This window comes from Paenibacillus sp. OK003, assembly GCF_900109515.1.
GTDB lineage: Bacteria > Bacillota > Bacilli > Paenibacillales > Paenibacillaceae > Paenibacillus > Paenibacillus marchantiae.
Genome location: NZ_FOBD01000016.1, coordinates 115,344 through 173,014, shown reverse-complemented (window position 1 = coordinate 173,014; position 57,671 = coordinate 115,344). Strand labels below are relative to the sequence as shown.

46 protein-coding genes (2 of these 46 cut by a window edge) are annotated in these 57,671 nt (G+C 48.2%); 8 read left to right on the top strand and 38 right to left on the bottom strand.

Annotated features, from left to right (window positions below):
- From BMW94_RS23180 to BMW94_RS23145, 8 genes are all read right to left on the bottom strand, one after another.
- A protein-coding gene (locus BMW94_RS23180; protein ID WP_091001215.1) for an STM4011 family radical SAM protein crosses the window boundary here: on the bottom strand, positions 1-268 show its 5' end (the start). The gene continues 596 nt to the left of window position 1, outside the view; only the first 268 of its 864 coding nucleotides appear in the window; the start codon lies at positions 266-268; the stop codon falls past the left edge of the window.
- Positions 265-1,662 carry an STM4012 family radical SAM protein gene (locus BMW94_RS23175; RefSeq protein ID WP_091001214.1) on the bottom strand — a complete coding sequence of 466 codons (1,398 nt, stop codon included), beginning with the start codon at positions 1,660-1,662 and terminating at the stop codon, positions 265-267. Before BMW94_RS23175 ends, BMW94_RS23180 begins: the two co-directional genes overlap by 4 nt.
- A gap of 58 nt (positions 1,663-1,720) precedes the next feature.
- On the bottom strand, positions 1,721-2,506 hold the full coding sequence (locus BMW94_RS23170; protein WP_091001213.1) for an STM4013/SEN3800 family hydrolase: 786 nt from the start codon (positions 2,504-2,506) through the stop codon (positions 1,721-1,723).
- Positions 2,499-3,848, bottom strand: coding sequence for an STM4014 family protein (locus BMW94_RS23165; protein ID WP_254790334.1), 1,350 nt, complete (start codon positions 3,846-3,848; stop codon positions 2,499-2,501). Before BMW94_RS23165 ends, BMW94_RS23170 begins: the two co-directional genes overlap by 8 nt.
- Before the next feature lie 12 nt (positions 3,849-3,860).
- A complete protein-coding gene (locus tag BMW94_RS23160) occupies positions 3,861-4,703 on the bottom strand; it encodes an STM4015 family protein (protein WP_091001212.1) in 843 nt (280 codons plus the stop codon).
- Positions 4,704-5,071: 368 nt separating this feature from the next.
- Positions 5,072-5,695 (bottom strand): XTP/dITP diphosphatase, encoded by a 624-nt coding sequence (locus tag BMW94_RS23155; RefSeq protein WP_091001211.1) that lies wholly within the window; start codon positions 5,693-5,695, stop codon positions 5,072-5,074.
- A gap of 1 nt (position 5,696) precedes the next feature.
- Complete coding sequence (gene rph, locus BMW94_RS23150) at positions 5,697-6,455, bottom strand: ribonuclease PH (protein WP_053783129.1); 759 nt, start codon at positions 6,453-6,455, stop codon at positions 5,697-5,699.
- A gap of 145 nt (positions 6,456-6,600) precedes the next feature.
- Positions 6,601-7,656, bottom strand: coding sequence for a GerMN domain-containing protein (locus BMW94_RS23145; protein WP_091001210.1), 1,056 nt, complete (start codon positions 7,654-7,656; stop codon positions 6,601-6,603).
- Between the two features lie 214 nt (positions 7,657-7,870).
- On the opposite strand from BMW94_RS23145, the gene BMW94_RS23140 reads away from it, so the two are divergent.
- On the top strand, positions 7,871-8,437 hold the full coding sequence (locus BMW94_RS23140) for a phosphatidylglycerophosphatase A family protein (protein ID WP_063566698.1): 567 nt from the start codon (positions 7,871-7,873) through the stop codon (positions 8,435-8,437).
- A 130-nt stretch (positions 8,438-8,567) separates the two neighbouring features.
- On the opposite strand, the gene BMW94_RS23135 is transcribed toward BMW94_RS23140, so the two are convergent.
- The 5 genes from BMW94_RS23135 to BMW94_RS23115 all read right to left on the bottom strand — a co-directional run bounded on the left by BMW94_RS23135 (position 8,568) and on the right by BMW94_RS23115 (position 12,614).
- Positions 8,568-9,221, bottom strand: coding sequence for a ferric reductase-like transmembrane domain-containing protein (locus BMW94_RS23135; RefSeq protein ID WP_175480824.1), 654 nt, complete (start codon positions 9,219-9,221; stop codon positions 8,568-8,570).
- Between the two features lie 33 nt (positions 9,222-9,254).
- Entirely contained in the window at positions 9,255-10,298 is a 1,044-nt protein-coding gene (locus BMW94_RS23130) for an FAD:protein FMN transferase (protein WP_091001208.1), read from the bottom strand.
- Positions 10,295-10,690 carry a hypothetical protein gene (locus BMW94_RS23125; protein ID WP_091001207.1) on the bottom strand — a complete coding sequence of 132 codons (396 nt, stop codon included), beginning with the start codon at positions 10,688-10,690 and terminating at the stop codon, positions 10,295-10,297. Before BMW94_RS23125 ends, BMW94_RS23130 begins: the two co-directional genes overlap by 4 nt.
- A gap of 172 nt (positions 10,691-10,862) precedes the next feature.
- Positions 10,863-11,852 carry an MBL fold metallo-hydrolase gene (locus BMW94_RS23120; protein ID WP_091001206.1) on the bottom strand — a complete coding sequence of 330 codons (990 nt, stop codon included), beginning with the start codon at positions 11,850-11,852 and terminating at the stop codon, positions 10,863-10,865.
- An 18-nt stretch (positions 11,853-11,870) separates the two neighbouring features.
- A complete protein-coding gene (locus BMW94_RS23115) occupies positions 11,871-12,614 on the bottom strand; it encodes a class I SAM-dependent methyltransferase (protein WP_090954604.1) in 744 nt (247 codons plus the stop codon).
- A 309-nt stretch (positions 12,615-12,923) separates the two neighbouring features.
- Here BMW94_RS23115 and BMW94_RS23110 point away from each other — a divergent pair, with 309 nt between their 5' ends.
- On the top strand, positions 12,924-13,799 hold the full coding sequence (locus BMW94_RS23110; RefSeq protein ID WP_063566692.1) for a DUF72 domain-containing protein: 876 nt from the start codon (positions 12,924-12,926) through the stop codon (positions 13,797-13,799).
- A 127-nt stretch (positions 13,800-13,926) separates the two neighbouring features.
- Here the strand turns inward: BMW94_RS23110 and BMW94_RS23105 are convergent, their stop codons facing one another.
- The 7 genes from BMW94_RS23105 to BMW94_RS23075 all read right to left on the bottom strand — a co-directional run bounded on the left by BMW94_RS23105 (position 13,927) and on the right by BMW94_RS23075 (position 26,805).
- A complete protein-coding gene (locus BMW94_RS23105; protein ID WP_254790333.1) occupies positions 13,927-16,149 on the bottom strand; it encodes a glycoside hydrolase family 88/105 protein in 2,223 nt (740 codons plus the stop codon).
- 11 nt (positions 16,150-16,160) lie between these two features.
- Positions 16,161-16,982 carry a polysaccharide deacetylase family protein gene (locus BMW94_RS23100; RefSeq protein WP_091001205.1) on the bottom strand — a complete coding sequence of 274 codons (822 nt, stop codon included), beginning with the start codon at positions 16,980-16,982 and terminating at the stop codon, positions 16,161-16,163.
- A 118-nt stretch (positions 16,983-17,100) separates the two neighbouring features.
- On the bottom strand, positions 17,101-20,451 hold the full coding sequence (locus tag BMW94_RS23095) for a glycosyl hydrolase (protein ID WP_091001204.1): 3,351 nt from the start codon (positions 20,449-20,451) through the stop codon (positions 17,101-17,103).
- A 239-nt stretch (positions 20,452-20,690) separates the two neighbouring features.
- Positions 20,691-22,196, bottom strand: a complete 1,506-nt coding sequence (locus tag BMW94_RS23090) for an extracellular solute-binding protein (RefSeq protein ID WP_091001203.1) — start codon at positions 22,194-22,196, stop codon at positions 20,691-20,693.
- An 18-nt stretch (positions 22,197-22,214) separates the two neighbouring features.
- Complete coding sequence (locus tag BMW94_RS23085) at positions 22,215-23,102, bottom strand: carbohydrate ABC transporter permease (RefSeq protein ID WP_091001202.1); 888 nt, start codon at positions 23,100-23,102, stop codon at positions 22,215-22,217.
- Positions 23,103-23,141: 39 nt separating this feature from the next.
- The gene (locus BMW94_RS23080) at positions 23,142-24,056 is read right to left on the bottom strand and encodes an ABC transporter permease (protein ID WP_254790337.1); all 915 of its coding nucleotides are present in this window, start codon (positions 24,054-24,056) and stop codon (positions 23,142-23,144) included.
- A 346-nt stretch (positions 24,057-24,402) separates the two neighbouring features.
- Positions 24,403-26,805 carry a helix-turn-helix domain-containing protein gene (locus BMW94_RS23075; protein ID WP_091001200.1) on the bottom strand — a complete coding sequence of 801 codons (2,403 nt, stop codon included), beginning with the start codon at positions 26,803-26,805 and terminating at the stop codon, positions 24,403-24,405.
- 230 nt (positions 26,806-27,035) lie between these two features.
- Between BMW94_RS23075 and BMW94_RS23070 the strand changes: the two genes are divergently transcribed.
- Positions 27,036-28,391 (top strand): dipeptidase, encoded by a 1,356-nt coding sequence (locus BMW94_RS23070; protein WP_063566686.1) that lies wholly within the window; start codon positions 27,036-27,038, stop codon positions 28,389-28,391.
- A 547-nt stretch (positions 28,392-28,938) separates the two neighbouring features.
- Here the strand turns inward: BMW94_RS23070 and BMW94_RS23065 are convergent.
- Complete coding sequence (locus BMW94_RS23065; protein WP_053783145.1) at positions 28,939-29,310, bottom strand: hypothetical protein; 372 nt, start codon at positions 29,308-29,310, stop codon at positions 28,939-28,941.
- A 185-nt stretch (positions 29,311-29,495) separates the two neighbouring features.
- Entirely contained in the window at positions 29,496-36,389 is a 6,894-nt protein-coding gene (locus BMW94_RS23060; RefSeq protein WP_091001199.1) for an S-layer homology domain-containing protein, read from the bottom strand.
- Positions 36,390-36,739: 350 nt separating this feature from the next.
- Between BMW94_RS23060 and BMW94_RS23055 the strand changes: the two genes are divergently transcribed.
- Entirely contained in the window at positions 36,740-37,966 is a 1,227-nt protein-coding gene (locus BMW94_RS23055) for a HupE/UreJ family protein (protein WP_091001198.1), read from the top strand.
- Between the two features lie 139 nt (positions 37,967-38,105).
- On the opposite strand, the gene nagA is transcribed toward BMW94_RS23055, so the two are convergent.
- Genes nagA through BMW94_RS23040 form a run of 3 tightly spaced genes read right to left on the bottom strand, consistent with a single transcriptional unit; the run spans position 38,106 to position 40,925 of the window.
- Entirely contained in the window at positions 38,106-39,332 is a 1,227-nt protein-coding gene (gene nagA, locus BMW94_RS23050; RefSeq protein ID WP_254790332.1) for an N-acetylglucosamine-6-phosphate deacetylase, read from the bottom strand.
- A complete protein-coding gene (gene nagB, locus BMW94_RS23045; protein ID WP_063566685.1) occupies positions 39,329-40,057 on the bottom strand; it encodes a glucosamine-6-phosphate deaminase in 729 nt (242 codons plus the stop codon). Before nagB ends, nagA begins: the two co-directional genes overlap by 4 nt.
- A gap of 4 nt (positions 40,058-40,061) precedes the next feature.
- Positions 40,062-40,925, bottom strand: a complete 864-nt coding sequence (locus tag BMW94_RS23040; RefSeq protein WP_091001197.1) for a MurR/RpiR family transcriptional regulator — start codon at positions 40,923-40,925, stop codon at positions 40,062-40,064.
- A 242-nt stretch (positions 40,926-41,167) separates the two neighbouring features.
- On the opposite strand from BMW94_RS23040, the gene BMW94_RS23035 reads away from it, so the two are divergent.
- Complete coding sequence (locus tag BMW94_RS23035; protein ID WP_091001196.1) at positions 41,168-41,521, top strand: hypothetical protein; 354 nt, start codon at positions 41,168-41,170, stop codon at positions 41,519-41,521.
- 607 nt (positions 41,522-42,128) lie between these two features.
- On the opposite strand, the gene BMW94_RS23030 is transcribed toward BMW94_RS23035, so the two are convergent.
- From BMW94_RS23030 to BMW94_RS23000, 7 genes are all read right to left on the bottom strand, one after another.
- Positions 42,129-43,121 (bottom strand): virulence RhuM family protein, encoded by a 993-nt coding sequence (locus BMW94_RS23030; RefSeq protein ID WP_091001195.1) that lies wholly within the window; start codon positions 43,119-43,121, stop codon positions 42,129-42,131.
- A gap of 197 nt (positions 43,122-43,318) precedes the next feature.
- Positions 43,319-43,543 (bottom strand): helix-turn-helix domain-containing protein, encoded by a 225-nt coding sequence (locus BMW94_RS23025; protein WP_017692532.1) that lies wholly within the window; start codon positions 43,541-43,543, stop codon positions 43,319-43,321.
- A gap of 313 nt (positions 43,544-43,856) precedes the next feature.
- The gene (locus BMW94_RS23020) at positions 43,857-44,840 is read right to left on the bottom strand and encodes a YhcN/YlaJ family sporulation lipoprotein (RefSeq protein ID WP_091001194.1); all 984 of its coding nucleotides are present in this window, start codon (positions 44,838-44,840) and stop codon (positions 43,857-43,859) included.
- A gap of 226 nt (positions 44,841-45,066) precedes the next feature.
- On the bottom strand, positions 45,067-46,086 hold the full coding sequence (locus tag BMW94_RS23015) for a DUF4340 domain-containing protein (protein ID WP_175480822.1): 1,020 nt from the start codon (positions 46,084-46,086) through the stop codon (positions 45,067-45,069).
- Positions 46,083-47,477 carry a GldG family protein gene (locus BMW94_RS23010; RefSeq protein WP_091001192.1) on the bottom strand — a complete coding sequence of 465 codons (1,395 nt, stop codon included), beginning with the start codon at positions 47,475-47,477 and terminating at the stop codon, positions 46,083-46,085. Before BMW94_RS23010 ends, BMW94_RS23015 begins: the two co-directional genes overlap by 4 nt.
- 4 nt (positions 47,478-47,481) lie before the next feature.
- On the bottom strand, positions 47,482-48,198 hold the full coding sequence (locus BMW94_RS23005) for an ABC transporter permease subunit (protein WP_091001191.1): 717 nt from the start codon (positions 48,196-48,198) through the stop codon (positions 47,482-47,484).
- A complete protein-coding gene (locus tag BMW94_RS23000; RefSeq protein ID WP_091001190.1) occupies positions 48,195-49,325 on the bottom strand; it encodes an ABC transporter ATP-binding protein in 1,131 nt (376 codons plus the stop codon). The genes BMW94_RS23005 and BMW94_RS23000 overlap by 4 nt, the downstream gene beginning before the upstream one ends.
- Positions 49,326-49,564: 239 nt before the next feature.
- On the opposite strand from BMW94_RS23000, the gene BMW94_RS22995 reads away from it, so the two are divergent.
- Positions 49,565-50,638, top strand: a complete 1,074-nt coding sequence (locus BMW94_RS22995; protein WP_175480821.1) for a glycosyltransferase family 4 protein — start codon at positions 49,565-49,567, stop codon at positions 50,636-50,638.
- 75 nt (positions 50,639-50,713) lie between these two features.
- Here the strand turns inward: BMW94_RS22995 and BMW94_RS22990 are convergent, their stop codons facing one another.
- On the bottom strand, positions 50,714-52,201 hold the full coding sequence (locus tag BMW94_RS22990) for a DHA2 family efflux MFS transporter permease subunit (protein ID WP_091001189.1): 1,488 nt from the start codon (positions 52,199-52,201) through the stop codon (positions 50,714-50,716).
- A 263-nt stretch (positions 52,202-52,464) separates the two neighbouring features.
- Positions 52,465-52,812 (bottom strand): hypothetical protein, encoded by a 348-nt coding sequence (locus BMW94_RS22985; RefSeq protein ID WP_091001188.1) that lies wholly within the window; start codon positions 52,810-52,812, stop codon positions 52,465-52,467.
- 186 nt (positions 52,813-52,998) lie between these two features.
- On the opposite strand from BMW94_RS22985, the gene BMW94_RS22980 reads away from it, so the two are divergent.
- Positions 52,999-54,237: a glycosyltransferase family 4 protein gene (locus tag BMW94_RS22980; RefSeq protein WP_091001187.1), complete on the top strand. Its 1,239-nt coding sequence runs from the start codon at positions 52,999-53,001 to the stop codon at positions 54,235-54,237.
- Positions 54,234-54,407: a hypothetical protein gene (locus BMW94_RS30630; RefSeq protein WP_175480820.1), complete on the top strand. Its 174-nt coding sequence runs from the start codon at positions 54,234-54,236 to the stop codon at positions 54,405-54,407. Before BMW94_RS22980 ends, BMW94_RS30630 begins: the two co-directional genes overlap by 4 nt.
- A 134-nt stretch (positions 54,408-54,541) precedes the next feature.
- Here the strand turns inward: BMW94_RS30630 and BMW94_RS22975 are convergent, their stop codons facing one another.
- The 4 genes from BMW94_RS22975 to BMW94_RS22960 all read right to left on the bottom strand — a co-directional run.
- Positions 54,542-55,258 carry a glycosyltransferase gene (locus BMW94_RS22975; protein WP_091001186.1) on the bottom strand — a complete coding sequence of 239 codons (717 nt, stop codon included), beginning with the start codon at positions 55,256-55,258 and terminating at the stop codon, positions 54,542-54,544.
- A gap of 230 nt (positions 55,259-55,488) precedes the next feature.
- Positions 55,489-56,205 (bottom strand): glycosyltransferase, encoded by a 717-nt coding sequence (locus BMW94_RS22970; protein ID WP_091001185.1) that lies wholly within the window; start codon positions 56,203-56,205, stop codon positions 55,489-55,491.
- Positions 56,202-57,143: an NAD-dependent epimerase/dehydratase family protein gene (locus tag BMW94_RS22965; protein WP_091001184.1), complete on the bottom strand. Its 942-nt coding sequence runs from the start codon at positions 57,141-57,143 to the stop codon at positions 56,202-56,204. The genes BMW94_RS22970 and BMW94_RS22965 overlap by 4 nt, the downstream gene beginning before the upstream one ends.
- Positions 57,125-57,671 carry the 3' portion of a dTDP-4-dehydrorhamnose reductase family protein gene (locus BMW94_RS22960; RefSeq protein ID WP_091001183.1) on the bottom strand. 281 nt of this gene lie beyond the right edge of the window, so the window shows 547 of its 828 coding nt (coding positions 282-828); its start codon lies beyond the right edge, outside the window — the gene reads right to left on this strand; its stop codon occupies positions 57,125-57,127. The genes BMW94_RS22965 and BMW94_RS22960 overlap by 19 nt, the downstream gene beginning before the upstream one ends.

Here is a 57,671-nt window from a genome sequence, read left to right as displayed (position 1 = left end):
CAATTTTGTCCACATGTGGCATATGGGATAGCTCAATCATCGCTTCCCGATACCAACGCCTTACCAGAGCTTCTCCATAAGGGTTAAAGAAAATCGAAAATTGATGTCCAGCACTCTCCTGATCCTTAACCCAATTCACAAATTGACGCAGTTGTTGTTCATCCACTTCCAGCGTCTCCTTGGAATCTACCGTTTTGCTAAACGGGCAGTATGGACAGTCGTAATTACAGGACGACAGCTTCCCCCGATAATACAAGGTTGCTCTCATGAGAACACAAATCCTTCCATTTGTTCACGAACCTCAGCGGATATGAGCCAATCTCCAATGGCATCCGAGTAGCCTAGTCCCTCTTCTGTCAGACGCAATACCTGGTTACCCTTATCGTCCCGCTCAAGCTCAGCCATGCCCTCAGACAACAGTTCACTCAACCATCCGTAGTCTGACAGGACTTCCGTCCCGAATCGCTGATCATAATCCGACAGCGCCAAACCTTCCCGATGCAGCAGGGCTTTCAGAATAAAGCGGCGCTTCTGCTCCTCCTCGCTGAGTACAATGCCGTAATCGGCCACATCATACCGCTCGGTTGCCACATAATCGGCGATGATGCTCTGTGTAGCCTTATAACTAACACCATACTTGGAAGCATAGTGTACTTCACGGGTATAAGAGCGTGCACCGCACCCCAGACCAACCATGCCTTCCTCCTGACAGCTGTAGGGTAGAAGCTCTTTGCTTGCAGAAGATGATTGTTCTTTGGCAAATCTGCGCATGGAATACTGGACATAGCCTCTGCTTTTTAAAGTCTCACGCGCAGCCTTGTACAGCTCCATCCGAATATCCGGTCCCTGACGCTGAATATCATCCGGTTTCACAATGGTATTCTCGCGGGTGTAGAGTGGGTAAATGAAAATCTCACCCGGTTCATATGAAAGGACACGTTCCAGCGAATACAGCCATGATTCCACCGTTTGTCCCGGCAAACCATAGATCAGATCCAGATTCAACAGAGGGAATTCATACCGTGTAAGCTTCTCAAGCGCGCGTTCCACTTCCTGTGGTTTCTGCGGACGGTAAATGGCCGAGGCTTCGGCTTCGATAAAGCTTTGGATGCCCATACTTACCCGGTCCACACTTCGCTCCTTCATGATTGCCAATTTGGCTTCTGTCACAGTATCCGGTGACGTTTCTACCGAGATCGAAGCTTGCGTTGGATCGAGCCCCATCACCTGTTCCGCAATATCGAACAAGCGGTTCAATTGAATCTCATTTAATAATGTGGGCGTCCCACCACCGATGGCAAACCTCGAATACGGTCTCCGTGATGTGAGTGGTGCCCACTGTTTGGCTTGCCGTTCCAGCGCATCCACATAACGCACATGGGTGTCATCACGACGATCCGGCAACGTAAACAGGTTGCAGAATCCGCAACGAGCGGCACAAAACGGAATGTGCATATATAAAAAATACGTATCGGTATTCTCACGTTCCCACAATGGACCGAGCGGTAAAGGCGGGTTCAACTCCCGATATGCGGTCTTGTGGGGATACGAATATAAATAAGAGCGATAGGGGGAAGCAAGCACTTCTCTGAGACCTCTAGCTGTATTGGAGCCGGACTGTGCGGAATGACCTGCTGTCGTATGTTGAGATTGATCGTCCATCGGTTTCCTCCCTGTATCCGGTTTGTTTTGTTGTTGTTGTTGATATGAATCATATGTTCTATAAAATAAATTCACGGTATGGCACATTCCAGACGACATCATGCGCGAGCCTATGCCCCTGATAGCCGTCCTCCCCATACGCCGTGCCATGATCGGAAAAAGCTAAACAAAACGTAGGCCGTGAACGCTGCCTCATTGCATCAAACAATGGTCCAAGAGCCTGGTCCACATACCGAAGGGCTGCTCGCTGTGTTTCTACGGAATCTTCTCTTGCACCCTCCACAAAATAGCGATTGGGCCCATGGATGGCAGACACATTCAGGAACAAAAACAGCTTCTCATCTGGTGCGCTTTGCTCCAGCAGCTTCAAGGCATGCCGAACCTGATGCTCTGTCGATTTAGGGTTGGTTACCCCAAAATTCATCCGCCAGTAGCTCTGCTGAAAATAACCCGGCAGCACTTTGGCAAGTGGATTTTTCTTGGTGAAGAAAATGACCCCGCCAATACAAATTGTACGGTATCCTTCAGCCGCCAAACCGGATACGATATCCGGTGTGTCGAACAGCCACGTATGCGGATGCGTCTTTAATCCGGTATTACGGGAATGAAAAAGTCGTACGTGTGAGGCTTTGTCCGTATTAGCAGGTGTAGGCATGAAGCCCCCAAAAAAAGCATGATGTGCCGCATAGGTAAAGCTTCCCGGAGTATGACGCTTCTCCCAAGGACCCGAACCGCACAGGTTGGGGCAATTCTGTTCCTCCAGCTTGGCCACGTCATACCTTAACGTGTCCAGCGTAATCATTAATAGATCATGGGAGCCTACGATGGTGTTCATATCAGTCATGGTTGTAAGGCTCCTTTCGCAAAAGTTCCATTTGCCATTCATAGGTTCCAAGCCCGTTATGCTGCACTCTGTACAATAAATCTCCGAACGGATTCACATCCAGAATATAAGCACGCGGCTCAGTACCTCCACTGAGCATCACATCAATCCCGGCTGACCATGAGTTAGGAAAGGCACCCATCGCTGCTTTTGCTGCCGTCTGAACCCTCTCCATCTGCTGTTCATCCAGTCCCGCTTCAGCGGGCAGCAACCGCTCATTACGCAAATGCAAATTGGTGATTGGTGTCTGACTTAGCCGTACGATGGCATGACCTGCTTGTCCACCTGCCACAAGCTGGCGAATATCAAACACGCTTGAACCAAGGGATGCTTTTGCCATCCAACGTTCAATCTGGGCACCTTCAGCACACAGCCAATCCATCAGCGCAGAAATCTCTGAAGTATGTGTGTACCTGCGCAACCGGCCTTCATTATAAAAAATGATCTTTTCCTGAATCCGTCCCATCCCCACAGTGGTTATCGCGATTTCGGCACCCGTTCGCGGATTATTTTGATAGGCAACAACGCCTGAAGCCCCGGAGCCACAAGCAAGTTTCACGAAAACACGATTCATACCCGCTGTTTTCATCGCTGTACGCAGGTCCGCATAATTGCGGATCGGCTCCGAAGATTGGAGCGTTGGGGGAACGTGAACGCCATGGACAGATAGATGCTGCTGGCATTTCCTTTTATCAAACATGATCGCAATGTCATGAGGATCATTCATGAACCGGGCACTAGGCCAATATTCCAGAGCTTCATGGCGAATTCGTTCCAAACAGGCCTTCCAGCCACGAAACCATTGGTTGGGCGCGTAAATCCGTCCCCACTCCTGTTCAAGAGTGAGTGTCTGTTCTGCCGGAATCATTCCCGTAGAAAGGCCCTCCGTTAAAGGTGATATATCATTCACAGCTCCAAGAAAGAGCAGCTCACGCTCTACCTCCCATTCCTCACCAGGGGCATCGATTCGAATAAGAGGTACACTATTCACTCTATGAACTGAATCATGATTCGCATATGACATCGACGACGCTGGTGAAGATATCCACGATGCTCCGTGCGTGTGCGTAGCCCCTCGCCCTTCCAGACATTGCTGTACAACATCCGCCATGGTTCCGCCCCGTCTCCAAGTCTGTAGCAAACGGGCATACGGCAGCACAAGTGCAGGTTGTAAGCCAATACGCTGTCTTGCCTCCTGTAAACCAAGGGTACGGCGATTATTCGGGTTTCCAATTAATAATAAGGGCTGCTCCAGATCCGAATTCTTAACTAGGCGTTGCAAATTTTCTTCCATGTCCGTCATGCCTGACATCATTTATTCCGTTAACGACGGGTAACGCCAGTCATCTTCATCACTCTGTTGCTGCTCGCTAACATCTACAGATACACCGGAACGTTTCCAGCGAATGAGCATTTCGTCCGTCATGTAGTGGTAACTAAGATTAAGATGTTTCAGTTTTTTGATCTTGTCACTGGCAAGCAGCGCCTCTGCCCCTTCATCAGACAACGTGCCCTCTGACAGATCCAGGATTTCAAGTTGATCCAGAATGGGCGCCTCAGCCGCAGCTTTCGCAATCTCATCCTGAATTTCACTGTCTTTCAGACCCAGGTAGACGAGCTTTGGAAATAAGCCCTGTTCCAAAAGTGGCAGCACATCTTCCAGTGAACCGTCGAAACCATAATCCTCCACACCCAGATACAGCTCAAGCTTACGCAATTCAGGCAGTTTAGCCCGGGCAATTGAAGCTAACAAGCTTTTGGGAAGACCACCGCAAATAATGATTAATTCTTCAAGCTTGGCATGTTCGATTGGTTCCAGACTTAGTCCGCTGCTGCCCTTCACTGTGAATGACTTCAATTCAGGAAAAGCAACCAATAGTGGGATGAGATCCGTCTGAATAATCCATGATACTTCGCATTCTTCAAAGCCCATATCTCCGATGAACAATTTCTTTAAAGATGGAAAGCTTGAAGCCAATCCGGTGAGTGTTCCTATGAATTCATCCGGCGAATTTTCATAAGCCTGTCCCCAGTCTCCAATAATCAGACTCTCCAGCGAACCCGCCTCCGGTTTGGCAGCCAGTTCTCTGATCAACGTTTCCATGCGAATACCGTTCTCATAATCATCATAAGACACCGTAAGCTTCACTTCTTGCATAAGCAAATCCCCTCCGTTTGAGTTCATTGATGATTCGTTAACTTGAATGTTAACCCATACGGTACAAGACTTGCAACTTCTTCCAACCTCGGTCCTAATGCGCTGCTCAAACGTGAAATCCCTATATTTTCTTTATAGGTATAAGAACGTACGTTCTTGTTTATTCACTGAAAAAAGCGGGATTTATTATGGGTCTCACGTACTGGCTTTATTTAAGATCGCTCACTCATACAAAAATAAAAAAACGCTAATGGTCGGTGAGTCATTCCACAGGAATGACTTTTACCTTCCACTAACGCTTTGATATTTAAGCAAGGCCATAATTCACCTTATACGTTCATAATCATATGAGCCGATTCGTTTGAATCTCAGCCTTTCAGACTGGATACGAGTGCTCTCAGGGCATGGCCCCGGTGACTGATCGCCTGCTTTTGCTCCAGCGTAAGCTCGGCCATTGTCATCTCGTATTCAGGCACGTAGAAGAGTGGATCGTATCCAAAACCGCCACCACCGGCTGCCTCAGCTGTGATCCAGCCTTCCACCGTGCCTTCTGATTCATACTTGTCTCCGGTTGCCGGGTCATACAGCACCAATGCACAGACGAAACTTGCTGGACTCAGAAGCGGTTGCTCCGTATCCTCACCGGATTTGAGCGATTCCAGCGCCTCAAGCAATTTTGCATTGTTCTTCGCATCGGTTGCGCCCTCGCCTGCATATCTCGCAGAATACACTCCAGGGTCACCGTCCAGCAGATCCACGCACAATCCCGAATCATCTGCCAGGACAGGTAGACCCAGAGCATCGCCCACCGCTTTGGCTTTCTTCCAGGCATTCTCTGCAAAGGTTACGCCATCCTCCACGACATCCGGCAGCTCCGGATAGTCGAACATGCTTTTGACCTCTTTGCCCAGCGGTGCGAATGCATGCGCGAATTCACGTACTTTCCCTGCATTACGGGTTGCGACAATGATAATTGGGCTATCCAGACTCATGTTAGGCTTCTCCTAATCCACGAGCACCAATCTTGAGTGCAATGGGACCGAGGACTTCTTTTTGACGCTCAATCATCTCCAGAATGCCCTGCTCACCCAGCTCCAGCATCGCGTTCAGCTCACGACGGTCAAAGGGTGCTTCTTCACCTGTTCCCTGAAGCTCCACATATTTCCCGCCGCCTGTCATCACGAGGTTCATGTCTACCTTGGCTTTGGAATCTTCATCATAGTTCAGATCCAGCACAGGCTGTTCTCCAACTACACCCACACTTACCGCTGCAATGAAATCCGTAATCGGGAATACTTGCAATTTATGCTGTTGGGCAATTTTGTTCACCGCGAGCGCCAGAGCTACAAACGAACCGGTAATGGACGTTGTGCGTGTACCTCCGTCGGCTTGAATGACATCACAGTCCAGTGTAATCGTACGTTCACCAAGCGCCTGCAAGTTAACAACCGAGCGCAGTGCCCGGCCAATCAGACGCTGAATTTCCATGGTGCGTCCAGTCAATTTGCCGCGGTTCGCTTCACGCTGATTACGGGTATGTGTTGCACGTGGCAGCATGGAGTATTCAGCTGTTACCCAGCCTTTACCCTGCCCTTTCATAAAGGGAGGAACACGTTCCTCCACCGTAGCTGTACAAATAACCTTGGTATCTCCCACTTCAATCAGTACAGAACCTTCGGCGTATTTATTCGTGTTAATTGTTAAATTCATCGGGCGCAGCTGGTCGCTGGTTCGTCCGTTAGATCTCATCATTTCTGCCTCCTACGACTTAAGCATCCTGTAATGTCGAGCTTGTTCACACTTTTACTAATCCCTTCTATATTACCAAAGAGTTCACTTAAAAGCATCCTGTCCCCCAAAGAGTTCTACCAACAGTAGGCTAAAACGCCTTTGTGACTTAAATTGGAATTTCATTGATATATTCAGGCTTCGATACGGGGGCACTGTAATCCTGATTATCATCACTCATGACTGTCTTTTGCCCATTCCATTCGATCTGGACTTTAGCTTCCTTGCCTGCCGTGTTCTCGGCCGTAGTCAATACGACGGATTGCAGCAGTTCACTTGGCACGACATCCCCCTCGGTGAACATGTCGTCTTTGAGCGCAACCGTTACGGTTCCATCCTCAGACGTTTTGACCGATTGCAGCTGCGTTCCACCTGTCATAACCTCTTCCAGCTCGCCGCCTTTGGCTGGTCCCTTGATCAGTTCATTCAACGCCGCCTGCACCCGGTCTCCACCTGGTGTCACAAGACGTGTAACCGGGACATAATATTGAATGCCTGCTGGCGAAGCGGCTGAGAAATAAACCGTTACCGGACTGCTGTTGGTCGTGAATGTATCACCCAAATCAAGATTAATGCCCACCGCCCGATTCAGCGGTTCCGGCAGCGGTGTGCTGTTTACTGGCATTTGCGTTAACTTTTTGCCGTCTACCCAAATCTGTACGTTCTGCACATCTGGTGTGCCGGTGAGAGTCCAGGTGACAGCCTCCAGCATTTTGCGCTCGTTCTTGGCATCATACTTGGCAAAATTGCCGGAGAACTCCACGACGGCCAGCTTGTCATCCGAATGAATCGTTACGTTCTGAACAACAGTGCCCTGCGGAAGAACACCCTGAAATCCTTCAGGCAGCATCCCTGCATATGGGCCACCCGTCACAAGTGTATCCAGAGCGGTCTTGGGACTGCTGACGTCCGTGCCCGACGGAAGCGTCATGGATACCGGAGCCAATAAACCTTGCTGGTCCTGCAGATACACGGTTGTAAGTGGCAGCTTGGCAAGTGATCCGTTGCCTTCGGCCGCCTGAATCATGGCCGCTTCCTGAATCGGCGGCGGTGGATCAATAGCCTCGGAGGACTGTGCCCCAAACATACCACATCCGGATAACACCACAGGAATACTCAACAGCGCAGCTGCAGAAGCTGTACGCAAATAACGGATCTTACTCATGATCACGTTCCCCCTCATCATTTTTACAGTTTGTACTACCATGTATACGAGCCTTTGCCCAAAAAATAACTACTTTTTAAACAAGCTCATCATGCATAAAACTGAAAACAGGCTTTCCATCCCCATCGAGGGATAGCAAAGAAACCCAAAACGGTTAATAACGTATTAGGATACAAGTGTAGGGACATTGCTAACTTCAGAGGAGGAATCGCCCATGGAACATCCGGAGCAAGAAAAAATCCCTTACAGCCTGAATAGCCGTAAAGTGGCAGAGGCAACGAGGGAATGGCTGCACAAGCGGGGCGTTACGATCCCTGAGATCGCAGAACTGGTCATGATGCTGCAGAATAAGTATTACCCAGGTCTTACGATGGAAGAATGTATCGACAATGTGGAGAAAGTATTACGCAAACGTGAGGTGCAGAACGCAGTCCTGACAGGTATTCAACTGGACTTGCTGGCAGAGCAAGGCTTACTCATTTCTCCTTTGCAGGAGATGATAGAAAATGATGAAGGATTATATGGCGTGGATGAGATTCTCGCATTCTCTATCGTCAACGTATACGGCAGTATCGGATTTACGAACTACGGTTATGTAGACAAGCTCAAACCCGGTGTGCTTGAACGTTTGAACGACAAGAGCCTTGGGCCTGTGCATACGTTTCTGGATGATATTGTGGGGGCTATCGCTTCAGCAGCCAGCAGCCGGATTGCGCATCGCAAACAATCGGAGCTTGAAGAAGCTTTGGGAGAAAAACCTGTCAGCGATGATATCGTATAATTTGCATGTGTAATAGGAGTTGGAAATGAACGAACAACGTACATTCAGTATTCAGATTTATTCTGATCATGACAAAAAGGCGGCCACAAAGGCCGCTTCTTTTGTATGGATTCATTTCTTTTGTAATACGCTATTTCAGATGCTCCTGTCTTCCCGCTCCCGCCAAACGATACACCTCTGCCCATTTCTGTTCAACTGCCGGCTTAGGCTGTACACGACTGGGTCCAATTGTAATTTCCGGGCCTTTGCGTTCTCGCAGCATCCCTCGAAGTACCGTAATACCAAGAATGCTCAAGCCAGTAAATACATACATCAGACGCATAAGCACATTGCCTGAATCAGAGCCGGTAACCATGCCATGGAACAGTAAACCGATGAATACAGGATAGGACAACATATGGAACATAAACCACCATTTGCGGCCAAGCTTGTTACGCAGATCACTGGATAGCAGAACGATTACCAAACCATAAAAGGATAATGTGCCCAGTCCGCTGCCGATCGGATGTACTGAAGCCGTAAACGGAATGAGCAGTTCACTCCATGCGAATGGGCTATAGTGATCAATATATAGGGTTAACGCATGCACAAGCCCAAGTCCAAAGGCGAGCCAGGTCGTTCGGGTATGCCATTTAAACATGGCCGCTTTGGGTTTGCCTTTAGCCATGGGCATGCCTTGAGCAATCCCCAGAAATACACCGGCAAAGAGCAGCAAATAAGCGGCGATTCCACTAATTCGAATGATATTCCACGTCGGCAGGTAATCTACAATCCATTGCGCCATAACCGGCTCCCCCATATCTGATAGACTTGTCGTTTATATAAGACTGAAGCGGTGATCCGGATCGAAACCAGGCCAGCGTTCAGCGAGCGTATCGGTATTTCCTCTAAAATAAGTGCTGCCATCCCGGGTCATCCACAGGACATCATGCCGGTCGTAATGACGGTTTAACCAGCCTACTGCCTCGGCACTTCCCAAAATACAGACGGTCTTGGCAATAGTCTCACATTGCGAAGCATGCTGGCCCAGAACGGTACACTGCAGCACATCCGTATCTGCTGGCTCCATCGTCCGGGGATCAATTAAGTGATGTAAAAGGCTTCCGTCCGCATTCTGCCACTGTCTTCGTACCACTCCTGAAGTGGCAACCGCACCTTTCCTCAACTGAATTCTCCCCATCAGATTACGCTCCTCCTGATAAGGATCGGTGACTTGCACGGACCACATCGGATGAAGTGTTGTCCCCCATGCCTGAATATCTCCACCTGCATTGATTAATCCGGCTGAAATATGAAGTGTACGTTGCAGCCAATCGGCAATACGCTCAACAGCCCAACCCTTAACAATGCCCCCAAGGTCCAGCTCAGTCCCAGGGTCCTTATGAACCATTCGGCTGCCTTCCCTTTGAATCCAACGTGGGCGGCTATAGTCATATTCGTCTCTCAGCATATCTGATCTATCCGATTGTTGGATGTCCAATCTGCGTTCGGTTCCAGATTGCTGAAGCTCTCTTTGTTGCAGCTGCTCGAAGCTGACATCGTAACCAGAAGCCCGCAGAGCCTGAGAAATACCTGGCTGAAAAATCCCTTCCGTCTGTCCAATATAACCGTATGCCAAACTTAACACTTCATCCATTGCTGCGGAGATGGGCATCCATCCTGTGCAACGATTCAGACGATTCAATTCACTGTCTGCCACAAATCGGCTGAAACGCTGTTCCTGCGCTTCGAACCAATTCTTCGCCAAGGCTGCCGCATGCTCAGCTTCTTCCCGTCCTGCGGCTAACTGAACTTCCACGTCCGTGTTCATTGCCCGGAAGCGGAACTTGAGGAGACGGGAGACTTGCTCCGTGCGGCTCATGATGCACCCGTGCGTGACTGATAGTTGCCACCGCTATATCCGGAGTCAGTATCCTGATTGCTGCTCTGATCTGTTATCCACCCGCCCGACGACCTGCCTTGATTCGGAACGGTAGTAGTGCTTCCATCCGTCGTTCCTTCATCCAGGCTATAGCCCTCATTGGACGCTGCATCGGAATTGTTATTTGTATTGTTCGTCCATTCATCCATGACATCATCCTGAGCATCTATCTGGGTAGAAGCTGTACTGCTTATATCGGTACCGTTAGCCGCCGCATAAGCGACATCAAAGGCATCAGAAGTTCTTACATATTGAAAGAGTGCAGCCACGGTCAACGTTGCTGCCGCTGAGGCTTGCCATTTTCTCCATTGATTTCGTTTTTTCCTAGTCATCGCTCTTCCCTGCTTTCTCTAGCGAAGTTCATGCATTTATCATAGAAGTGCTGCCTTAAAAGAAGATGAATGAACGGTTAAAAGAGACTAAAGCTTTCATTTATTGGAGTCGTTACACGCAAAAAAAAAAAGACTCTGAACAGGCAGTTCTCCTGGTCAAAGTCTTGTCATCCTAAGTATTTTCGATAAAAAAGTACACTCCGTCGGGCTGCTGCTCCTGTACAATATGCTCTCGTCGGATCAATTCTTGCAGATGCGCCAAAGTCTCACTCATCGCAAAACGAAGCTGATGTGTTCCCAATCGGTCACCAAACATAAACACACAGATATCATACGCACTCGTCGGTGCTTCGCGGATTCGCTCCATCATCTTCTGTAGGCGCTCTTCATGATGAGCGAGCAGATGAACCGTTCGATCGGCAAAATGACCAAACGGATTCCGATGCCCTGGATATGCCACTTCTACATCCAAAGCCCCCAGTCGATGCAGCCCTTCCATGTAAGATAATAAAGGTTGATCGTCACTTCTCGGCTGCAGGCTGATATTCGGTGAAATCTGCGGCAATACGGCATCTCCACACAAGATCTCCCTGGAGTCCGGCGCATAGAAGGATAGATGTCCTGGCGCGTGACCACCTGTTTCTACAGCACGCCACTTTTTCCCGCCCATAACCAACCATTCGCCATCTTCAATCGGTGTCACTACGGGAAGTGGCGTAATCTGTGAGATGAATCCCTCCATATGTTCACGGATCTGCTGCGTCTTTTCTTCCGGCATTCCATGGAGACTATAATATTCAGGCAAAACTGTATTTATAGTTGCCTCCGTTCCCCACATGTAATCCGCTTCCTGGCGGGATCGTGTGGACATTCGAACAGGCACACCCGTTTGCTGCTGTATCCAGCCGGACAACCCCAGATGATCGGGGTGATGGTGGGTCAGTACAATCTGACTAATATCCTGAAAAGTTAAATCTAAATCTGCGAGTGCTTCGTGCCACTCCTGTTCCGTCTCAGTACTGCGTGGTCCCGGGTCAACAATCGTTATTGTTCCATCCGGTTCATGTAGCACATAGCTGTTCACCCAGCGCAGTGGAAAAGCCATTGTAATCTTGACCCGATGCATGCCTGCTGGCATGGGAATGGATTCCGTTCGCTTCATTAATATTCTCCTCCAACTCTACTGCTCCGGCCGATGACCGACAAAAATCATCCGCGGCGATGTCTGCTCATCGTACTTCTCTTCATCATAACCGCCATGTACCTGATCCACCACGAGTCCTGCCTCGTGAAGCAGATCACGTAGTTGTTCGCGAGTGTACAGTTTGACGCGTTCCTGATAGATTCGTGGTTTTTGGCCCGATTCGGTATCGGTAATGTGAATTTCTTTTTTTACAAATCCATCCTGGATCTTGCGAAACTCCTCAATATTCTGTCCTTCGCTTTCACGTGTTGAATGCTGCACCAAATGACGAGTCACATAAGCCGTGTTCATGAAATCAATAATATAGCTGCCCCCCGGCTTGAGCATCCGATGAATGGCGCGTAACACTCTTAGTTGCTCCCCATCCTCTTGGAAATAACCAAATGAGGTAAACAGATTGACAACGGCGTCAAATCCGCCTTTCAGTGGAAGCTCACGCATATCGGCGTGATACCACTCAACACGATGTTCTGTGTCCATATTGCGTGCTTCACGCAGAAGCACATCAGACAGGTCGATTCCGGTTACCTGGAAACCAGCATCTGCAAGGGCCAGAGAATGTCGGCCCATACCACAGCACAGGTCAAGTACCTTGGACTTTGGCTGAAGCTTTAACCAATTGATCATTTTATGTACTTCCTGATATGCACCTTGCACATCCCGATGTTTGTACACAAGAAGGTAGTCTTCTCCAAAACTCTTTTCATACCATTCCGTCATTACGTATCGCCCTCCACATGGTCACTGGCCCAACTATCCGTAATACGCTGTTATACCAGCCGGATCATATCTCTATAGCTTTTAGCCATTGTACCGTCTTTATCCTTCAAACTCAAAAATTTCCAAGGATCGCCCACATTGAACGGCCGGAAACCACACGATATAATGTTAAACATAGTCAGGCCCATGCGAATCGGTTAACTATACATAGAAGATTGATACAGAAACACTATGGCATTTTCACTTCATAAACAACATGAGACGACTGAAACATAACGCTAACAAATGAAGCAGCAGGAGGTGTTATTTATGATTCGGATTGGACTTACAGGCTGGGGAGATCAGGAGGATTTGTACCCGAACCGTACCAAAGCAAAAGACAAGCTCCGTCTGTATGGACAATATTTTACCACTGTGGAGGTAGACAGTTCCTTCTACGCAGTACAACCTCGGGACCGGATGGCACGCTGGGCAGCGGAAACGCCTGAGTCCTTTGCTTTTATCGTCAAAGCCTATCAAGGGATGACCGGACATCTGCGGGGAAAACCCTATTTCACAAGCACCTCGGAGATGTACAAAGCTTTTCGCGAATCCCTGGAGCCTGTCATGGAAGCTGGCAAAATGCAAGCGGCCTTGTTCCAGTACCCGCCGTGGTTTGAATGCAATCGGGACAATGTCAATGAACTGCGAGAAGTGAAACTGAGAATGGAAGGCATCCCGTGTGCCCTCGAATTTCGTCATCGCAGCTGGTATGAAGAGGGCATGCGCGAACGAACGCTTGCATTTCTGAAGGAACAAGGCTGGATTCACAGCGTCTGTGATGAACCTCAGGCGGGGCCAGGATCTATCCCTATTGTACCCGAAGCTACCGATGCCGAGATGACGCTGGTGCGTATGCATGGGCGCAATGTATCAGGCTGGCATCAGAATGGTGCACCCAATTGGCGCGAGACCCGTTATCTCTATCGTTACAATCAGGAAGAGCTGCTGGAGTGGAAGGGTTATTTGGAGCAATTGCAGGAGCAGAGCAAAGATGTATATGTGATTTTCAACAACAACTCGGGCGGCGATGCCGCTGCCAATGCACAGATGATGATGGAGCTGCTGGAGCAGCCCGTAAAGCCCTTCCCTGACCGTACGGAGCCGGAGCAGGAAGAGGGACCAGAGCAATTGGAGCTGTTTTAACAACACGTTTAATTCGGAAGCTGAATGGAATATTTCCATTCATAACGAAAAAAGCGGTAAGCCCTTAAGGCTGTGCCGCTTTATTTGTCGTTAGGCTGTATGCAGATGCGCTCTCATAATTGCTGTACTAGCGTTGTGCAGCTGTATCCGCAGGATCGAGCGAAATCTGGCTCAGCTGCTGGTTCATTTTATATGCCTCAATCCCGGCCAGAAGCACAATGCCGATCCCGTGCGTATCGTTCAGAATCCATCCCAGATCGTCCCGGTAATAGAGTGCGGTAAAGGAGTAACCGGAACCCCGGCACACACCGTACACATTGCCTTTGTAATCAATGGACAGATGGGTCATGCCCTCCCATCCGTTGCGCACCGCATCCAGGTAGACCTCTGGCTGCTCCAGCCAGCCTTCACGAATACCGCGGGCATAGGCGTAGATGAACATTGACGTGCAGGAGGTTTCCTCATATGAATCCGGGCGGTTCAGCACCTGATGCCAGAGACCGTTTTCACCTTGCAGCGCCAGATACCCCTGACATAAATCCCGGTAGAAGCTCAGCAGTTCTGGCCGTTTGACGTGATCACTTGGCAGAATCGACAGTAGTTCGGTTAGCGAAAATAGAACCCATCCATTTCCGCGTCCCCATGGTATGCCCGTCGCCCGTCCACGCACAAAATCATACACATGGGACATGATCTGTTGCTCGGGAATATACAGATATTTGCGGAACATCAGGAACTGGTTGATTGCATCCTCCCAATAAGAAGTATCTCCCGTCAACTGGCCGTAACGCATCAGAAAAGGTGTGCTCATATACAGATCATCACACCACATCGTTTCCTGGCGCATCTCCCCGCTGCCACGAACACGGTAAAAGGCCCCGTCTTCCAGACGTTCCTGTTCATCCGTAATATAGCCCGCAATACGATCTGCGGTATCTTTACCTCCACGAATGTCGCCGAGTTCCATCGCTGCGAGCAGCGTAGATCCAAATGAACCGCAATCATCCAGACTGTCGATTGCAGACAACTGATTATTAATTCCCGCGGCGCCGTACCCTTCCCGATCCCACAGACCATAACGGTCAAACGATGTGCTCAGGCCGATATGGTCCCGCACATACTGAACATAGTCGTCACGTCCCAACTGCTGTCCAATCTGAAGAAGTCCAAGCAGGGTGACCCCGAGTGGATAATTCCATTTGCCATAGTGGGTATTTTCCAAATAGGGACGGACAATCGTTTCAGGAAGATCCACATGCCAGTATACGCCTTGGGCTCCATCATCAAATACAGTATCTGTTACCACAATATCTTGGGGAGATGGTTCAGAGCCTGAGGAAAATACACCCGTATACAGCCACGCATCGGGACATCCTGCAACCGGATGAGGTGGTCTTAATCTCCATCCGGTTGCAGTGGAATCCTTCGCATCTTCCAGTGTGAATCCCCACAACTCGCTCCCAGCCTTGGTTTCACCTTTCGCTACCAGATCAGATGGACCGTAGCGGCAAGGCAGTTCAATGCGGTAATTGCCGCTTTGCCCAGCGGAATATATCTCCTTGCCATCAACGTACAGGGTGAGAGCACCTTCATGTTTTCCTTGCAAAAGAACAGGTGACGATCCCGGTTGGATGACATCCAGTTTGGACCATGCGTACGCAACAGCAGGCTGCTCTGTCCCAAAGATTCTGGCGAAGGCTCCAGCGTTCTGTTCCCCTTCTATCCAGTCCCTGCGCGGATACCAGGACAGGCCCGTTTCTTCTTCAGTCATGCCATCACGAGGGAGTGATGATAAAGGTTCATCGACGGGTTCCGAGTACAGCCAGCCCTCCTGTCCTTGGCGGTTCACACCAGGTGTGAGGAAGTGAAGCGGAAAGTTTTTAAATGAGGCCGTTCCGTAGATCCCGCCGAATCCCACCTCTGTTTTTACAAAACAAAGCAACACATCGTTCCAGCCATATTTCACGGGAATCGGAATCTGGGTTCTGCGCTCGGGAAATAACTCCTGCAATAACTCGGATTTGAAAACCTCTTCTCCGTTCACATAGACCGTCACCGGACTATAACAGTTCAGTCCCGTATTTAACGTAGCCTCCTGCTGACTCCACAACTTGCCCCATACGTACACGTACTGTCCTGCACGAGCCTCTTTCCATTTGGCATCCAGATTCAGATCATAACGATAATCCCCTAGTCTGCGGAAGCCTCCACGGTGGTACGCTCGGAACAAAAAGGAGTGTTTCGGATGGTCCCCAATATAACGCTGTGCCACAGTAGTCAAAATATCCGGAATTGAATCATACACCTTGCCTGCAATCGCCTCGTTCTCATGAAAATAACGAATGATCATCAGCTCCCTTCCTATACCTTGATTCGTTTGGTTAGTCGCAATGTCTCGCCAGCCTTCACTTCAACCACCTGCTGATCCGCCGTAAACCAGACGGTGATCGCGGACGGATTGTGGATGATGGACCTATCTGCTGAACACTCCAGGCGTTTGAGCGCTTTCCAGTAAGCAATCACTTCAATGTTCGTTGCGTACCAGATATCATCCCGGCCACCAATCTGCTCAGCAAACTGCTCTATAATCTGCCAATTGTCGTTATCATTGAATTCATAGCTGTGACCCCATACATATAACAAGAGTGGCGTACCTGTCTTCGTATGCTGGATAAATCGTTCGGCATGGGCCGCCAAATCATGGTTGTGGTGGCAGGTTGGATGCCATTCGAGCGGCCGCTCAGGCAGTGTGTACCTGCCGTGGGATTCAACCGTGCGTGCATAATCGATGCCAAGCCATTCGAGCTTGGTGCTAAGTGAACGGTCATAACCTCCATTCGGATAGGCCATACCTCTTACCGGATAACCGACAAGCTGTTCCAGCGATCTCCGATCTTCCATAATCTCTTCGGTCAGCAGCTCATCCGGGACATAGGGCAATGTGGGATGGGTGACCGTATGTACAGCCACTTCATGCCCGGCATATAACTTCGCAACTTCTGTCGTCTCAATTCGACCTGGCTTGCTCAGGGTACCGGAATTCAGATTGAATGTGCCCCGCAGCCCATGTTGATTGAAAATTCCCACCAGTCTGCGATCATGCACCACACCATCGTCATAACTGAACGTCAAGGCCTTCATCACGCCACCTGGGTAGCGGTCAAACTGGATACGATGTCCCATCTTGTTCCTCCTCCCACTTCAATTGCTTTTTCCGGCTTTTCATTTTCCTTGTTGTAGAACAAGCAGATCAATGATCCTTCTACCTCCTTAAGGAATAAATCCGTTTATCTTGTGAGGTTTATTCTTCAGCTGATACATGACCAGCTTCCTGCAAACTGTGGCTGCCCGAGTCAAAATACGTACCTTCCAGCAGTCCCATTAATGTATTGGTTACTCGTACTTCAATATCGTTATCCCCTACTCGAAGCCAGGAGGCTTCTCCCGTCCAGCGATATGGAGACCAGCATCGAACGCCCAGACTGTAACCATTCACCCGTACTTCTACCACATCCTGCACCTGCCAGTTACTGAATTCCAGTTCAAAAGACGCGACCTCTTCAGCAGGCTGATCCACCCAGAAGCTTCGTTTGTAACTCATCTCTCCTGCAAAATGGGGATACAACGGCTGTGGCTCAGGCCCAATTCGGATCGACGTATCCGGCTCACGAACGAGAGAGACCATGCCTTCATGATGGAATTCCACACCAAACCGCCCTTGCAAATACAGCGGATCAACGATACCTTCTTCATCCCTCGTGACCTCTACGGTAACGATCATTTCATTCAGGCCACTGCGCAACAACTCAGTTATATTGCAGCCAATATTATGGTGATCGGTAATTTCAATCGGCTCAAATAGATCAGGTCCGATCGGTTGACCGTTGATTTCCATGGTCCAGTCACCTGATATCGCTGCCCTGTCCATGAATAACAGACATTCTGCCAATGCCGTTCTCAGCTCAAATGTAGTTGTATACTTGCACTGGATTGGATAGGCAACGGATGCTTTCTTCGGTGTGCCAAATACCTGATTAAACTGGAGCGGCAGATGATGGTTCTCCGACAATTCAGCCGCCTGATCAATAAAGGGCTTGACTGTAACATGATTACGTTCAAAAATTACACCGTTGTCATTGGAAGCTGTTACGTTGAACTGTCCCATTCGAAGTGTGTTGGACTGCACCGTTTCCAGTCGCCATGGCCCCTCCGCAGGAAGCTGAATCGTATAGGGTGCGTTCTCAGTCTCGGTAACTAAACGATCCGCTCCAGACTTCGTCCCTGTTTGGTTCAGAGCAAAATAATTCTCCTCTGATGCCTCTTGAGCATGTTGTAAAGTAAGCCTCACCACATGTGCTTCATAGGGAGCAAGCTTTAACGAAATGCACCATTCACCACCACTGCTGGTAAACGGCAATGATTCTCGCTGTCCGGTCTCCAGATCGAGCCGTTCCGCCAGCAGAGTTGTACCCGCAGAAAGATCAACATCCGTCCATAACCGCTTGGCTACCATTTTCAATTGCCCTTCAAGTTGTTGTCCTTCCTGGTTGGACAAAAAGATTATAAACGCTCCGTCCGATAATTGACGGGTCTGCATAAGCAGCGACGCACTTTCTTCTTCCATGATCCAACAGATCGGTTCGGGCAGTACCTGATCCAGCAGCAGGGAGATCAGTTCCAAGGAGAAGTCATCCCCGCGACCTGTTCCTGCAGGTAGAAAATAGGCATTCCCCTGTCCCTGCTGCCACATCAATTCGCTGCTCTCGTGACCTGTTTCTTCCGCATTGCCCCAATATGCCTCGTGCGGCTGGTTGCCTGCTCCAAAGAACTGAGCGGCCTCATTTCCTGCAGGGCTTCCGGGCTGGATGGCTACATGCGGAGGCATGCCTACCGATATGACCGTTCCCCCCTGTTCTACGAACAGCTTCACCTGCTGCCAGGCTGCTGCCTCCAGGTTCAGCATCGGTGGAAGAATCAGCACTTCATAACGTGCAACACCAATCTGAATTGTGCCCTCGGCAAGCACAGCTTCCGCTAACAGCTCGGGGTCCAGATGATCATAGTCACGTCTGTTTTCGAGCAGATGCGAGGTGATCCGCATCCAATCGTTCGTGAGACGGTCCAGCTTCGCCCGTTCTGCTTCGTCTTCTCCGCCATATTCGAACCCGTGTAACGGATTTCCCATCAGGCTCCAGAACGTGGTCGTTGGATCAAGCACGGCAATTCGAATGTCCGCTGTCCCGGTGCTCATCAGATAGCTTAAACGCCCCGCGTAATCTCCCAACTGCCGGAAATGACGCCAATACGGGTTCTGTATAAACTGGGATGGCGGTGCATCATGCTTGGCAAGTCCGCCGATGGTATAGAAAAAGGCGTGGAAATTAAAAAAGTTGGTGCCCATGGCTGCCATCCGGTCAATCATCCATTTGGCATCCTGTAAGGTCATCGACCAGCCTACACTGTGAAAACACTCAATCAGATTGCGGCTTCGTCCCAGCTGTCTGGCAAGCGAGCTGACCATCTTTGGATTGTCGCGCATCTTCTTGCCATACCGTTCCAGAATCCAGGATAAGGGGCGTCCGATTTTCTCATGCGCCGAATCTCCACCTGGCATATGGCTGAACAACTGCGTGGTCATCCGTACCCCGGGCACTTCTGCCGCATACTGAATCCCCGCTTCTTCGCACCAATCATGTACCTGTCTGTGATACGACTCCCTGAGAAGCAGATGCAGCGACTGGTAATAGTCATACCGGATTCGTTCTGCATCTGGAACATCGCCATGCAGCAGAGCAGGTAGAGACTCGATCAGACTGTAACCACAGCGTTCACTGAAATAGCCGGGAAGCTGTGGAGACCAGGGGATACGCCCAAGCGGCGCAATTTCATCGGAGAACATGCCTTTGATTACGCTTTCAAACTGTTCTCCAATTGCTTCCTTATACCGTTCGTGGGTCAGTTCAATAAAACGGCTCATCGCTTCCTTGTGACACGGATCTACAAAGTTGCCGTAATATTTGAAATCATCCATTTCTTCTTCCTGAAATATAATCACGTCCCATTCTCCAGCGGGAGCTTTCCACAACAAGCGAAAAGCCGTTCGGTATGTAAAAAACCGCTTGCGATTATACGACGTGAGTCCTGTCTCCTGATAGACCTGATCCGTCTGGATATTGCCGATGTTATTGCGCAAGTCAATGGACTCATGCCACAATCGTTTACCCTGCGCATCCTTGGGTATTGCCTTCGCCACTAGAATTCGACCCCACGGCAACTCATGATCCACTGTATCTCCGCCATGAACACGAATCTGCTGATGCACAAGCTGGCGCTGCTTCGCCTCGGGAAAATCAAGTGTCACCTCACCGCCAGCCATCCCGCTTGGATAGGGATACTCGTCATATAACCATACCTGCATACCGCAGGCAGCCGCCGCTTCCACTGCAATCCGTACCTTGTCAAACCATGCTTCTGACAGATAGGGAATCTCCAGCCCCTGACGTGGACAGATGAAAAAACCACCTACGCCCTGTGCAGACATTTCGGCTATTTGTCGTTTGATTTGCCCTTCTTCCATATCCCCATTCCAAAACCAAAAGGGATGAACCCGGTACTGCGCCTCGGGATTTTCAAATGCATCCCCGTTCCACATGTCGCTTCCTCCCTGTATGTGCAAGAGTGGTCGTCCATCTACCGATAACGTTCATTTAAGTTCAATTAGGTTTGTTTTGCATTGATTATACATCAAAATCTAAATACTGGAAGCTATAATTCACAAAAAAAGAGATGAAGATCGTTTTTTAAATAGCCTGAACTAACTAGGGATACACGGGAATGCCCGGCTGCCACCTTTGCACTACAAGAAAGGCTGCCGGGCTCTGGAACATCAATCTACTTCAGTGCAGCGTACAGCTCATTCACTTCTTTGACATAATCGTCGCCACCGCTGCTTTTCCACAGTGCTACAGCATCCTGGAAACCTTTTTCATCCATTTGCCCCACGATGAATTTGATACGGGCATCATTAATGATGTTATCCAGCTGTGGTCCTTTCTGGGCATACACATCGGAAATCAGCGGTTCGCCAGGATTGGCAATGACGATCTCCTCATTGGCTTTCTGCACCTGTGCAACCTTTTCGCGAACAGGTGTCTGCTGCACACGAAGTGTTTTGTCCTCTGGAATAAACATGAGGATCTGATTCAGACCCTGTACATCTCGCAGCGCCAGTTTGTCAGTAGTCGGAATGATGTAACCTTCTTTTTTCTCATACTGCTTGCCCTCCAGACCGTTCCCTAGCAATGCCTGCAATTCAGGTTCATTCAGCTGATCCAGGAAACTCAGTACCTTCTTCAAGTCTTCTTCCGTTTTGACACTGCTTTTGGAAATGGCAATCATGCCGGAATAGCCGGATGTTGGCATATCGCGCAATCCCTTTGGACCTTCCATTGCCTGAAGCACATCCACATGCCCAGTTGCTGACGGATCTTTCTCCAATATTTTCTGATCCATCCGCTGTGCGTTATCTGCTACATCCACCATTACGCCTGCTTGCCCGTTCACAAACGGATCGGACAACTTGGTTGCATCCATCACGGCAAAGTCCTTGTTGACCAAACCTTCGCTATAGATTTGACGGAAAAATTTCAGAGCTTCCATATACTCTGGTGTCTCATGCGCCGGTATCAAACCTCCGTTACCATCCTCGCCCCACTTGTTGGGTGCACCAAACCAAATCTGCATATTATCCCAAGGGCCGGTGAATTTGCTCGCCACCAGACCATAGGTATCGTCTTTACCGTTGCCGTCCGGGTCGTCCTTCGTGAACGCTTTCAATACGTTGTAGAACTCATCAATGGTCTTTGGCTCTTCCAGACCAAGCTTCTCCAGCCAATCCTTGCGGATCGTGACACCGTTACGTCCGAGAGCACGTGCGCGGTAGATGCCATAGGTTTTGCCATCGATGGAAGCATTATTGGTGATAATTTCATTCATCTGGCTCAGGTTCGGATAGTCTTTCAAATAAGGTCCAAGCTCCCAGAAAGCTCCAGTACGAGCCGCATTAATGAAACTTGGGGACTTGCCCAGCACAACCATAACATCGGGCAGCTTGCCCGAGGCCAGTGTGATATTGAATTTGTCCTCATAGGAGCTACTTGGTACCCATTGCAGATTCACATCCATCTTGGTCAATTCCTCAAGCTTCTGAATCACAGGACTGTTATCCGGCGGATTCTCCGCTTCAAAGTTCGGAAGCATGATCGTGATCTGATCCGTGCCACCCGCAGCTGTTCCTGAACCTGCTTTGTCCGTGGAGCAAGCTCCCAGAATCGTACTCAATACCAATGATGCAGAGAGTAGCAATGCGCCTTTTTTGAATCCCGTCTTTTGTCCCATACGTTCTCCCCCTTGGCTTTAGCCTTTGATTGAACCTAACATGACACCCTTGGCAAAATGCTTCTGCAAAAACGGATATACCAGCAAAATCGGGATGGTACCAACCACAATGACCGCCATTTTAATGGACTGCTCCGGTGGCTGTACAAAATTGGGGTCCATGTTTGCCATATCTCCGACACTGGCCTGTGAGAGCAGAACGATCTGTCTCAGCATGACTTGCAATGGCCATTTGTCACTGTCGGAAATGTACAGGAGTGCCGAGAAAAAGTTGTTCCAGTGCCCTACGGCGTAGAACAACGCAAAGGTGGCAATCACCGGTTTCGACAATGGCAGAACAATTCGCCACAGTACCCCAAGATCCGAACAGCCGTCGATGCGGGCCGCTTCCTCCAGCCCTGGCGGCATTTGTTGAAAAAAGTTTTTGACAACAATTAAGTTAAAAGCGCTGATCGCGCCAGGAAGCATGAGGGCCCAGTAGGAATCCAGAAGTCCAAGTCCACGAATGACGAGATAGGTCGGGATCATCCCGCCGCCGAACAACATGGAGAAAATCACCATGTTCATCATGACATTTCGGCCCCAGAAGTCACTTCGGGACAGTGGGTAAGCCATCGTCAGTGTGAAGAAGAGATTGACCAATGTACCTGCAACCGTAACAAATATCGAAACCCCTATACTGCGGAAGATGGTGGACGAGGAAAAAATATACTCATACGCACTGAACGAAAACACCTTCGGAATAAGGAAAAAATGGCGTTCGGTAATCTCGGCTTCGGTCGCGAATGAATTTCCTATAATATACAGGAAAGGAAGGACGGTTAATATGCCCAGAATCCCCAGCATGACGTAATTGAAAATATCAAATACTCTGCCGGCAGGGCTGTTGTATAGACGGCTGTTCATGGGCAATTTCCTCCTTATCGATGGATGACGAACATGCTCTTAATAGATTCCGGGATGTCCGAATTTCTTGGCCAGTTTGTTGCTGCCCAGCACCAGAATAATTCCGACAACCGACTTGAATAACCCGACCGCGGTACTGTAACTGAATGCACCTTGCGTAATCCCGACGGTGTATACATACGTATCAAATACATCTGCCACATCACGATTCAGCGAGTTGGTCATCAGATAGATCTGTTCAAAACCGGTATCCAGAAAGTTCCCCAGCCTGAGAATGAGCAAGATAACAATGGTCGTGCGAATCGCTGGAAGCGTGATGTGCCACATGCGCCGTAATCGACCTGCACCATCCACAATCGAAGCCTCATACTGCTCTGTATCCACACCTGCCAGTGCTGCAAGGAAGATAATTGTTCCCCAGCCCATCTCTTTCCACATCATCTGAACAATAATGAGCGGACGGAATGACCCCGGACTCGCCAATACATCGATCGGTTTGCCTGTGATCCAGGAGATCAGGTCATATAATACCCCACCTTGCGGAGTCAGGAATACATAAGTGATACTTGCGATAATGACCATGGATACAAAGTGAGGTACATAGACCAGTGTCTGAATCGTTCTTTTGAAGAAAGCGACCCGGATTTCATTGAGTAACAAAGCGATGATAATCGGTGCCGGGAAAAAGAATATAAGATCATATAGGGCAAGGACGAGCGTATTCCTCAGCAATCGGAAGAAATCCGGATTGGAGAAGAAATTCGTAAAGTTCTCCATGCCCACCCATTGACTGTCGCGAATGCCCAGAAAAGGCTGATAATCCTGGAAGGCAATAACGATCCCCCACATGGGCAAGTATTTAAAAATGACAAAGTACAAAAATCCGGGAAGCAAAAGCACGTACAGCCATTTATTTCGTTTGATCTGCCTCTTCCAGTTGGACTCCCGCTTCATGGGCAATGCGGCGATTTCCACCTGAGCTGCTGTAGCGCCAGTTCCATTCCAGTCCGTCTTCCCGTTCATAATGTCTCCCCTCCCTGTTTATGTAAGCGTTATCAATCGACCTGTTATTCAGACTATACAGCTGCCCTGTTTCCGGCAACCTTCATTTTTTGCATGGTTGCGCAAAGTGGTCCGAAAGCCCGCTATAACGCCATTCCTTCTTCAATTTGGATATATTTTGGCAAAGGTTATTGCACATTTTTGCAGCATTATCCTTCTTTGTTTCCGAGGTAAAACATGAAAAACCGGAGTCCCATGAAGCGGGATTCCGGTCAATGATGAAGTCTTATGAACAGGTTTATTTACCTAGCCATTGATCCCGATACTGGCTCGGGGTTAAACCTTCCTGTTTCTTGAAAATCCGATTAAAGTAACTGTGCTGGTATCCAACAGCGCCTGCGATATCATTGATTTTCATCGTGGTCTCACGCAGCAATTGCTTCGCTGCATCCATTCGTACCCGTGTTAAATAATCAATGAAATTCATGCCCGATACTTGCTTGAATGCCTTGCTTAATGCATAAGGAGTCATCTGCTCCGCATCTGCACAGCCTTCCAGGGAAAGTTCGTACCTATAATTCTCATCAATAAACAACATCGTACGTTCCACGACCTGCTTCAGCGGCTCCTGGGAACGCATCTCGATCTCCTGAACATATGGCAGCAATACTTCTCCGATCATCCATTTCATCATTTGTGCAGGTTCGCGAATCGTGGACAAGCGCTCATACATGTTGCAGCCACCAAACAGCTTGTAAGGCGTTACCCCGGTCTGCAGCATCATATGCTGAATACTTCCCAGCAATTGAAGCATCATCTGCTGCACCTGGAATTCGGAACTGCCCGCTTGGGTGATCTCGGTCATAAATTGCTCCAGTACGCGCTCAGACTCATCCTTCTTCCCAAGCCTGATCGCCTGAAGCATCTCACGTTCCAGCCCCAGTGGATACGAGGCTTCTTCCGTTCTGCGGAAACATTGCTCATCCTCCAAATCGAGAATCTGGCTCCCGTCTTCCACGCTGCGATAAGCAACCGCCTGCTCCATCTCCATGAATAATCCCGGTAATTCCTGAGGAGAAGCAGCCGGGCTGCTTACGATTACCGTCACGTTCATTTTCAAGGTCTGACCTATGACCTCCACCAGCTCTTGTCCCCATAATAACGCTTGTGATTTCACTGGCTCGTCATTGGGAGCAATCACAAGCATGGCTGAAGACAGGTCGTGAAAGTTCATCACACTAAATTGACTGAAAACATTTTTGGCCACTTCTTCAATGATATTCACTGCCGCAAAGGTAACCAGCCCCGTGTCCTGGCTCCCAAATCGACCCTGCAACTGGGCATAGCCCGTAAAATACATCTGAAGCAGCAAAAACTGCTGGCCTTCCACCTCAAAGCCAAGATTCCTCATCCGCTGCTGAAGATCCTGCTCGTTATAGGCATACAGATGCCCCTGCACCAGTTGTAATACAAAACTGTCCTGCAAATGGGGAAGGTGCTCCTGCAACTGCCGATGGGCGGTCAGACTCTGCGAAGTCAACTCGTTCCACTGCTGTTCCAGCAGTTGGAATTCATCTAGCCTGGTATCTGTTGTCGTTTCACTCCTGCCTGGCGTCAATAAATGGAGCATCCTTGCTACGGGAGAGTATATTCTGCGTGAAGCAAACCAGGATAGCACCAGCCCCAGAATAAGACTGCCAGCGCTCGCAATGACGATGATTTTGGACACGAGCTTCACCGGTGAGGTCACCGATGTCAGCGGAGCTGCGGAGACATATGTCCAGTCCGAATCAATCCGACTCAGTGATCCATAGGACACGGAATAGGTTTCGTCCTCATATTTGAACAGGAATGAATGGTTGTCTGCATGCTGGGCTACTTCTTCTTTTAGCTGCTGCTCAAAAGCAAGATCGGTCTTCCCTGCTGCCGGATTACCGGTAACCAGTGTATTACCCTGTTTATCCATGAGGAACGTTAACCCTTCATCATATGGAGTAAGCGTTTTCAATAAACTGGCGACTTTCTCATTATCCAGCGTAATAATTAGCGCACCAAATGGATTAATGCTTTCACCCGGAATCTTATGTACAAGAACCAGTGCATTACCCGGATCGGTATGCAGGATACTACCATTTGCTTGAGATGCCTTATCACTACTCTGGCTCGCAATCCAGTCTGTCCAATACACATGGTTGCCCATCGTCAGATAGCGATCATAGGCCTGTATTTTGGCTTCATCCTTCAACTCGTTATAATCCCGGTTAAACAAAATCGGTTTCGGTTCCTGCAAATATAGCTGCGCGGATTTGATGAGCGGATGAGAGCCTTGCAGCACGTACAGTGTGGTGACGATCTCCTGTGTTTCGTTGAAATAATACACAAAATCCAGTGTTCGCAGCGCATTGCCAAACCTGGGTTCAAAAGCCCAATGGGACAAGGTCATCTCCAGATAAGCGAGTTGGTCATCCACGTTGCGCGCCCGGTTCTCAATCTGGCTTTGGTGCATCTGATTAAATTCATTTTCCATCCGGCCAACGACCAACTGATACATCACGATGCCTGTAATCAGTCCGGGAATGCTGGCAATGAGCAGAATAAGCATCAGGCTGTTTCGATAAAAACGCCCTTTATGTCGTCCTGTGGTTAACCCTGGCCAACGCGTGAGTCTGCCGGAGGATCTTACCTTCCTAACTGGTTCCATCAGTGCTCACCTGCTTGCTTGCGTATGCTCTGACTGTCATGGGAACTCCCTCAACTCCCCTGCTGAATGGTTTACATGAGAATATATGGATGAAATCCGTTTCTTGTATTATACGCATAATTTCCGGGGGAATGAAACGGTATGTAGCAGATCATTTTTTAACCAATGTTTTATTAACGCATCAAAATGGATTACAATAGGATAAAGCAAAACATGAAGGAGGCCTTTTAATGAAGGAACAAACTTATTTTCAAGAAAATAGAGAGAAACACCTGGCGGAATTGAACGAATGGTTGTCCATTCCAAGTATTTCAGCCATTTCGGCACATAAAGAGGATATTAACCGTGCGGCACAATGGGCTGCAGATGCACTCACTCGTGCAGGTATGGAAAATGTAGAGGTTATTCCAACAGCGGGACATCCGATTGTATATGCAGATCACCTGCATGCACCCGGCAAACCAACCGCACTGATCTATGGACACTATGATGTACAGCCTGTCGATCCGCTTAACCTGTGGGAAACACCTCCATTCGAACCTACCGTTCGGGACGGCAAGCTGTTTGCACGTGGTGCTACGGATGATAAAGGACAAATCTTCATACATATCAAGGCGGTTGAAGCTCTGCTTGCCGAAAACAAGGAACTTCCTGTTAATGTGAAATTCTGCATCGAAGGCGAAGAGGAAATCTCCAGCCCGAACCTGCCGATCTACCTGAACGACAATACAGACAAACTGCGTGCAGACATGGTACTGATCTCGGATACGTCCCTGCTCGAAAAAGGAAAACCGGCGATCTCCACGGGTCTGCGTGGTCTTTGCTCACTTGAAGTGGATCTGAATACAGCCAACACGGACCTGCACTCCGGTTCATTTGGAGGCGGTGTACCGAACGCACTGCACGCACTCGTATCCCTGCTCGCTTCGCTGCATGATGAGCAAGGTCGCGTGAGCGTAGATGGTTTCTATGATGGCGTTCTGCCGCTCTCTCCAGAGATGAGAGAAGAGTTCGTGAAGCAAGGCTTCAATGAAGAACAGCTTCGTCAAGACCTCGGATTGGAGCAATTGTACGGGGAAGAAGGCTACTCGTTCGTAGAGCGTATTGGCGCACGTCCAACGCTGGAACTGAATGGCGTATGGGGCGGATTCCAAGGTGAAGGCACCAAAACCGTTATTCCGAAGGAAGCTCATGCCAAAATTACATGCCGCCTTGTTGCGGATCAAGATCCACAGCAGGTGCTGGACCGTATCGAAGCACATCTGCGCGCGCACGTTCAACCTGGCGCAACGCTGCATGTGAAACAGATCGAGAAAGCCTTTGCGTTCAATACTGATCCTTCCGATCCGGTACTGCAAAAAGCAGCTGATGCCTATGAGCAAGTGTACGGCGTTCGTGCCCTGTTTACGAAAGATGGCGGCTCCATTCCGATCGTGGAGAAACTTTCACGCGTGCTTGGTATTCCGGCTGTTATGATGGGCTTCGGTTTGCCAGATGAGAATCTGCATGCACCGAATGAGCATTTCAACCTGGAGAACTTTGATAAAGGGTTGTTGACGATTGTTCAGTTTTTAAAAAGCTTGTAAAGTATAGTTCATGTGAAAAATAAGTGCTGGAAAGCGTGCAAGTGGCCGTTCCGGATACGAATCGTTCTTTCGATCGCTGTTATCGTCGGATTTTTTGGATTCCCCTTCTCAAAGGGTAAAATCCGACGATAAAGGCGAACGCTTCGCTTCTACAGAATCGATTTCGTCCCCTTCACTACTTTGCAGCTTTTCCATGAACTTATTTTAAGACTGAGCTTGCTTTACAAATGAAGGGTAGTAGGTAGGTATAACAAAAAACGACGCCCTAGAGGTCGTCGTTTTTATTTCGAGAAAAGTGAATCCTATGCGTTAGTGAGATTTAAAATTGGATAGTAGATTAGGTATAGCTGTATAAGAGGTGTAAAATGATAGCTTTCCGCATGCAGGCATTAGGCTAAGCTATTCACCTTATAAGTGACGTACCAAAGGGGAGTTCCGTTATCTTCATTACTGGACTCCCCTTTTTGCTTCTTAATTTAGACAGTTACATTCGTTACAACGGCTCGTTATTTACCTTTTAACGAACCTAGCACGTGGTATCCTCCACTTATGAACGGAAGGTTGTGAAATTTAACATATGCACAAGCTGCATCATGTGCGTGATTTCTTGCTGGACTTCGGAGGTGTCCGTACCAGCCATCGCCAGATTGGCCCGCAGCGTTCTACGAGTGTTCAGCATACCGTCGATTAATTTCATAACCGTGTTGCGCCCACGATGATCCACAATCATATACTTTTTGCGGGCATCCAGCTCCACCCATACGATATTGCTGAATGAGGTAAACAGGTGTCTGCGGTACTGCTCCATATCGGTCTCATTGTAGTGCTCGCCATAAAAGGCATAATATCCGTGTACGTGCAGCTTCTCCGCCAGCTCTGTGATGAACGGGTCGAATTCGAGCATAGCGTTACGTTCCATGCATAGTACCTCCATTGGGTTGATTAAGGAGTCTGAATCACATGTTGCAGGTATTTTACCACAGAGCACGGGACTATGGCGACAAATGTCTATATTCCTCATAAAACAACAACCCTTCGGATGCTGTTCAGCATGAAGGGTTGTTGTTGGTACTGGTGAAGTTTTAGTAGAGCTTTAATTCAAAATCATGGATTGAACTTTAACATCTCACCCAAGCGACCCAGCATTGTCGCACTCTCAGCGCGTGTGGCTGATCCTTTAGGTTTGAAGCTTCCATCCGGATTGCCTTTGACAATCTCATATTGATTCAACAGTCCTACCGCTGATTTGGCCCAATCCTGGATCTGCTCACCGTCAGCGAACGATGTTGCATTTGTCGTGCTGTTGGTATCATATCCTGCCAAAGCAAATCCTCTGGAGATAATGACTGCCATTTCTTCTCTGGAGATCGTCTGTTCAGGCTTGAACTGGCTGCCCGTATAACCGTTGATCAGATCGGCCTCTATGGCAGATGCAATATATGGAGCATACCAGGATGTACTGGATACATCTTTGAAGCTGCTGCCATCGACATCCGATACCGACAGACCAAACATACGAATCATCAGAGCGGTAAACTCGGCTCGGGTAATGGATCGGTTAGGCTCAAAAGCCTTGCCGTTTATACCCTGAATAATATATTTGCCTGCTAAAGCTTCGATCTCCTGACGCGCCCAGTGGGACATCGTATCGTTGAAGGAAGCAGCGTGCTGAACAAGCACATAAGACCCGTTTGTACGGCTGTAAATGTTGACATTGTTGCCGTCCAAGGTGAACGGAACCGGTGTGAATACCGTCTTGCCACTCATCTGATCAACACGGAGCACAGCCAGATGACCTGTGTCCGTTCCTGAAGAAACGCTGACTTTATGATTAACATACTTCTCCAATTGCTGAATGTTCTGCGACTGTCCCTCAGGATTCATTGCTGTTAATGTGAATGCTGTTGCGCCAATAACATTCATCCCGGCATTGGTTGCCAGCTTGGAGGCTGTATCGCTGCCAGTGATGCTAAAGTTAAGCGAGAGCTTTTCCTTGGTCACACTAAGTTGCTTCGCCAGCTTGCTCCAATTGATCTGATCAGGTGTTAATGTGTATTGTCCCTGTGCAGTTTGCAAAACCACTTGCTGTACTTTGGATTGATTCAGGAAAAGAGCAAGCGCCTCAGAAGTTACTGTGATCTGACCCTGTTTCCCCATATCAATCTGTACTTGATTTGACGCTGCTGAGCTCAATGCCAGACTCATTTTGTCTTTGTCCACCATAGTTGTTGTCGTTTCACCCGTGCTGCTTCCGTTACCAGAAGTGTTTCCGGTAGAGCCAGATGCAGTTGTCCCTCCGCCTGGCGAGGAATTGTCGCCATTGGACGGAGTACCACCGCCACCCCCGGATGAAGCTCCATCGCCTCCCGTGGAATTGTCAGCAGGCAGACGGCTTACTTTCAAGGTGTAATCCTTCACGGTTGTACCATCCTCAGCAGTCACCTGAATTGTGATGGAGGTAACGGATCCAGCAGTCAGAGTTACCTCTGCAAAGCCTTTACTGGACACGGCCGCACCATTAACTTTAATCATTGCCGAAGCAGCTGCCGATGCGGTTGGATAAACCTTAATCGTATCAACCTTGTTACCTACACTTGCCGTGTATTGCATCGTTTTAGCGGAGAATAGCGGTGTATAGGTTACGGCATTACCATCTTTGTCTTCCAGCTTTAACCCCGACAAGGATGCATCTGAATCCGGAGATTCTGTAGAGCCTACTTTTTTAAGTTCCCGGGTATCTCTCACCCTGATGCGACTACCTTCGGCAAATCCGCCAAGGATTCCAACCGCTTCGAACGTGTCTCCAGCCTGCAGTTGGGGTACTGGACCTGACTGGTTGGTGATGTATCCATCCGTAAAGACAATCATCGGACCGCTGCCATCATCAAGGATATACGAATTTTCGTCATATTTTGATAAAACCTTGCCCGTTACCTTTACAAGCAAACCTTGATAGCCATCCACCTGCGAGTCTCCGGTAAGGATCGTTTTAGGTTGGGCTGGTTCGCTATGTCCGACCATCACGACGTCCTTGCTGAATTGGTCGAAAACAATTTCCCTGTTGCCTTCAAAATTATGAGTCGACCCATAAACCCGAACAATGTCGCCCGGTTTCAGCGAGTCATCCTTCACTTCTTTGAATGCCATGATTCCCCCTGTTGCATCCTGTAAGTAGAAAGCATCAAAGAACACCCCTGCCGCTGAGGTCACAACACCCTGCACAACGGCATTGGAGCCATCTGGTAACGCACGTGCCGTAGCGATCTCCGACACTTTGGTCTCCCTTCCGGCAAGCCAGTTGATCGCATTCATTCCAAAATCGTTATTGCCGTTATCTCCGAACGCATCATCCCATTGCTGGTCATTAACAACGTTCATCCCCGATACAACAACTCGACCGCGCCCCACCTGCTCGGACGCAATGGCCGGAATAACAGAGCCTCCCGATTCATCTGACACCGTATCATACGTATAGGACGGAGATTTCACGCTATTTTGGTACGAGGTTTCATTGGCAAAAGCCAACACCGTCACGTTGTCCCCTGTGGTCAACGCCTCCGGTCCGCTCATTCCAAGCTTGTACAAGCTTGCCCCGCTGTAGTACTCGATAGGTGGAACCCGGTCCATGATATAGTTGTCTACAATTTGCGGAAACAGTCTGACAGCAAACTTCGCCGTAGCCGGTGTGCTCCAGAAGTTTCCAGTTTTTGAATCATCATAAATTCCATCGTTGGAAACCTGAATGTGGGAACCGATCTCAGCCAACAGATCATTGTTCAGCGTCGGATTGGAACCATAGTTGCTCTTCTCCGTTACAAACAATGCCCCACCATTTTGGACAAAGGCTGCTACGGCCGCATTCTCCTCGGCCGTTAGATCCACGTTTGGATGAGAGATCATCAGGACCTTGACGTCCTTGAGCACATCGGCCGTCAATGGCAATTTGTTCTCAACGACAGTGTAACCCTCCTGTCTAACCATGCTTGTGAAATTTTGTAGCTTGTCGACATAAGTGCCGGTATCTGTCGTCGTATTTTCATTTTTGTGTGCCGCATCAATCATGACCGTCAGGCCAAGCGGCTCCTTCACCTTAACAATTAGCTCATACGTATTGTCTGATGGATCATCCCCTTGAGGGCTTGACACAACAGCAATCAGCTTATGTTCCCCAGAAATTGGATTGCTCCAAGGAACGTTCACATAGGCGACAGAGTTTGCTTCTACCGAGTTGACCGTTGTGCTTCCAACTTTATGTCCAGCATCCTTACTGTCATAATACAAGTCTACAGTCAGGTTGGACAACGCCTCTGTACCCGCATTCGATACGCCTACCTTGATATTTGCTGGTGTGTTACCAACTAATGCACGATCTACAACTTCAATTCCCGATACTTTGACATCAACAGGCACAACCTGCGACCAGATTGGAGCTGAATAGGCACGTTCGCCATCCTTCTGGGTTACACGGATCAGGTACCACTGCTGCCCACCTGTCACCGTAACCGATGGATTCCATTTGAACGAGGTTGAATTCGGCTCGATGCTGTCAATAACCTTGTTGCCATTAGAGAGCAACTCTACTTTTGCAATCGTATCATTGGAGACATATGAGGTGCTGAGATAGTTATATTCCGCCATCGTTTTGTTCTCAGCGACATCATCATGACCCGAAACGCTGAAATTCAAGGTATTACCTTCCACCACAGCGCCCATGTACTGGCCGTTCGCCGAAAAATCCATACGAAAATTCGGATCTTCCGTCATATACACTCGCATCTTCCGCATGGAATCAAGCAGGGAAGCAGGAGTCAGATCCTTAGATACAATAATCGTCCGTTTCAGCGTCTGTCCCCAAGTAGCATCATGGTTGTCCTCACCGTATGTCGGTGCAAGATGCCAGCCCAGATCGAGGGCCTTGAAATACGTGTCTTCCATATTATAGTAGGAATAATGCCCCGATCCGTTACCCACTTCAGACATGGTAAACACTTCATCCACTTGTTTATTGTATGGAGTGAACCCGTTGAATGATCCGGCAGGTGTATCCGGATGGTTGAACTGAGCGATCGCCTGATCCTGTGTCAGCACCCATGCATAATACTGGTTCAGGTTCTGATACAGGCCCCCATTTTGTTTTCGGTCGATAAAATTATCGGTGTTGAAAACATTCGAATGCCCCCATGTTGTGGAGGTCGCTTCAAATGCCGGAAAAACAACAAACTTGCCATCCTCGGTATACTGTTCAGCTACCTGTTTTTCCAATTTCCATTTTGCTCCACCTGTACGTTCCGGCATTCCACCCTTATTCGTAACGGTATCCTTGTCAACTTGATCCGAGTCAATGTCATGCGAGTGGTCGGAGAAAGCAAACCAGTCATAACCGTACTTCTTCGATTCTTCAACCGCGGTTACGGGTTCTCCGTTTCCATCATGGGACACGTTCGTATGATTGTGTGTCGTTCCGGCATATTGATTGCCGCCAGTGAAGGGCTCTACGACTTCAAAGGACCATGTGATTGAATTTGCATTTTGTTTTTTGTCCTTGGCACTTACCATTACGGTATGCGTCCCAAGCGCCAAATTAGTGTTAGGGGTATAAGCAACCAGGGTCAAAATTGCTCCCGGTGTGATCACCGGCTCTACCGCGATGCCATCGACTTTCATCACAATTGTCGAAGTGTCCACACCGCTCAAATCGCTAATTTCGAGCGAGATCTTTGGACGATAGCTTTCCTGACGATAATCCTGAGCTGGGGTCGGTGTTCCGAATTCAGGGCCTGCCGTGTCAGCCAGCACCTCTACCGTGTAGGGTGTCTCTGCTGTTCCGGCAGACGCTTTTTTGTCCCCGCTGACCGCTTCGATGTAATATTGGAAATTACGCATTCCAATGGATGTCCCCGGAATGGAAACCGTATATGTGCTCTGATCAGAGATACTCATGGCTAAAGGGTTGTATGCAGTATCCCCTTCACTGCGGTAATACACGGTAACCTGTTCGGCAGCATCCACTTTTGCTGTCAAAACCACATCCGCATCCACATAAGCCTGTTTGATCGGGGTGTGCGTAATGCCAAGCATCGGGGTAATATCTGCAGCCGAGGTAGGCATCAATTGATAACCCGATGTATAAGGAGAGGAAGAATCATATTGTCCGACAATGCCTGTAATGGTATACAATCTATCCTTTTGCAAGGTAGACGTTAAATCAATGCCTGCGCCCTGAAGCACACGGACCGTTGTCGTTTTCGTGGAATCAGGGTCCTTCACGGTAACATTGACACTTCCACTTGTCGATGGGACATTGGTTACTGTGGCATTCAGCTGCACACGCTTGCCTTCCAGCGGTTCTGCTGTCGCATAAGCTGACAGATCCGCTACTGTGGCTTGTACAGCTTGCGGCAACGGCTGTTGTACCCCCGTCCGTTCCATCCGCAGCGGCTGAAATTCCAGCAAACCATAGTATTCAAGAATGGTGCCCGTGATTTTCAGACGATCCCCCTTGACGATGTTGCTGCCAAGGCTTGTTCCCCCAAAAATCAATATACCGGCTGTTTCATCCTGAATGAAATAATAATTGGCTCCTGTTCCAAACACATTGTTGTCCACGGTAACTACACCTTCAATGGTGAATATTTTCCCGTTCGTATATACAGATGAGCCTTTGCTGTCTACTGTACGGATATCTTGAATGGGTGTAATTACGGAAAGATCCAGCTTCTGTACAGCAACCGGATTACTCTCAAGGCTACGTCCATTCGAACCGTACGTCACCTGAGTTACATAAATGGTGTCTGGTGTGCTGGACAATTTATAAGCAAATTTCTTATCAGGACCTGATGCTACAGATGACGCACCTGAGATCGCTGGTAATGGCTGAGTTTTCTCGGCATCCGCATACACCGAGATCAGGCTCCCTGCCGCCTCTGCCGTTCCGGTTACGGTTCCGCTTGAACTTTCTACCAGGTACGAAACCTCACTCACGTTAGGAGAAGTCTGAGCACGATTTATCAAAATCGCGAAACTCGCCTGCTTGTCCGGTTCCGTTGCAGTCAAGTAAACTGTATTGGCCGTCTCCAGTGAGGTGCCTGTCAAATCTACACTGAACGCCCCGCTTGATGCAGACTGTGTCCTAGCTACCTCAGGTACCGTTCCTGTTGACGGATCGGCGCTGTAGACACTGACCGTTACCGAAGCTTTGACCGCACCATCATAACCAGTAACGGTTGCTCCGGAAAACTGAATGTTCTCGCCCACAGGCCCGGCGCTTTGCGGCAGTTCTCCCTCAGCAAATGGAGTCTCGATTATAGAGGAATTGCGTGGATTTGGAGTTGTTACAACGAAGTCTTCGGAATTCTTATTCGAATCACGTCCTGCTCCCTTTCCAGTGGAAGCGGTAGTATCGGAAGGATTAGCTTTGCGAATCGCTGCTTTCGCATTGGCCAGAGCAGCCGTTGGGTTTCCTTCAGATTGATTGGCTGAACCATATCCAACAAAATCAATCAAGTCTGAGTTATCAGACTTGCTAACATCTCCTGCTGATGCGCTAATAGCTTTATTTGATTTTACCAATGCCACCTTTCCGCTGCCTGCGGCCATAACGATATTTCCAGAAGCATCTGCAGCAGGCAATTCTGCGCCGTTAGCTCCACCAGTGGCTTCACGAATCAGATAGTAACCGTACGCATGGATGGTTCCACTTAGAACCGTCATGTTCTCTGGTGTGTATTGAGCTCCCCCGCTGCTTGCATATTGTACAGTCCAGTTATCCAATACAATATCATTCCCTGTGGGATTATAGAGTTCAATAAAGTCATTTTTATACGGTGCACCGCTGTTACCACCTCCGCCATACACCTGGCTGATGACGACATTGCCTCCTGTAGGTGAATCTGCTAGAACCGGCAGCGCAAATGCCCCTGACAAAACCGATAACAGCATCGACAGAACAAGTGCGATACTTGTCCAACGCTTAATTTTCCTGAATCTATTTAAATTCATGTTGTCCTCCCCTTCTTAGATGTCCTTCCGACCTCAGCCCTTATCTAAATATGCATCTATTTTTCTCAGCACTCACTCCCCAAACAAACGTCCTAATATTGATCATTTTGGATAAATGCACGAAATTATGTAAAGTTCCCGTTAGCAAATGTGCACTATCACGGCTAATATACATCAAATAGTGACATATGCAAATGATTTTGTTTGTAAATGTTATGTGTATGTAAACTATATTTTTCGAATTGTAAAGCGAGAGTAAAATATATGTAAAATTTATTGACATCAATTCGAGCCGAGCTTATAATTCACCTCATCATCAGACTTGGTCAAACACCATCAGGGGGAACCTCATGAACTCATCACACATTTACACCCAGCTCGGAGCAAAACGCTTTTTTTCTGTTTTCTGGATCATCCTGTTTACCCTAGCTATGACTACATATCCACGAACAGCCCAAGCCCATCCGCTGAGCGCCAGTTACACCAATATTGATTTTGGTGAAGAGAAAACGACGGTTGATTTTTCCATCGATGAACTATCTGTCCTGGAAAACATTAAGGCAGACACCAACAACAACGAGAAGCTAGATCAGGATGAACTGGATGTATGGGGAGATAAAATAGCGGATTGGATCGGGGATTCGATTGCCCTTGAAGCTGATGGTAGACAGCAGGCCGAGACCTTGCTGGGCCTTGACATGAAGGATGAGAACGGTACCCGGTATGTGACCATCCACTGGCAATTCCCCGCCTATCCATCCGGTACAACCATTACGATCAATGACGGACTGTACTACAATAACGGCAATACAACGTATACCAATCTGCTTGCGGCTACACAAGGCGGGCAGCTAAGCCAGGCCATTCTTCAGGGCAAAGAGCGGGAGTGGACCATTCTGCTTACCGAAAATCAGGTGAGTCAGGAACAATCCACGGTTGAACAGCAAGAAAACACAACAACAGCAACTCCTTCGTCCACATCATCCGACTCGACCCCTGGTGCGAAAAAGACCACAGCCCAATCCCCCGGAACTCGTTCTGCCTGGGTATCCTTTCTGGAGTTAGGGATGAAGCATATTCTCGGAGGGTATGATCACTTATTGTTTCTGCTGGCCCTCCTGCTCGGAAGGCAGACGTTCAAGCAATATGCCCTTACGATCACTGCCTTCACGGTTGCACATAGCATTACACTTACACTGACCTATCTGGATCTTATCCATTTGCCTTCCAAGTGGATCGAGGCTGGTATTGCCCTTAGCATAGTGTATGTTGCGGTGGAGAACATTTTCCTGAGAAACATCCGAATCCGCTGGCTGATTACATTCCTGTTCGGACTCATTCACGGAATGGGGTTTGCCGACATCCTGATGGGTATGCACATTCCCGCCAAAGAGGTCGCCATCGATCTGGCGAGCTTCAACATCGGCATTGAAATGATTCAACTGGCTCTGGTTGCGATTGCCCTGCCTATCCTCACCTATCTGCAGAAACGAACGGCCTACAATACCGGCATGAAAGCTGCCTCGTGGCTCATCGCAGCAGCAGGTGCATTCTGGCTTGTCGAACGGCTTCTGTAAAGGCCATGTTTCAGTTATTCCCTTCTTGAAAAGAAGCATAAAAAAAGAAAACAAGCGTTGAAAGACATGAAGTTCTGTCTTTTCGCGTTTGTTTTCTTTTCGGCATGTTATATTACAGTTGAACCGCTCCCAATCATGCTTAACCTGAGATTGTAGTCTCGATTCGCCTGCCCTTCACCCACACTTCCTCAATTTCCAGCTCACCATTCAGCAAAACGACGTCCGCCTGCTTTCCTTTAGCAAAGGAACCCGTGCGGTGGTCAATACCGAGCAGACGTGCTGGCGTCAGGCTGGCTGCGCGTGAAGCTGCATTCAGACTCAAGCCTACTTCCTGTACCAGGTAGCGGAAACCACGAATCATCGTGAGTGTGCTTCCGGCCAATGCGCCTCCGTCTATCAAACGTGCCACACCTTCCTTAACGATTACAGGCAGATCGCCAATTTTGTATTCACCATCATCCAGCCCGGCAGCAGACATGGCGTCCGTGATCAGTACGATTTGATCGGTAGCTTGCTTCAATTGTGCGATGAGAGAGATTGCCGCTGGATGCACATGGATACCGTCTGCAATGACCTCGGCACTGATGCGGGAATCACTGAGCACCGCTCCGGCAGCTCCGGGATTCCGGTGATGCAGCGGTGTCATCGCATTGAATGTATGCACCGCATGGTGCAGCCCGGCCTCGACCGCAAGCTGTACTTCTTCATAGGTCGCATCCGTATGCCCTAATGCTGCCGTAATTCGCTGCTCACGCAACCACGAAATGACTTCCAGCGCTCCCTCACGTTCCGGCGCCAGGGTGACTTGGCGGATCAGGCCCGGATATTGTTTTTCCCACGCTTCAAGCCATGATACATTAGGCAATACGATATGATCCGGGTTTTGTGCGCCGGGCCACTTAGGACTGAAAAAGGGTCCTTCCAGATGTACACCTTCTAACTGTGCAAATGGCATGTCACCGGAACGATAGCTGTCCACTTCAGATAATACCCGATCGAGACTGTCTTTGGGCGCTGTCATGGACGTTGCCAGCATTGCAGTGGTTCCCTGTGTGCTGTGGAACGAAGTGATTTTGTCCAACACTTCCTTACTCGCGTTCATGAAATCTTCTCCGTAACCACCATGTACGTGGATATCTATAAACCCAGGGACAATGACGCCATGCTTGGAAACAGGCACCGATACGGCTTCACGGCGAATCTGTTCAGATAGTCCCTCGGGTGCGCCAGCATAAAGGATTTTCCCCTCCGTCCAGACAAGTACACCATCCTCCATTACACCATCGGGTAGTACGATTTTACCTCGAAGAAGTGAAATGGTTTTTTCACTCTCTTGCTCCTGGTTTTCCATAGCTTCTACGTTCATTTCACCAGCCTCCCAGCCGCACGGTCCAGTAACACGACCACATTAGGATGACATTGCAGCAGCGAAGCGGGACATTGTGTCGTAATCGGCCCCATAAAGGCTTCACGAATAATTTCGGCTTTCTCCTCACCACGGGCGATCAGCAAAATTTGTTTGGCTTTCAGAATCGTACCTACCCCCATCGTAATGGCCTGAGTTGGAACTTCATCAATATGATTAAAAAAGCGGGCGTTTGCTTTTCTTGTCTCTTCTTTGAGATCCACCACATGTGTCCGTCCTGTAAGCTCGGTTCCGGGTTCATTGAAGCCAATGTGGCCATTATGTCCGATACCCAACAATTGCAGATCTACTGGTCCACGATCATCAATCCGTTGTTCATAGGAAACACACTCCTCATTTAAATCCGAAGCCTGTCCATTCGGCACCTGGGTTCTGGCGAGATCGATATCAATATGGGAAAATAATTGTTCATTCATAAAGCTGCGGTAGCTTTCGCGATGCTCTACAGGAAGACCGACATATTCATCCAAATTGAAGGAAGATGCCTGCGCGAAGCTGACCAGACCTTTCTGATACAAAGCAATAAGCTGTTTATAGATACCCACAGGAGAACTTCCAGTCGCGAGTCCCAGTACAGCCCGGGGTTTTGTCTGCAACAAACTGGCAATAACACCTGCACCCGTTGCGTTCAAATCTTCTTCATTTTCAAAAATACGAATATTCATCTTCTTAGGCACCTCCGTTATGTTGAACTCGATAAGATTGTACATTGTGATACGATTTTTCCAATTTGGGGATAAAACGGTCAAAGTCGGCACTAACCATGCCCGTGAATAGAATATCGACGACATGCAGCAGTGCAATACGTGAAGCCATATCCCCCCGTCTCATGCCTTCTTCCAATGAAGACGTAAAGAGCGGTATATCCGACACCGCCGCAAGTTTGTTATTCCCATAGGATGTCAGTGAAATGGTAGACGCTCCCGCCTGTTTGGCACAGTGCAAAGCATCGATCGTCTCCGGTGTTTCACCCGAATAGGATACTGCCATCGCCACATCACCCTCACTCAGTGAAGAAGCCGACGTAATTTGCATATGTGAATCCGAGAAGGCGGTACAGCTTTTGCCGATCCGCACAAGTTTCTGGTAGAAATCCTGCGTAACAATGGAAGAGGTTGCGACACCGTAGAGATCAATGCGACGGGCATGACATAATAGCTGAACTGCGCGCTCCAGCCTACCTAGATCCAGCAACCGTGTTGTATCCGCAATGGATGCGAGATGATTGGCTTCGATGGCTTCCACAATTTTGGATAAAGGATTACCTGCCACGATATCCTGATATGCTGTTTCATTGGTGGAATGAGACAGTTCTGCGGCCAGCTTCATTTTGAAATCGGGAAAACCTTTGAAATGAAATGATTTGCAAAAGCGGGTTACCGTAGCCGCACTTGTTCCGCTTTGCTGTGCAAGATGGTTAATGGTCCAGCCAGGAATATCGGATGGGGACTGTAAAATCACCTCTGCAATTCGTCGTTCCTGGGACGGAAGTTCATTCAGTTCTTGCTGCAACGCATGTAGGATGGCTGCCATGAGTTCTCCTTTTATGAAAATTATTTTTATTAATTCACTATAAATAAAGAAAATTATTTTTATGTTTTCATTTTAATCAATACGTTGTTGCAAATCAAGAGGATTTTAACCAGGTATTCGCGGTATGCATGATAAAATTTTAGAAGGCATCTTCTTGATTAAGGAATCGGATTCCGCTTATATTGAAGATGAACTTTAAAGCCAATGTGGACATTTTCATTTCTAAGGAAGGAGTACACTCGATGAATCAACGACAATGTCATAAAATGATTCCTTCCACCTGGATTATTGCCATAAAACAGACCGAAGCTCGTAAATACTATGCCCTCTATGCCATCGACTGGAAGCGCGGAGCGCGACTGAGCTGGGAAGGTTGGAATAGCCTCGCCGACTTGCTGCAGTTTCATATTCCTATCAAACGTAAAACTGGCGGTACAAAATCTTCCTCCCAACCTGCTGCCAAAATTGCGAAAAAAGCACTCTTTTTGCACCTAGATGAAACACAATACGGGGAATTAGAGAAGCTCTTCTATCAGCCTTTTTCTAAGAAACGATGGAGATCCTTTATTGAGGAACATTCCAATAACCATATGTAGGTGAACCCTTATGCTATATACGATTACGATTTTCATCACGCTCTGCCCGTAGCAAACTGTACCCTTGGAATTTCTGCGGGCTGAGCCTTTTCCCAAGGGAGCGTGATGATCCATGAAATCTCAGCAAAGAAATCAAGCCTATTACAGGCATCACAGAAAGCGTGTTATTCAACGAAAAAAACAGCTCGCTATTCGGTACGGTTGGTCATACAAGTTCGAAGGCATTTTTGCAAAAGGAAAAATACATTGTTCCTGTAAATGGTGCTGCGAAAAGACAAAGCGGCTAGGCTATCCGAAATCTGAGCTAACCCGAATAGCGGACTGCACTCAGCAGCTTCTGAATCCAGACTTCTGAGAATATCTATTCAAACAAGCGATTCCTTCACTTTAGGGATTCGCTCGTTTTGACTTACCAACATATAACAAAAAAGTCTTTCCCCATTCTTCATCATGAAGAATAGAAAAAGACTTTCATGCTGCTTAATCAACTGTGCAGTATCGCATCAGATCTTCAGTTCTCCGAGCTGAGCAAGTTCTGGCAGGTATTTAACATTATGTTTCTAATTCTATTTTACAAGATTAGCATCTGACAGATTCTCTCCCCAATCTATTTAAGCCTATTCTCCTTAATAAAATCTTCGAAATCGTCGCTTAGTTCAATAACAGCTCGTCGCTGATTGTATTTCTCGTACTCCGAAGCAGCCAGCTTCTCCGCTACCTCTTGAGATACTTTGCCAGCATTCGTTAGAATCTCGCGCTCATTGAACTTAAGGAAGGAATTTAGCTTTTCAATCCAGTCTTTCATGTACATGGGGGACTGACGTTCAGCTTGATCCTCTGCATAGTCCAAATACATTGTTACAATACGATTTAACGCCTGCAGTTCCTTATCGGTCAGATAATTTTTAGCGACTGTTATATCACTTTTCCTTACCTTATCGCCCTTCCAACTAGTCAGCCCCATATTGTCTTTATCTGCGCTTGCTCGCTCCGCAATCAGTTCTGCCGCCGTATGTCCATGGATAGCAAAATGAAGCTTATTCTGTACTTCAGCAAAAAAATCTTTGGATAAGCTGTCATTAGGATCATAGTCTATTGAGGTGGCATAGATATCTGTAATCTTCCTGTAAAATCTTTTCTCTGATGCACGAATGTCACGAATGCGCTGGAGCAACTCACTAAAATAATCTTTTCCAAAATTACGCATGTCCTTCAAGCGTTCGTCGTCCATCGTAAAACCTTTAACCAAATATTCGTTTAGTCGCTCCGTTGCCCAACGTCTAAACTGTGTACCTCTGTGCGAACGAACACGATAGCCTACAGCAACAATTAGCTCCAGGTTGTAGTGCTTGACTTTACGTTTAATTTCTCTTGAACCTTCAGTTTGAACTTGTAAGTATTCCTTACAAGTTGATTCTGAGGCTAGCTCAATTTCCTGATAAATGTTTTTGATATGAAGAGTTATGTTTTGGGGGGTTGTCTGATACAACTCGGCAATAGCTTTCTGACTCATCCAGACCGTTCCATTTTCCAGCTTAACGTCAATTTTGGTATTCCCATCTTCAGTTTGATACATTAAGATACCTGTAAGATTGTCCATTTTTCAACCTCTCTCATTTCTTACTCTGCAAACATTGGAATATATGTTCCCATTTTATCATATCTCAAGCTATCTCCGTTAGTCCCTCTGTGCTAATTAATGCCATGAACTCAGACACAAAAAAGTCTTTCCCCATTCTTCATCATGAAGAATAGAAAAAGACTTTCATGCTGCTTAATCAACTGTGCAGTATCGCGTCAGATCTTCAGTTCTCCGAGCTTAATCAGCTCTACAACTGCCTGCGAACGACCCTTAACATTGAGTTTTTGCATCACATTCGAAATATGGTTGCGCACCGTTTTCTCGCTGATGAATAACTGCCCTGCGATGTCACGCGTCGTTTTGTCCTGAACCAGTAATTCGAATACTTCGCGTTCACGGTGGGTCAACAGAAATTTGCTTTTATGATCGATACCCTTCAATGTTCACCCCTCCTTGCCTGGGTTGTGTTGGTGTAACAAGGTTAAGGGGATACAGTCAACTCATCTTATGTTAGGTCAAGGGCGTTGGTTCAGTTTTATCAAAAAAATGGGCAGTGAATTACAATTTGAATGAATAATCGCTATGTAGGAAACGGAGTAAACTCTAGTCGTCAATTTGGACTTAGTCTCTTATAAGCATACCTATTTATCATTTTCCTATAATCATTATTTTCAGTATCCCTTTAAAAACAAGCGTGCCTTTGCTGCTGATAAAAACATCGGCGCAAAGGCTGCTTGTTTGTCTGTCTGTGGGTTAGCGATGATTCATGCGGTTCATCATGCCATCGTTGTTATTACGATTCATGATGCCATCATCAAGCATGCCGTCACGGTGATTCGAGTTCATCGCATTGGTTGGGAAAATACGTTCAACCATAGATTGGAACGTGTTAATCATGCCGCTAACCGGTTTGCCGTTACGGATATCTGTGGCATAACTCTCCACATGTTGTACAAATTCCGGGTTAGCAGACACGTATACATTCTCGACGTTAGGTGCAAATTGTTTGATTTTCGCCGAGATTTTAGATTTAATCTCTTCGGATGTGTTGTCATCCGTGCTGTCAATACGCGATGTTTCACTCTTCATCCCGTAGTGGCCTTCGGTCATTGTACGTGCATGGCCATTGCCACTGTTAGTCAAACCACGCATCATGCCGTAAGATCCGGTTCCCATGGTTCCATAGATGCTGCGGTCATTGCCCATGTGGCTGCGGTCCGTAGCTGCATCCGTGTTCAATCCCGGAGCTATGCCGCTGGTGCTGTATGGAGACATGGTTCCATTACCACCATGTACACGCAACCCGCCCATATCCTGGTTGTAGCTTTCTGTGCGCATTGTACCGTTTGCACGGTTACGCAAAGTGCTGTTTGCTTTGCTTTTGCTTTCCAATTTGCCAGTGTGACCATCTGTCAAACGGACTGCAACATAAGCGTTACGATCGGTCAGCATGACATGTGCTGACTTCACTTCCTTCATTTCTGAGATACGTTTGGCCAGCTCGTCACTTGATTTCAGGTCAGTGACGTTATGCGTCCGATAACTTTTCGCACGAATTCCATCCATCCCATTGGACTCAACACCATAACGGTTAATGCCTTTCACTTCATGACGAACACTTTGGGTGTGCAGATTGTTATCTTTTGTACTTGTTCCACAACCCGTCAATCCGGCCATTACGAAGATTGCAGTAGACAAAGATAAGCTGATTGCTGTCGCCTTTTTGGCTGCTGGCATGTCTCATCCTCCAATTATGTTGGTTTTGGTCACAAGGATAGGATGCTCTTCTGTACGGAGCGATATGCTGAAAGGATATGGAACATTAGACTCCTTTATCTGGGCTCAATGGGTTCTCTTCCACATAAAAAAGCGATGCTTGCACAAAGTGCAGCACCGCTCTGTATAACCGCGTATTTCCTGTTCAAGTGTGAACCTTCATTATCATGTTGAAGGAGCCATTCACTTATTTGGATGTGGAGGAGGAATTCGCATCAGCATCATCTCCACTCGAAGAAGAGGTTGCATCTGATTCTGATTTTTGGATCGAATTCGGGAATTGCTCTGCTTCCTTCAGACTAGCTGCATCCATTGAATAAGCCCACTGTCCGTCCGGCGTGACTACCCAGATCTGATCGGGTTCCGACGGAACAGTAAGCCCACGGTACACATCCGTAACAGCTTCTCCATTAACCGTCTGCTCAACAGATAAAGTAAAGCGTGGCACGGTGCCTTTCAGTTCAGAGGCTTTGCGCACATCGTCAGCTGTGGACAGGTTTTTAATTTTGCCAATCAGCGATACAGCATCGGTAGCTTCAACCGCTTCACCATTAAGCTTCCATGACTGCTCTGCCGCACCTTCCTCAGAGGAAGATTTGAGCATCCAGGTGGCTGCTTCGCCTTCCCATTCCAGCGTAGTGACATTGGTTTCATCCAGATTAAACGGAGTGGTGTCCAGCAGATCCTGCCGTGATTTTTCTATATTACTTATGGATTCCGTCTGTACGGCTACGACAGGCCCGGAGTTTACACGTACATAACGAGCGTCATCTGCTGGCAGCTTGCCACCGATGCTCAATTTGATTTCACGGTTATCCTTCAGTTGGATATCCAGCAGCGTTGCATCTGAACCCAATCCATACTTGTCGAGATCCTTCGGCTCTTCTTCTACAACCAGCTCCTGATCTGCACCACTTAAGGCATCAAGCCAGCTGCTAACCGTATACCCATTCAGAGGATATGCCTTGGGTTCAACCATGCTCCATACGCCATTTTTTAGTTCCAATTGTGAAGATGAGGGTTTTGACGCACCTGATGTGTCTGTACTGTTGTCATGAATCGTGATGGACTGTATATCGGCAGACTTAATTCCAAGTAACTTGACCTTTTCCGCTTCCTCTTCACGAAAATAATTTTGACTGGCCGCATAGACCCACCCGATAATCAAGACCAATAAGACTAGAATCGTTGGGATCCATTTTTTCATACGCGTCTGCGCCTCCACCATAAGAGTACACCTATCATAACAAAGATGAGCGGGAATGCGACAATGGCCACAAAGAAAATGGTTCTGGCTTGTTCACCGTCCAGGTACGCCGTTTGATAACCGGATTGCACCCGTGGCCGGATCGTTACTCCATCTTCTTTTTCACTTAAATAATTGACGGTATTCAAAATAAAGTCACGATTGCCGCCATTCGAAATTTCCGAATCCTGCATGAAAATGGATGAACCCAAGATAACAGCCTTCGGTTTACCATCTGTTGTATCTGCCGCATATCCAAGCTCCACAGGACCTTGTACATCCTGATCCGGATCGTTGGTTGTTTCGTTTTGCAATAAACCTGCAATGTTCGTCTCGCCATAACTGTCATCCGATGAATGAATGAGCGGCGACAACGTGTATTTATCCTGCTCTTTGCTCGTCAGAGCAATGGACAGGGATAACATGGGGTACAGTTTGCTTTCTGATAGTTTATCCGTAATGGCATGTGTGCCATACTCCGGCACGATCCAAAGTGGGCCCATTGTGCTGGCCTGCTGATTATCCACCATGACTGCATGCTCATCAACCACGCCATAATCCGTCATGAGTGCATCGATATTTTTCCAAGTCAATTTCATGTCTTCGTGAAAACCGAGGGATAACAGCAATTTTCCTCCGTTACTGAGATAAGTCCGAATAGCCTTCAGTTCAGTATCACTAATATCCCGCTGTGGTCCAATAATCGCCAACACATCCGCATCTTCCGGAACCTGACCTGCCTGATTGAGCTGAAGTTCCTCTGTCGTGATATTATTCTGTTCCAGAGATGAGCGCAGCGTAGTCAGTTGATCCAGCCCAAGCTCCTCATGTCCTGTCAGGAAGACCATCTTGTGCATCTCTGTTGAAGACAGGTTCATTAGGGCTTGTGTCAATTTTTCCTCACCTGTGAACTGGTACGATCCATCGCTTCCATCCCCGACAGCCGTGAACAGACTGGCGATATCAATGACTTTATGCTGATCACCCTGCTCTAATACAATGGAGCTGCCTGTGATGCCATATTTGGAGGCCAGCGTAGGCTCCTGCGTCAGATTGTATTGCTTCATCGTCAGTTTGCTGTTGCGTTTCGTATATTCCTGAACCATATCCGATACTTCGCGGTTCAAGACCGTATTATTCGCATTTTCAACGGTTAACACCAGAATGTTGACGTCTTCTTTTACGTTTTTGATCGCGGTAAGAGACTGATCTGACAAGGTGTATTGTTTATTCGAGGTCAGATCCAGTTGGAAGCCGCCAAGCGAATTCAGAAACAGGGTCAGCAAAATAAAGATGCCAACCACCGCTACAGACAGCACGGTACTGTTGGTATGACTCAACCATTTTTTCATCTTCTCACCTCCACCGCTTCCGTTCCACAATTTGAATGCTTAACAGCAGAAACACACCTGAGAGCGTCACGTAATACAATATATCTGGGCCACTGAGTACACCCTTCGTGAAGCTGTCAAACCGGTTCGTCAGCGCAAACGGGTCCAGCCATTGCTGTAACGTAGATCCGGAATTGCCTGCAAATGAATCAAGCATCCACAATACGAGCAAAATAATAAAACCGGCTACCGCAGACACCATCTGGTGCTGAGATAACGTGGAAGCAAACAGTCCAATTGCCATCATGGTGCCGCCCAGGAAAAAGAGACCCAGTGCAGACAACCATACGGATGTCAGATCCAGTTCACCAAAGAAGGACATAATAAACGGGTAAACGAGACTGCACAGAATAAGTACAACAAGAATGGCGAGGGACGCCAAATATTTACCGAAAATAATCTCGGTCACCCGTGCAGGAGAAGTCAACAACAGTTCGTCCGTTCCCTGCCGGAATTCCTCTGCGACCAGTCGCATCGTCAGCAACGGCACCACAAACAGCAGCATGGATAACGTGTCTCCCAGCACCAGGCGATAATCCACAATACTTGGCTGGTAATACACAAAGCTGGAATAGAACAGCAAACTTGTCATCAGTACATATACGGCAAACGCGAAATACGACGTCGGTGACAGGAAGTATGCCTGCAGTTCTTTATGGCAAACCGCCATCATTCGTCTCATTTGGAACCCTCCCCTGTATGGGAATCAGATGGAGCGCTCTCGGACTTAGTCGACTGCTTCTGATCTGAAGTGGTGTCCGAATTGGCCTCTTCATCTGTCGCCTGATTGGCGATCTGCACTTTATCAGTTTCAGTCTCCAGCGTTGCCAGTTCCGCTTCGGATTCCGTTTCCGTTGTGGTCAGCTTCAGGAAAATCTGTTCCAGACTGAGATTTTCTTTTTTCATCTCCAGGATCGGCAAGCCTGCACCAGACAAAAGGTAGAACAGCTCTTCCCGGAAATCTTCGGAAGATTCACCCGTAAGTAGCATTTTGACCGTATCAGCAGAACCCGTGGATGCCTGTCCATCTGCTGCATGAATGACTTCGCTCCGTACCTTCTCCCATGGTGTCAGCACATTATGTAATTGCTGCTCTGTTGCCTTCACTTCGATGGACACCTTGAACTGGTCTCCCATCGCTGAGCCAAAATGCTGCGGTGAACCGTCCAATACGAGCTGTCCCTGATTAATAATCAACATGCGATTACAAAGCGCGCTCACTTCCGGCAAAATATGTGTACTGAGCAGCACTGTATGGTTCTCACCCAGTTCACGGATCAAATCCCGTATCTCCATAATCTGATTTGGATCGAGTCCTGAAGTCGGCTCATCCAGCACGAGCAGATCCGGTTTGTGAATAATGGCTCCAGCCAGACCCAGACGCTGCTTGTATCCTTTGGACAGTCCGCGAACCAGTTGCTTTTCGCGACCTTGAAGACCCAGCCTGCTCACCATCTCACTGATCCGCAGTTTCACTTCACGTGTCGGGACATCCCTCAGATTAGCGACGAATTTCAGATACGACTGTACCGTCATATCCGGATAAAGCGGCGGTGTCTCTGGCAGATAACCGATCTTGGAACGGACGCTCCTGCCCTGATCGTGCACCGATATGCCATCCACTGCAATGGAGCCTTCTGTTGGATGCAAATAGCCCGTAATCATTCGCATCGTTGTCGTTTTCCCGGCACCGTTCGGTCCCAAAAATCCAACAATCTCTCCGCGCTCCATTGTGAAATCCAGTTGATGTACGCCGCGCCGTCCATCAAATACTTTGCTTACCTGTTTCACTTCGAGCACATCATTCATCCTTTCCCGTTAAAATACCCGTGTGCCATCATCGCTTTCTTCAGATGGTCAACACGGGAAGTTCCTTGTATCTTACGTGCTGTATCCTAAATGCAGCTTAAAGTCACTTAAAAGAGAGCTTAAAAATATGTGTCTAAAATGTGAACAACACTTCATTCACCCACACCCTGCACTCTGGGGCAACGTACCTTACAATACAGGAGCATGAGCACCTGCACAAAAGTCAGAGGGTGAACCGTGTGAAAGTACTATTCACATTTTTTGTTCCAAGCGGCGGTGTGGATACTTTAAACCGATTGCGTACAGCCGTTCTGCAACGCCATGGCATCGAAGCGCATGTGTTGTATCTGTACCCTGGCTCGGGAATGCAGAACAATACCAGCACGCCGGTCTTCACCGCTTCCAGTGATGAGGAAATTCACAGTTTGATTCATCATCATCGTTATGATGCCATTATTGTTACCTCCGATATTGCCATGCCTGGCAGATTAAGAGCCCTCGGGTATACAGGACGCATTATCTATGAAGCACAGGGACTTGGGACGCGTGAACAGGCTTTGGAAACTATTCAGATGGGGATACCTTATCTGCAAGCCAACTGTAATGCGGCGGTCATACCTCCAACGGACCATTTACTGGAACTGTTCATTCATATGTGTCCATGGCTTCATCGGTTTGTCATTCCCAATATGCTGGATACCAATACCTTTGCCCCAATATCGGTGGACACCCCTCCCTATCCGGTACTTGCATGGGTGGGAAGGCTTGAACACAACAAAAACTGGCGGGAGTATTTGATGATATCCAGCGAAATTATTAAACAAATTCCGGAAGCCAGACTATGGTTGTTCCACGATCCCACCTTGGCTAATCCAAAAGATGAGGTGATGTTCCGGCACATGCTCGCAGAATATGGGCTTGAGGATCGGATTGGCATCTTTATCAATGTCCCTCATTCCGAGATGCCTACTTTTTACTCCATGATTGCAGCTTCCGGAGGGATTATGCTGTCCACATCCCTGCTTGAAGGCTTTGGATACGCCGTTGCTGAAGCCATCAGCTGCGGCTGCCCGGTACTCAGTACAGATTCGGATGGCGTACGTTCCTTTATTACACATAACAGAACGGGAAAATTCTATCCGATTGGCAACGTAAACACCGCTGTAGCTGAAGCCGTAGACCTTATGAGCAACAAAGAGCTGCGGGAATATATCCGTATTCAAGGCAGACAGCATATGGCCATCTCCTTCTCACCTGACCGATACGCCATTTCATTCCGAGAAATGATGACAGCCCTGAGCATTTTCTTTTAAACAAAACAAAAAGGCAGTTCAGAAAGATGCTCTGAACTGCCTTAAAATTAAATTCATGAAATCAGCTTATAAGAATTAATGTCCCATCATCATTGCAGGATCAGGTTGATCCCCTGTTTGAAGGGAGTCTTCCTCCATCCGTTTGGGTTTGCGCAGGATCAGACTGAGCAGACATCCAAACAAGGCAATGCACGCTGCAAGGAAGAAGGTGTCGTTAAAACCAGCCACTAATCCATTCACCACACCTGCAGCATCAGTAGCTCCGGCAGTATTGCTTGCAATATGGGAGGTCAAGAAACCTGTCAGACCTGCAACTGCAAAGGACACTACCACTTGTTGTGCAGCAGCAGTAAGCGGGGTAACCCGACCTACCAGCTTACGTGGAGCAGCATTCAGTACATGCGTATTGAGTGGCATCATGGAGAAGCCCATACCCAATCCCATCATGACAAGGCTAAGAATGATCAGACCAAGCCCCGTTTCCGCCGTAATCGATGACAGAATAAACAGTGCACCTGAGATGATTCCCAGACCCACGAAAGCCAGTGGTCTTGCACCAATTTTATCAAATAAACGTCCACCAAGTGGCATACCCACACCGGAAGCCAGCGCCTGCGGGAGCAGAATGAGTCCTGTTTCCAGTGCAGTGTAGCCTTTAATTTGTTGCAGATAAAGCGGAATCAATATCATCGCCCCGAACAAAGCGACTTGTGACACCCATGCCAGAATGATACCCCGTGTGAAATCAGATGATTTGAACACCCGAAGTTCCAACAGCGGATTTTTGTGACGAAGCTCCACGATAACGAACAGGATCAGCGCCACACCTCCGACAATCACACCTGTCAGTGTTGTTGCAGACGTCCAGCTTGTTCCGCCTTCACTTACACCGTATGCGAGCATCGAGAATGCAATTGGTGCCAGAATCATACCAACCAGATCAAGCGCAGGCGTGCGTCCACGATCCGTATCCGGCAGGAATTTGATACATAGAATAAAAGCGGCAATACCAATCGGCAGATTGATCAGGAAGATCCAATGCCAGCTGAGTGATTCAATGAACCAACCCGATAAAACCGGACCCAGCGCAGGGGCCAACAGCATCGGAATCCCGAGCATACCCATGATAGAGCCTCTTCTTTCGGGAGGAGCCAGACGGAACACCATCGCCATACCAATTGGCGCAACCATGCCTCCGCCAAGTCCCTGGATGATGCGGTAAACAATCAATTGTTCAGGAGATTGTGCGATCGAACATAAGACCGAACCCAGAGTAAACATCGCAATCGTGAACAGAAATACTCTTTTGGCACCGAATCGGTCGGTCAACCATCCGGCCAGCGGAATGACGGCTGACAAAGCCAACGTATATCCTGTAACCGTCCATTGAATGGTCTTCAGATCGGTCTCAAAATATTGAACCAGATTCGGAATCGCCACGTTAACCACCGTGCTGTCCAAGATGACCATAATCATCCCGACGATAATAGCCAGTAGCGGCAGAATAATCGTTTTAATCGAAAACTCCGCCGGGGCCTGGGGCACTGCTGTTTGTTGTTTCACTCTCTCCACTCTCTTTTCCGGCCTGGAGGCATTATCTTTATATGCGCCTCTCCATCGGCCTTATATTCACGACGTTTCAAACTTTTGTTTTAAACCGTCGTTTTAAACTCTTGTTTAAGCATAGGTTAATTCTAATGAAAATACCTTTGCTGTCAAGCTATTTTTTTATTAAATAACGGATCATGTATGTATGCCAAAAAATGGACCAGGTCTTCTCCTGCTCCATCCCTTTGGTTTATCGATACTCATTATGGTGAACTTTGCTAATCTGCCAGCTTGATCATCTGATGCTCCGAAAGTATACCCAGAGTCTGGCCTTGGTCGCTTCTGCAGTACATGCGAATAACCAGATGATTTGGTGAAAAACTGTTGCTAATGATACGCAGTTCGCACGGATCGGATGAGACCGCCAGATTATGAATAATGTAGTTTTCCGTATCCGGCCCCATTCGTAAAAGGTAGCGATATAGCTCCCCGCGGGTGTGACTAACCCCTCCGACAAATATATCCACATCGTCATTGCCCACAAATGCCAATTCAATGTCCATATATCTCACCGGAACAACGGTTTGCAGCAGTTTCTCGTGAATCTCCAGCAAATATACGGCCATGTGTATCCCTCCTATAGAGCAGAGTTGACCCTCTCTCTAGATATGTTATGCCTTCTCTCGTCCATTGCTATTTGCAATCACCCATTTTATCCAATTCAGCGGAAATGCCCACCCTTTCGTCTGCCTTTTTTCATAGACTAACTGGATAGAAGATCGGCCTGTGCAGGCCGTGACAAGGGGGTACCTATGAAAGTTCTGCTCGTGACCTATTGGGAGCTTACACAGATGGGTGGAATATGGACATATGTGAAGCAGCTGGCTGACAGGCTGATGGCTCTTGGTGTAGAGGTGGATATTATGGGCACCAACGGAGCCAAAAATGAAGTTTACATTCGCAATCTCAATCGTTCCTTCTCTAAGGATAAGGTATGGCCCATGCTTCAAGCCAAGCTTAATCCCACGGTTTTTCCAGATTTTACTACCAACGCTCTCGTGGCTTATTACGAATTGAACCGCTACGCCTTCGAGATGGCTGCTGCTTATCTGGGCGTTGATCATTACGACATCATCCATGCACAAGATCCGGTGGCTGCCGTCGCAATGAAACGTATATTGAATCGCTACACACCGCTTGTGACCAGTTACCATGGGGCTCTTGCCCGCGAAACCTTTTATGACGCCCAAACCTCCAATCCGCAGCTGAGCTTACCCGCCTACTTGCAAACCAAGCAAGGTCGCTACTTTCTCTCATTGGAAGAGCGAAGCGCTGAACAATCTGAGCTTATACTGGTGTCCAGCCATTGGATTAAGAGCACACTTACGGACCTCCATGTTCCCGAGTCCAAATTTCGAATCATTCCTTATGCTGTGGATATTCCAACCTACCGTGCCCAAGCAGCAGTCAAGTTCCGTCAGCGCAAGCCAGCGGGTAAAAAAGTGATCGCCTTTACGGGCAGACTGGAGCACATCAAAGGGGTGCATATTCTGGTCAAAGCGCTCTCCAGCCTGAAGAAGACCCGCTCAGATTGGATCTGCTGGATTGCTGGGGAAGGAAATCTGATGGAGGATCTGCGCTCCCAAGCCAATGATCTTGGCGTAGGTAATGACATCGTTTTCTGGGGTAAACTCGACAACATCCCTTCATTCCTCCGCCATGCTGACATTTATGTGCAGCCCAGCTTGCAGGATACGCAGCCTTTCTCGGTCACCGAGGCTCAGCTCGCCGGATTGCCTGTCATTGTAAGCGGTACGGCGGGCATGCCTGAGATGGTGCAGCCTGAACATACCGGTTGGGTTGTGCCACCCCAGGATGCAGAATCCCTGAGCGCACTATTAAATGCTCTTCTGCAGGATAATGCCACCCGTGCAAAGGTAGGAGCGGCAGCCAGAGCATGGGCTGAACAACATCGATCACTGGAGGAGATGGGATTGCGCACGCTGCATGTCTACCAGGAAGCCATTCAGATGGGAGGTCAGAGGACATGACTTTGCTTGTACCCAGTGATTTGTATAATCGTTGGTTCTCCACCCCTGTGTCAACGTCTCATATCGAAGTAGATTACGCTGTAATGAATGAATTAATCAAGAAGCTGCCCAAAGGGTACGTTTTCCCTGATCCGACAACTATGCACATTCTCACTTCTGAGAAAAATTAGAGTCAGGTAACTTTACAATCAGGAACAAACAAGAGGATATTCGTTCATGCCGCACCATCACTTAACGGCAACCGAATATCCTCTTATTCTTGCGGTTCACTATCTAGCATTCGTGCTTCCACAACTTTTAGCCTCTACTTCCAGTAACCACCAACCTGCAGCAGATTGAGTAGTACGGGCCGATGCTTCGCTTGAACAAGTTCCATCTCTGTTTTCAGTGCCTCAAAGTGTTTCTTGGTTCCCATCGATTCATGAACCCGATAACACATCAGAGGCTCATTGTAATAGAACAGCTCATAGAGCGGAAACAGTCTCAGCCACATCTCATAGTCATGCGTGTAGCGAAACTCGGTGTCAAACATGCCAAACTTTCGAAATGCATCCATCTCAAGCATCACAGTGCAACCGTTGATTGGACAACCTTCGATCAGCACCTGAAGCATTTCCAGACGACTCCCTACTTCTGGTCTGACGGTGTCCATCCATTCGCTGTTCGCATCTACATAATGATAGGCCCCGTGACAGAAAGATGCCTTGACGTCAAGCATGAACTTCAGTTGCTTCTCCACCCGGTCCAGCAACATCACATCGTCGGAGCTGAGCCAGACAAAGTAATCACCTGTCGCCTGTTTGATTCCCTCGTTTAACGCGGTTGCCGTGCCACCATTCTCTTTACGAATATAGCGGATGCGATCCATGAATGGTTGCAGCCGCTCCACATGCTTCGTAGAGCCGTCATCCACCACAATGACCTCAATATGCGGATACGTCTGGTGAATGGCGCTGTGAACAGCCTGCTCGATGTACGCGCAATTATAAAAAGGAATGACAATTGTTACTTTTGGCTCCATTCGGTCCTCCCCTTTCTCCGCGTGAGTAATACCATTCTCCCTATTATATGAGGATAGATCTATTAGGTATCAGGCATCTGTTGCATAGCAGAGCATTAATTACGCACATGAGCCTTTTGCATAAATCCAAAGCGCGGCTTTCAATCAGTAAGGTATAGATCGAAATGCATATAAATAAAGAGGGCGTTATTCGGCCAGCTTACGACCTCCATAACCCCCACCAACGTTCTTTATCCTCCCATGGCAGCAATCCGCTGCAACAAAGGCTCCCGATATCTGGACCATACCATGGAGGCCTCCCGGCCGATGATATCCGAATGGCGCACCGTCCCCATTTCCCCGTGCCGTCGATATGCCGTAAGCGATTCGTTCAGATATGGAAAACGATGTCCACTTAGCAGAATACGCATCCATAAATCCAGATCATGCGTATAAGGCAACAGTTCATCGAACAGACCCACCGCACTGAACAGGTCCCTATGGATCATCACGGTACAGCCGTTCACCGGATTGCCGTTTACGAAGAGTCGCAGCCAATCCGGTTCGGCCAACGGTTCTGCTCCTCCGTTCAGCTTGGTCACCGCAGAATGCTCATTAATGTAATTAAAGTTGGTATGTGAGATGAGCACATTCTCCCGTTGCATAAATTCAACCTGATGACGAATCTTATCCGGATATAAGAGATCATCCGAGCTCAGCCAGGCGATATAGTCCCCGGAGGCATGACGGATGCCGTGATTCAGAGCCGTAGCTGTGCCGCCGTTGCTTTTGCCAAGAACATAGATGTATGGAAGATAAGGCTGAAGCAGTTCCTCATGCCGGGTAGAGCCATCGTTGACGATAATGATCTCCACATCGGTATATGTCTGGTTCAGTGCACTCTGGATCGCTTGAGGTACATAGGGACAATTGTAAAACGGAATGACAATCGACACGCTTGGATTCATTCAGTCGACCTCCCCTGCTGGGTACGAACATCACTCAGAATGTCCTGAAGAGATTGAGTAAACGGAATCAGCGGCTGCCAGCCCAACTTGCGCAGTGCCGAGAACTCCTCCTGATCTCCAGCCCCGTCCGGACCGGAAGAAGCTCCGTCCCAGCGTACAGGCACCTCCGCTTCGGTCATGGCTAGCAGCGTATCCGCAATCTCTCCCAGGCTGCGCTCCGTGCCCGATACAACCGGATAAACGTTACCCGTTGTACCTTGAACTAGCAGGGTTGCATAGGCCCGGACCGCATCCCGCACATCTAGAAAATCACGGGTATTATCCCGGCCGGATAGACGAAAGGCCTCCGTCTTACCTTCCTGTTCACAGGCAACAATATGACGTGCCAGCAGCGAACATATGCCCTTTGAAGGGCCTGCCCCAATCAGATTTCCCGGCTCGGCCAGCATAATCTGCTGTCCAAAGAGAGACATCCATGACAGAGATACCATTTCCTCTAATGCTTTGCTGAGACTGTACGGGTGCGGAGGCTGCGGTGACCGACCAGGTTCAGGAGTATACTTTAATCGGGAACCCACAATAACGGTCCGTGCCGCCGGACAGCTTCTTAGCGCATCCAGCAAATACAGAACAGCCATCACATTGGTCTCTAGTACAAGCAGCGGATCGGACCAGGAATCGGGCACGGAATTTTTGCCTGCAAGATGCAACACATAATCCGGTTTTACCTCTTCAATCAGATGACGGACTTGCTGTTTATCGTTAAGATCACAGACATGTACAGCCACGCCATCGCCAAACGAATGTATACCTGCCCGCCTGACCACCGCTGCAACCGCCGCACCGACTGCCTCAAAATAATCAACCGCATGGCGTCCAGTGAAGCCAGAAGCACCCGTGATCAGTACCTTTTTGCCTGTTAGCTCTGCTCCATCCATAATGCCAACTCCTTCAGCATCGTAGAATAATCCGGAAGGTCTGTCTTCACATCCTCACGTGTGGAAACTAACGTGCGGTCCTGCACAACGCTATCATCGGGTACGATAACAACATCCTGTTTATCCCATATCTGCTTGAACAGTACAAGCAGATCATGCTTGCTGACAGGCAACGGATGAGCCAGATGGATTAGACCACTGACCGGAGATGCCAGGTAATGATCTACCCATTTGGCCAGTTCAAGGGTGGTCACCCCATTCCAGAAGACACGTGTATATCCGCCAATCTCGCCTGTGCAGGACATGAACCAATGCATCAGACCGATGCCGCCTTTCCGAATTTCAGGTCCTATAATGGACGTACGGATCGTCAGATGCCCAGCATCTAGGACTTCCCCCAGTGCTTTTGTGATTGCATAGGCAGACGTTCCATCGGTAACATCATCCTCCCGGTACGCCCCACGGTCCCCACTAAACACACAATCTGTACTGATGTGAATCAGACGTGCACCGATCGTGTCAGCAATC

What these genes read in the sequence shown, in the direction of transcription:
- BMW94_RS23175 (WP_091001214.1), bottom strand. Translation starts at nt 1,662, where the DNA reads ATGGACGATCAATCTCAACATACGACAGCAGGTCATTCCGCACAGTCC.
- BMW94_RS23165 (WP_254790334.1), bottom strand. Translation starts at nt 3,848, where the DNA reads ATGACGGACATGGAAGAAAATTTGCAACGCCTAGTTAAGAATTCGGAT.
- BMW94_RS23015 (WP_175480822.1), bottom strand. Translation starts at nt 46,086, where the DNA reads ATGAAAAAATGGATCCCAACGATTCTAGTCTTATTGGTCTTGATTATC.
- BMW94_RS22985 (WP_091001188.1), bottom strand. Translation starts at nt 52,812, where the DNA reads ATGGCCGTATATTTGCTGGAGATTCACGAGAAACTGCTGCAAACCGTT.
- BMW94_RS23170 (WP_091001213.1), bottom strand. Translation starts at nt 2,506, where the DNA reads ATGACTGATATGAACACCATCGTAGGCTCCCATGATCTATTAATGATT.
- BMW94_RS23030 (WP_091001195.1), bottom strand. Translation starts at nt 43,121, where the DNA reads ATGGACAATCTTACAGGTATCTTAATGTATCAAACTGAAGATGGGAAT.
- BMW94_RS23055 (WP_091001198.1), top strand. Translation starts at nt 36,740, where the DNA reads ATGAACTCATCACACATTTACACCCAGCTCGGAGCAAAACGCTTTTTT.
- BMW94_RS23125 (WP_091001207.1), bottom strand. Translation starts at nt 10,690, where the DNA reads ATGACTAGGAAAAAACGAAATCAATGGAGAAAATGGCAAGCCTCAGCG.
- BMW94_RS23005 (WP_091001191.1), bottom strand. Translation starts at nt 48,198, where the DNA reads ATGAGACGAATGATGGCGGTTTGCCATAAAGAACTGCAGGCATACTTC.
- BMW94_RS23085 (WP_091001202.1), bottom strand. Translation starts at nt 23,102, where the DNA reads ATGAACAGCCGTCTATACAACAGCCCTGCCGGCAGAGTATTTGATATT.
- BMW94_RS23080 (WP_254790337.1), bottom strand. Translation starts at nt 24,056, where the DNA reads ATGAAGCGGGAGTCCAACTGGAAGAGGCAGATCAAACGAAATAAATGG.
- BMW94_RS22965 (WP_091001184.1), bottom strand. Translation starts at nt 57,143, where the DNA reads ATGGATGGAGCAGAGCTAACAGGCAAAAAGGTACTGATCACGGGTGCT.
- BMW94_RS23060 (WP_091001199.1), bottom strand. Translation starts at nt 36,389, where the DNA reads ATGAATTTAAATAGATTCAGGAAAATTAAGCGTTGGACAAGTATCGCA.
- BMW94_RS22975 (WP_091001186.1), bottom strand. Translation starts at nt 55,258, where the DNA reads ATGGAGCCAAAAGTAACAATTGTCATTCCTTTTTATAATTGCGCGTAC.
- BMW94_RS23000 (WP_091001190.1), bottom strand. Translation starts at nt 49,325, where the DNA reads ATGAATGATGTGCTCGAAGTGAAACAGGTAAGCAAAGTATTTGATGGA.
- BMW94_RS23110 (WP_063566692.1), top strand. Translation starts at nt 12,924, where the DNA reads ATGATTCGGATTGGACTTACAGGCTGGGGAGATCAGGAGGATTTGTAC.
- nagA (WP_254790332.1), bottom strand. Translation starts at nt 39,332, where the DNA reads ATGAACGTAGAAGCTATGGAAAACCAGGAGCAAGAGAGTGAAAAAACC.
- BMW94_RS22970 (WP_091001185.1), bottom strand. Translation starts at nt 56,205, where the DNA reads ATGAATCCAAGCGTGTCGATTGTCATTCCGTTTTACAATTGTCCCTAT.
- BMW94_RS23160 (WP_091001212.1), bottom strand. Translation starts at nt 4,703, where the DNA reads ATGCAAGAAGTGAAGCTTACGGTGTCTTATGATGATTATGAGAACGGT.
- BMW94_RS22980 (WP_091001187.1), top strand. Translation starts at nt 52,999, where the DNA reads ATGAAAGTTCTGCTCGTGACCTATTGGGAGCTTACACAGATGGGTGGA.
- BMW94_RS23090 (WP_091001203.1), bottom strand. Translation starts at nt 22,196, where the DNA reads ATGGGACAAAAGACGGGATTCAAAAAAGGCGCATTGCTACTCTCTGCA.
- BMW94_RS23075 (WP_091001200.1), bottom strand. Translation starts at nt 26,805, where the DNA reads ATGGAACCAGTTAGGAAGGTAAGATCCTCCGGCAGACTCACGCGTTGG.
- BMW94_RS23120 (WP_091001206.1), bottom strand. Translation starts at nt 11,852, where the DNA reads ATGAAGCGAACGGAATCCATTCCCATGCCAGCAGGCATGCATCGGGTC.
- BMW94_RS23070 (WP_063566686.1), top strand. Translation starts at nt 27,036, where the DNA reads ATGAAGGAACAAACTTATTTTCAAGAAAATAGAGAGAAACACCTGGCG.
- BMW94_RS23010 (WP_091001192.1), bottom strand. Translation starts at nt 47,477, where the DNA reads ATGAAAAAATGGTTGAGTCATACCAACAGTACCGTGCTGTCTGTAGCG.
- BMW94_RS23035 (WP_091001196.1), top strand. Translation starts at nt 41,168, where the DNA reads ATGAATCAACGACAATGTCATAAAATGATTCCTTCCACCTGGATTATT.
- BMW94_RS23040 (WP_091001197.1), bottom strand. Translation starts at nt 40,925, where the DNA reads ATGGCAGCCATCCTACATGCGTTGCAGCAAGAACTGAATGAACTTCCG.
- BMW94_RS23135 (WP_175480824.1), bottom strand. Translation starts at nt 9,221, where the DNA reads ATGGCGCAATGGATTGTAGATTACCTGCCGACGTGGAATATCATTCGA.
- BMW94_RS23020 (WP_091001194.1), bottom strand. Translation starts at nt 44,840, where the DNA reads ATGCCAGCAGCCAAAAAGGCGACAGCAATCAGCTTATCTTTGTCTACT.
- BMW94_RS23095 (WP_091001204.1), bottom strand. Translation starts at nt 20,451, where the DNA reads ATGTGGAACGGGGATGCATTTGAAAATCCCGAGGCGCAGTACCGGGTT.
- nagB (WP_063566685.1), bottom strand. Translation starts at nt 40,057, where the DNA reads ATGAATATTCGTATTTTTGAAAATGAAGAAGATTTGAACGCAACGGGT.
- rph (WP_053783129.1), bottom strand. Translation starts at nt 6,455, where the DNA reads ATGATGAGATCTAACGGACGAACCAGCGACCAGCTGCGCCCGATGAAT.
- BMW94_RS23130 (WP_091001208.1), bottom strand. Translation starts at nt 10,298, where the DNA reads ATGAGCCGCACGGAGCAAGTCTCCCGTCTCCTCAAGTTCCGCTTCCGG.
- BMW94_RS23100 (WP_091001205.1), bottom strand. Translation starts at nt 16,982, where the DNA reads ATGGGACATCGTATCCAGTTTGACCGCTACCCAGGTGGCGTGATGAAG.
- BMW94_RS23065 (WP_053783145.1), bottom strand. Translation starts at nt 29,310, where the DNA reads ATGGAACGTAACGCTATGCTCGAATTCGACCCGTTCATCACAGAGCTG.
- BMW94_RS23145 (WP_091001210.1), bottom strand. Translation starts at nt 7,656, where the DNA reads ATGAGTAAGATCCGTTATTTGCGTACAGCTTCTGCAGCTGCGCTGTTG.
- BMW94_RS23140 (WP_063566698.1), top strand. Translation starts at nt 7,871, where the DNA reads ATGGAACATCCGGAGCAAGAAAAAATCCCTTACAGCCTGAATAGCCGT.
- BMW94_RS23105 (WP_254790333.1), bottom strand. Translation starts at nt 16,149, where the DNA reads ATGATCATTCGTTATTTTCATGAGAACGAGGCGATTGCAGGCAAGGTG.
- BMW94_RS30630 (WP_175480820.1), top strand. Translation starts at nt 54,234, where the DNA reads ATGACTTTGCTTGTACCCAGTGATTTGTATAATCGTTGGTTCTCCACC.
- BMW94_RS23115 (WP_090954604.1), bottom strand. Translation starts at nt 12,614, where the DNA reads ATGACGGAATGGTATGAAAAGAGTTTTGGAGAAGACTACCTTCTTGTG.
- BMW94_RS23155 (WP_091001211.1), bottom strand. Translation starts at nt 5,695, where the DNA reads ATGAGTCTGGATAGCCCAATTATCATTGTCGCAACCCGTAATGCAGGG.